The sequence below is a fragment of the Halomonas sp. 25-S5 genome (assembly GCF_029889845.1).
Classification (GTDB): domain Bacteria; phylum Pseudomonadota; class Gammaproteobacteria; order Pseudomonadales; family Halomonadaceae; genus Halomonas.
This window is the reverse complement of the sequence record NZ_JARANV010000012.1, coordinates 56175-109761: the sequence shown is the minus strand read 5'-3', so window position 1 is coordinate 109761 and position 53587 is coordinate 56175. Positions and strand designations below refer to the sequence as shown.

At 68.7% G+C, this 53587-nt stretch carries 50 protein-coding genes (1 of these 50 running past the window's edge); 13 read left to right on the top strand and 37 right to left on the bottom strand.

Annotation, left to right across the window (positions count from 1 at the left end; all coding sequences use genetic code 11):
• The 4 genes from pgi to ptsP all read right to left on the bottom strand — a co-directional run.
• A partial coding sequence (pgi, locus tag OP498_RS10530) for a glucose-6-phosphate isomerase (protein WP_280553426.1) occupies positions 1–1281 on the bottom strand: 1281 nt, incomplete at its 3' end.
• 42 nt (positions 1282–1323) lie between these two features.
• Positions 1324–3096, bottom strand: a complete 1773-nt coding sequence (locus OP498_RS10525) for a PTS fructose-like transporter subunit IIB (protein ID WP_280553425.1) — start codon at positions 3094–3096, stop codon at positions 1324–1326.
• Positions 3093–4067: a 1-phosphofructokinase gene (gene pfkB, locus OP498_RS10520; RefSeq protein WP_280547974.1), complete on the bottom strand. Its 975-nt coding sequence runs from the start codon at positions 4065–4067 to the stop codon at positions 3093–3095. Before pfkB ends, OP498_RS10525 begins: the two co-directional genes overlap by 4 nt.
• Positions 4067–6976 carry a phosphoenolpyruvate--protein phosphotransferase gene (gene ptsP, locus OP498_RS10515; RefSeq protein ID WP_280547975.1) on the bottom strand — a complete coding sequence of 970 codons (2910 nt, stop codon included), beginning with the start codon at positions 6974–6976 and terminating at the stop codon, positions 4067–4069. The genes pfkB and ptsP overlap by 1 nt, the downstream gene beginning before the upstream one ends.
• A 216-nt stretch (positions 6977–7192) precedes the next feature.
• Between ptsP and cra the strand changes: the two genes are divergently transcribed.
• A complete protein-coding gene (gene cra, locus OP498_RS10510; protein WP_280547976.1) occupies positions 7193–8200 on the top strand; it encodes a catabolite repressor/activator in 1008 nt (335 codons plus the stop codon).
• Positions 8201–8205: 5 nt separating this feature from the next.
• Here cra and OP498_RS10505 read toward each other — a convergent pair whose 3' ends face one another.
• The 7 genes from OP498_RS10505 to OP498_RS10475 form a co-directional block, all read right to left on the bottom strand.
• Positions 8206–10383 carry an ATP-binding protein gene (locus tag OP498_RS10505; protein WP_280547977.1) on the bottom strand — a complete coding sequence of 726 codons (2178 nt, stop codon included), beginning with the start codon at positions 10381–10383 and terminating at the stop codon, positions 8206–8208.
• A 25-nt stretch (positions 10384–10408) separates the two neighbouring features.
• Positions 10409–10927, bottom strand: coding sequence for a molybdopterin-dependent oxidoreductase (locus OP498_RS10500; protein ID WP_280547978.1), 519 nt, complete (start codon positions 10925–10927; stop codon positions 10409–10411).
• Positions 10928–11063: 136 nt separating this feature from the next.
• A complete protein-coding gene (locus tag OP498_RS10495) occupies positions 11064–11882 on the bottom strand; it encodes a DUF2189 domain-containing protein (protein WP_280547979.1) in 819 nt (272 codons plus the stop codon).
• 304 nt (positions 11883–12186) lie between these two features.
• Positions 12187–12615 carry a universal stress protein gene (locus tag OP498_RS10490; protein ID WP_280547980.1) on the bottom strand — a complete coding sequence of 143 codons (429 nt, stop codon included), beginning with the start codon at positions 12613–12615 and terminating at the stop codon, positions 12187–12189.
• A 13-nt stretch (positions 12616–12628) separates the two neighbouring features.
• Entirely contained in the window at positions 12629–15223 is a 2595-nt protein-coding gene (locus tag OP498_RS10485; RefSeq protein ID WP_280548071.1) for a TRAP transporter permease, read from the bottom strand.
• Positions 15224–15358: 135 nt separating this feature from the next.
• Entirely contained in the window at positions 15359–16339 is a 981-nt protein-coding gene (locus tag OP498_RS10480) for a TAXI family TRAP transporter solute-binding subunit (RefSeq protein ID WP_280547981.1), read from the bottom strand.
• Between the two features lie 250 nt (positions 16340–16589).
• Positions 16590–17978: a lysine 2,3-aminomutase gene (locus OP498_RS10475; RefSeq protein WP_280547982.1), complete on the bottom strand. Its 1389-nt coding sequence runs from the start codon at positions 17976–17978 to the stop codon at positions 16590–16592.
• A 414-nt stretch (positions 17979–18392) separates the two neighbouring features.
• Between OP498_RS10475 and OP498_RS10470 the strand changes: the two genes are divergently transcribed.
• Both OP498_RS10470 and OP498_RS10465 read left to right on the top strand, forming a co-directional pair.
• Positions 18393–19217: a carbon-nitrogen hydrolase family protein gene (locus OP498_RS10470; RefSeq protein WP_280547983.1), complete on the top strand. Its 825-nt coding sequence runs from the start codon at positions 18393–18395 to the stop codon at positions 19215–19217.
• 29 nt (positions 19218–19246) lie between these two features.
• Entirely contained in the window at positions 19247–19783 is a 537-nt protein-coding gene (locus OP498_RS10465) for a macro domain-containing protein (RefSeq protein ID WP_280547984.1), read from the top strand.
• Here the strand turns inward: OP498_RS10465 and OP498_RS10460 are convergent.
• From OP498_RS10460 to puuE, 11 genes are all read right to left on the bottom strand, one after another.
• The gene (locus OP498_RS10460; RefSeq protein WP_280547985.1) at positions 19775–21097 is read right to left on the bottom strand and encodes a TRAP transporter large permease; all 1323 of its coding nucleotides are present in this window, start codon (positions 21095–21097) and stop codon (positions 19775–19777) included. The genes OP498_RS10465 and OP498_RS10460 overlap by 9 nt on opposite strands.
• A complete protein-coding gene (locus tag OP498_RS10455; RefSeq protein WP_280547986.1) occupies positions 21087–21563 on the bottom strand; it encodes a TRAP transporter small permease in 477 nt (158 codons plus the stop codon). The genes OP498_RS10460 and OP498_RS10455 overlap by 11 nt, the downstream gene beginning before the upstream one ends.
• A gap of 75 nt (positions 21564–21638) precedes the next feature.
• Positions 21639–22655: a DctP family TRAP transporter solute-binding subunit gene (locus OP498_RS10450; protein ID WP_280547987.1), complete on the bottom strand. Its 1017-nt coding sequence runs from the start codon at positions 22653–22655 to the stop codon at positions 21639–21641.
• 201 nt (positions 22656–22856) lie between these two features.
• A complete protein-coding gene (locus OP498_RS10445; RefSeq protein WP_280547988.1) occupies positions 22857–23390 on the bottom strand; it encodes a DUF192 domain-containing protein in 534 nt (177 codons plus the stop codon).
• 10 nt (positions 23391–23400) lie between these two features.
• Entirely contained in the window at positions 23401–24540 is a 1140-nt protein-coding gene (locus OP498_RS10440) for an ABC transporter ATP-binding protein (protein ID WP_280547989.1), read from the bottom strand.
• Positions 24533–25201 carry a molybdate ABC transporter permease subunit gene (gene modB, locus OP498_RS10435; protein WP_280547990.1) on the bottom strand — a complete coding sequence of 223 codons (669 nt, stop codon included), beginning with the start codon at positions 25199–25201 and terminating at the stop codon, positions 24533–24535. The genes OP498_RS10440 and modB overlap by 8 nt, the downstream gene beginning before the upstream one ends.
• Positions 25201–26001, bottom strand: a complete 801-nt coding sequence (modA, locus tag OP498_RS10430; protein ID WP_280547991.1) for a molybdate ABC transporter substrate-binding protein — start codon at positions 25999–26001, stop codon at positions 25201–25203. The genes modB and modA overlap by 1 nt, the downstream gene beginning before the upstream one ends.
• A gap of 121 nt (positions 26002–26122) precedes the next feature.
• Positions 26123–26866 carry a GntR family transcriptional regulator gene (locus OP498_RS10425; RefSeq protein ID WP_280547992.1) on the bottom strand — a complete coding sequence of 248 codons (744 nt, stop codon included), beginning with the start codon at positions 26864–26866 and terminating at the stop codon, positions 26123–26125.
• A 93-nt stretch (positions 26867–26959) separates the two neighbouring features.
• The gene (locus OP498_RS10420) at positions 26960–27472 is read right to left on the bottom strand and encodes an ureidoglycolate lyase (protein WP_280547993.1); all 513 of its coding nucleotides are present in this window, start codon (positions 27470–27472) and stop codon (positions 26960–26962) included.
• Positions 27473–27481: 9 nt separating this feature from the next.
• A complete protein-coding gene (locus tag OP498_RS10415; RefSeq protein WP_280547994.1) occupies positions 27482–28315 on the bottom strand; it encodes a bifunctional allantoicase/(S)-ureidoglycine aminohydrolase in 834 nt (277 codons plus the stop codon).
• A 231-nt stretch (positions 28316–28546) separates the two neighbouring features.
• The gene (gene puuE / locus OP498_RS10410; protein ID WP_280547995.1) at positions 28547–29485 is read right to left on the bottom strand and encodes an allantoinase PuuE; all 939 of its coding nucleotides are present in this window, start codon (positions 29483–29485) and stop codon (positions 28547–28549) included.
• Positions 29486–29711: 226 nt separating this feature from the next.
• Here puuE and OP498_RS10405 point away from each other — a divergent pair, with 226 nt between their 5' ends.
• Genes OP498_RS10405 through OP498_RS10380 form a run of 6 tightly spaced genes read left to right on the top strand, consistent with a single transcriptional unit; the run spans position 29712 to position 34898 of the window.
• Positions 29712–30461: an FCD domain-containing protein gene (locus OP498_RS10405; RefSeq protein WP_280547996.1), complete on the top strand. Its 750-nt coding sequence runs from the start codon at positions 29712–29714 to the stop codon at positions 30459–30461.
• Positions 30458–31606: a galactonate dehydratase gene (dgoD, locus tag OP498_RS10400; RefSeq protein WP_280547997.1), complete on the top strand. Its 1149-nt coding sequence runs from the start codon at positions 30458–30460 to the stop codon at positions 31604–31606. Before OP498_RS10405 ends, dgoD begins: the two co-directional genes overlap by 4 nt.
• A 17-nt stretch (positions 31607–31623) precedes the next feature.
• Complete coding sequence (locus tag OP498_RS10395) at positions 31624–32394, top strand: SDR family oxidoreductase (RefSeq protein WP_280547998.1); 771 nt, start codon at positions 31624–31626, stop codon at positions 32392–32394.
• A complete protein-coding gene (locus OP498_RS10390; RefSeq protein WP_280547999.1) occupies positions 32391–33398 on the top strand; it encodes a 2-dehydro-3-deoxygalactonokinase in 1008 nt (335 codons plus the stop codon). The genes OP498_RS10395 and OP498_RS10390 overlap by 4 nt, the downstream gene beginning before the upstream one ends.
• A 10-nt stretch (positions 33399–33408) precedes the next feature.
• Entirely contained in the window at positions 33409–34020 is a 612-nt protein-coding gene (locus tag OP498_RS10385; RefSeq protein WP_280548000.1) for a 2-dehydro-3-deoxy-6-phosphogalactonate aldolase, read from the top strand.
• Positions 34020–34898, top strand: coding sequence for an SMP-30/gluconolactonase/LRE family protein (locus OP498_RS10380; RefSeq protein WP_280548002.1), 879 nt, complete (start codon positions 34020–34022; stop codon positions 34896–34898). The genes OP498_RS10385 and OP498_RS10380 overlap by 1 nt, the downstream gene beginning before the upstream one ends.
• 23 nt (positions 34899–34921) lie before the next feature.
• Here the strand turns inward: OP498_RS10380 and OP498_RS10375 are convergent, their stop codons facing one another.
• The 3 genes from OP498_RS10375 to uraH all read right to left on the bottom strand — a co-directional run bounded on the left by OP498_RS10375 (position 34922) and on the right by uraH (position 37341).
• Positions 34922–35653 carry a GntR family transcriptional regulator gene (locus OP498_RS10375; RefSeq protein ID WP_280548003.1) on the bottom strand — a complete coding sequence of 244 codons (732 nt, stop codon included), beginning with the start codon at positions 35651–35653 and terminating at the stop codon, positions 34922–34924.
• An 80-nt stretch (positions 35654–35733) separates the two neighbouring features.
• Positions 35734–36936, bottom strand: a complete 1203-nt coding sequence (locus OP498_RS10370) for a urate hydroxylase PuuD (protein WP_280548004.1) — start codon at positions 36934–36936, stop codon at positions 35734–35736.
• A 51-nt stretch (positions 36937–36987) separates the two neighbouring features.
• Complete coding sequence (gene uraH, locus OP498_RS10365; protein ID WP_280548005.1) at positions 36988–37341, bottom strand: hydroxyisourate hydrolase; 354 nt, start codon at positions 37339–37341, stop codon at positions 36988–36990.
• A gap of 227 nt (positions 37342–37568) precedes the next feature.
• Here uraH and uraD point away from each other — a divergent pair, with 227 nt between their 5' ends.
• A complete protein-coding gene (gene uraD / locus OP498_RS10360; RefSeq protein ID WP_280548006.1) occupies positions 37569–38093 on the top strand; it encodes a 2-oxo-4-hydroxy-4-carboxy-5-ureidoimidazoline decarboxylase in 525 nt (174 codons plus the stop codon).
• Between the two features lie 107 nt (positions 38094–38200).
• The gene (locus OP498_RS10355) at positions 38201–38824 is read left to right on the top strand and encodes a phosphoribosyltransferase family protein (RefSeq protein ID WP_280548007.1); all 624 of its coding nucleotides are present in this window, start codon (positions 38201–38203) and stop codon (positions 38822–38824) included.
• Between the two features lie 105 nt (positions 38825–38929).
• On the opposite strand, the gene OP498_RS10350 is transcribed toward OP498_RS10355, so the two are convergent.
• The 11 genes from OP498_RS10350 to OP498_RS10300 form a co-directional block, all read right to left on the bottom strand.
• Positions 38930–39286 carry a phasin family protein gene (locus tag OP498_RS10350; RefSeq protein WP_280548008.1) on the bottom strand — a complete coding sequence of 119 codons (357 nt, stop codon included), beginning with the start codon at positions 39284–39286 and terminating at the stop codon, positions 38930–38932.
• Positions 39287–39483: 197 nt separating this feature from the next.
• On the bottom strand, positions 39484–40191 hold the full coding sequence (locus OP498_RS10345; RefSeq protein WP_280548009.1) for a glutathione S-transferase N-terminal domain-containing protein: 708 nt from the start codon (positions 40189–40191) through the stop codon (positions 39484–39486).
• A 156-nt stretch (positions 40192–40347) separates the two neighbouring features.
• Positions 40348–40872 (bottom strand): gamma carbonic anhydrase family protein, encoded by a 525-nt coding sequence (locus tag OP498_RS10340; RefSeq protein ID WP_280548011.1) that lies wholly within the window; start codon positions 40870–40872, stop codon positions 40348–40350.
• Positions 40873–40975: 103 nt separating this feature from the next.
• Complete coding sequence (locus tag OP498_RS10335; RefSeq protein ID WP_280548012.1) at positions 40976–43981, bottom strand: FAD-binding and (Fe-S)-binding domain-containing protein; 3006 nt, start codon at positions 43979–43981, stop codon at positions 40976–40978.
• Between the two features lie 36 nt (positions 43982–44017).
• Positions 44018–45226 carry an aminotransferase class V-fold PLP-dependent enzyme gene (locus OP498_RS10330; protein ID WP_280548013.1) on the bottom strand — a complete coding sequence of 403 codons (1209 nt, stop codon included), beginning with the start codon at positions 45224–45226 and terminating at the stop codon, positions 44018–44020.
• Positions 45227–45264: 38 nt separating this feature from the next.
• Positions 45265–46452 carry a CoA transferase gene (locus OP498_RS10325; RefSeq protein ID WP_280548014.1) on the bottom strand — a complete coding sequence of 396 codons (1188 nt, stop codon included), beginning with the start codon at positions 46450–46452 and terminating at the stop codon, positions 45265–45267.
• 35 nt (positions 46453–46487) lie between these two features.
• Complete coding sequence (locus OP498_RS10320) at positions 46488–47273, bottom strand: enoyl-CoA hydratase (RefSeq protein WP_280548015.1); 786 nt, start codon at positions 47271–47273, stop codon at positions 46488–46490.
• A gap of 28 nt (positions 47274–47301) precedes the next feature.
• Entirely contained in the window at positions 47302–48582 is a 1281-nt protein-coding gene (locus tag OP498_RS10315) for a TRAP transporter large permease (RefSeq protein WP_280548016.1), read from the bottom strand.
• Positions 48579–49097, bottom strand: a complete 519-nt coding sequence (locus OP498_RS10310; RefSeq protein ID WP_280548018.1) for a TRAP transporter small permease subunit — start codon at positions 49095–49097, stop codon at positions 48579–48581. Before OP498_RS10310 ends, OP498_RS10315 begins: the two co-directional genes overlap by 4 nt.
• Before the next feature lie 74 nt (positions 49098–49171).
• Entirely contained in the window at positions 49172–50158 is a 987-nt protein-coding gene (locus OP498_RS10305) for a TRAP transporter substrate-binding protein (RefSeq protein ID WP_280548019.1), read from the bottom strand.
• A 230-nt stretch (positions 50159–50388) separates the two neighbouring features.
• Positions 50389–50850 carry a heme-binding protein gene (locus tag OP498_RS10300; RefSeq protein ID WP_280548020.1) on the bottom strand — a complete coding sequence of 154 codons (462 nt, stop codon included), beginning with the start codon at positions 50848–50850 and terminating at the stop codon, positions 50389–50391.
• A 166-nt stretch (positions 50851–51016) separates the two neighbouring features.
• Here OP498_RS10300 and OP498_RS10295 point away from each other — a divergent pair, with 166 nt between their 5' ends.
• A complete protein-coding gene (locus OP498_RS10295) occupies positions 51017–51700 on the top strand; it encodes a GntR family transcriptional regulator (RefSeq protein WP_280548022.1) in 684 nt (227 codons plus the stop codon).
• 3 nt (positions 51701–51703) lie between these two features.
• On the opposite strand, the gene glcC is transcribed toward OP498_RS10295, so the two are convergent.
• On the bottom strand, positions 51704–52483 hold the full coding sequence (glcC, locus tag OP498_RS10290) for a transcriptional regulator GlcC (RefSeq protein WP_280548023.1): 780 nt from the start codon (positions 52481–52483) through the stop codon (positions 51704–51706).
• A gap of 195 nt (positions 52484–52678) precedes the next feature.
• On the opposite strand from glcC, the gene glcD reads away from it, so the two are divergent.
• Positions 52679–53587, top strand: partial view of a glycolate oxidase subunit GlcD gene (gene glcD, locus OP498_RS10285; protein WP_280548024.1) — the 5' portion only. It continues 591 nt past the right edge of the window; the window shows 909 of its 1500 coding nt (coding positions 1–909); it begins with the start codon at positions 52679–52681; its stop codon lies beyond the right edge, outside the window.

Below are 53587 nucleotides of genomic sequence, written 5' to 3'. Positions count from 1 at the left end.
GTTGGCCTGGGCCAGCATGTTGGTGAGCAGCGCGAAGTGGTGCTCCTCCATGCCCGGCTCGGGCTTGAGCGAGGCGATGAAGTCGAGGGGCACGTAGCGGGTGCCCTGGTGGAGCAGCTGGAAGAAGGCGTGCTGGCCGTTGGAACCGGTCTGGCCCCAGACGATGGGCCCGGTCTTGTAGTCCACCGGGTGGCCGAAGATGTCCACCGACTTGCCGTTGGACTCCATGTCGAGCTGCTGCAGGAAGGCCGGCAGCTGATGCAGCGCCTGGTCGTAGGGCACGATGGCCTGGGTCTCGGCGCCCTGGAAGTTGATGTGCCAGATGCCGATCAGCGCCATCAGCACCGGCATGTTCTCGGCGAAGGGCGCGGAGAGGAAGTGCCGGTCCATCTCGTAGGCGCCCTCGAGCAGCTCCATGAAGCCCTCGAAGCCGATGGACAGCGCGATGGGCAGGCCGATGGACGACCACATCGAGTAGCGCCCGCCGACCCAGGCCCAGAACTCGAAGACGTTCTCCTCGCGGATGCCGAAGGCCATGGCCGCCGCCTTGTTGGTGGAGGCGGCGATGAAGTGCGCCCCCACGTCGGCGTCCGGGCCGGCGTTGTCCAGGAACCAGCGACGCGCGGTATGGGCGTTGAGCAGCGTCTCCTGGGTGGAGAAGGTCTTGGTGGAGACGATGAACAGGGTGGTGGCCGGGTCGAGGCGGCTGAGCACCTTCTGGATATGCGCGCCGTCGACGTTGGAGACGAAGTGAAAGCTGAGCTCGGGGTGACGGTACTTGAGCAGCGCCCGGCAGGCCATGTTGGGGCCGAGATCCGAGCCGCCGATGCCGATGTTGACCACATCGGTGATGCGCTGGCCGCTGTAACCCGTCCACTCGCCGCTGCGCACCGCCTCGGAGAAGACGCGAATCTGCTCACGGGTGCGCTGGATCTCCGGCATCACGTCCTGGCCGTCGACCTTGAGCGGCCCCTTGCCGAGGTTGCGCAGGGCGGTATGGAGAACGGGGCGGTTCTCGGTGACGTTGATGATGTCGCCGGAGAACATCTGGGCGCGGCGCTGGACCAGTGCCGAGTGCTCGGCAAGCTCGATCAGCTTGGCCAGTACCGCCTCGGAGACCGGCTGCTTGGAGTAGTCGAGGAACAGCCCGCCGACGCGCAGGCTCATCGTCTCGAAGCGCTTAGGGTCGGCGGCGAAGTAGTCGCGGATGCGGTCGTTGGCGGTGGTCTCCTGCAGGCCCTTGAGGGCCTGCCAGGTGACGCTGCGGGTGAGCTGGAACATGGTTGACCTCTTGTTATCTGAAAAGCCTGTCCGCCCGACGGCTCAGGCGGTGGCGCTCACGGATACCGCCTGGCCGCCGCGCTTGATCGCTGCATAGCCCAGGCCAGTCACCAGCGAGCCGATGACGATGGCGGCGAGATACAGCAGCACCGGGCTGATGGCGTTGGGGATCAGCAGCACGAAGATGCCGCCATGCGGCGCCATCAGCTTGGCACCGACCAGCATCGAGATGGCACCGGTGATCGCCCCGCCGACCATGCACACCGGGATGACCCGCAGCGGGTCCTTGGCGGCGAAGGGGATGGCGCCCTCGCTGATGAAGCACAGCCCGAGCACGAAGGAGGCCTTGCCTGCCTCGCGCTCGGGCTCGGAGAACTTCGCCTTGGCGACGAAGCTGGCGATGCCCATGCCGATCGCCGGCACCATGCCCGCGGCCATCACGGCGGCCATCGGCGCATAGGTCTCCGAGGCCAGCAACCCCACGCCGAAGGTGTAGGCGGCCTTGTTGACCGGCCCGCCCATGTCGAAGCACATCATCGAGCCGAGCAGGATGCCCAGCAGCACGGCGTTGGCCGAGCCCATGTTCTCGAGGAAGGTGGTCAGCGCCGAGAGGATGGCCGCCACCGGCTCGCCGACCACGTAGATCATCACCAGACCGGTGAACAGGCTGGCGATCAGCGGGATGATCAGGATCGGCTTGAGGGACTCGATGCTCGAGGGCAGTTTGACGTGTTGGGCGACCGCCTTGGCAACGTAACCGGCCAGGAAACCGGCCAGGATACCGCCGATGAAGCCGGCGCCGATCTCCGAGGCCAGCATGCCGCCGATCATCCCCGGCGCGATGCCCGGGCGGTCGGCGATCGAATAGGCGATATAGCCGGCCAGCACCGGCACCATCAGCGCAAAGGCGGTGCCCCCGCCGATCTGCATCAGCGCCGCGGCCAGGGTTCCCTCCTCCTTGAAGGCCTCGATGCCGAACACGAAGGACAGCGCGATCAGCAGGCCCCCCGCCACCACCATCGGCAGCATGAAGGACACCCCGGTGAGCAGGTGCTTGTAGACGCCCTTCTCCTTGGCCCCCTTCTTCGCCTCGCCCTGACCCGACGACGCGGCGCCGCCCGCCTGTTCCACCTCGGCCTCTTTGAGTGCCGCCTCGATGGTTGGCTTCGGCTTCTTCAGCGCATTGCCGGTGGAGGTGCGGTAAACGCGCTTGCCAGCGAAGCGGGTCGGGTCGACCTCGATGTCACAGGCGAGGATCACCAGGTCGGCCGCGGCGATCTCCTCTTCGGTGAGCTGGTCCTGGGCGCCCACCGACCCCTGGGTCTCCACGCGGATCTCGTGGCCCAGCGACTTGCCCGCCTCGGCCAGCGCCTCGGCGGCCATGAAGGTATGGGCCACGCCGGTCGGACAGGCGGTCACCGCCACGATCTTTCGGGCGCCGTCGCGTCGGGCGCCGTCGGGGTTGCCGGCGGGCGCCGCCGGGGTGGCCTCTTGCGCCGATGGCTGGAAGTCGCTGGCCTCGCGGCTGGCGCGCTCGAGGAAGGCACGCGGGTCGGGCAGCGCCTGGTCGATGGAGGCGCGGAACAGGCGCTTGCCGGCGAAACGCTCCGGCACCGGCACGTGATCGGCGGCGACCACCACCAGATCGGCGGCGGCGATGGCCTCGGCACTGACCGGGGTGTGCGGCTCGAGCTCGCCGTGCATCTCGACATGGGTCTGCCAGCCGAGGCGCTCGGCGGCCTGTTCGAGGCGGCGGGCGGCGAGGAAGGTGGTGGCCATGCCGCTGGGGCAGGCGGTGATGATGATGGTGTTCATGCGAGAGCTCCCCCCGCATCGACGTCGTTGAGACGACGAACGCGAGTCTGTTGTTGGAGTTGCGGGAAGTCCGGGGCGTGGGGGTCACCCACGCCGACATGGCGGACGGATTCGGCGGACAGCGCCGTGGCCAGGCGCAGCGCCTGCTCGGGGGGATGCCCCGAGAGCACGCCGTGCAGCATGGCGGCGACCAGGGTGTCGCCGGCACCCACGGTGCTGGCGACATCCAGACGCGGCGGCAGCGCCTGCCAGGCGCCGCGCCGGCTGACCCAGAGCACGCCCTCGGGGCCGGCGGAGATCAGCGCCTCCTCGACCCCGTGAGCATAGAGCCTGAGCGCTGCCTTGAGCCGGGCGTTGGCGCTGGTCAGCGAGGTGTCTGCCCAGGCGGCCAGTTCCTGCTCGTTGGGCTTGACCGCCGAGGGGCGTGCCTCGATGGCCGCTCCCAGGGCCTCGCCACTGGTGTCGACCCATACCGGCAGGTCGGCCGCGCGCAGGCGGGCGACCAGGTCGGCGAGGTCCTCGGGAGACACTCCCGGCGGCAGGCTGCCGGCGATCACCACCGCCTCGGGACGCCGCCGGGGGTCGGCGGCGCGGGCGTCGAGCCCGTCGAGCAGGCGCTGCCAGGCATCAGCACCGATGGTGGCGCCCGGTCCGTTGATATCGGTGACCCGTCCGTCGGCCTCGGCGATCTTGGCGTTGATCCGCGTCTCGCCGGGCACCCGGATGAAGGCGTCCTCCACCGCCAGGGCCTCGAAGGCGCGCAGGAAGGGGCCGTCGTTGTCGGCGCCGAGGAAGCCCGAGACGCTGACTTCGTGGCCGAGGGCGACCAGCACCCGGGCCACGTTGACGCCCTTGCCGGCGGCGGCGAGGTGCGTCTCGCGGGTGCGATTGACCTCGCCCGGCAACAGGCTGTCGAGGCTCACCGAGAGGTCCAGGGCGGGATTGAGGGTGAGGGTCAGGATGCGGGCCATCAGCGCACCTCCAGGGCGTCGCGAACCGCCTCGCTGGTGGCCTGGGCCAGGGCCAGCTCGGCCTGGCGGCGGGCCTCCTCGAGGTCGAACTCGCGCAGCCGCGCCTTGACCATCGGCACCTGGCGGGCGCTGACCGACAGCTCGTCGACGCCGAGTCCCACCAGCACCGGCACGGCGACGGCGTCACTGGCGAGCTCCCCGCAGACCCCGACCCACTTGCCCTGGGCATGGGCGGCGGCAACGGTCATCTCGATCAGCTTGAGCACCGCCGGGTGCAAGCCATCGGACTGGGCGGAAAGCTCCGGGTGGCCGCGGTCGATGGCCAGGGTGTACTGGGTCAGGTCGTTGGTCCCCACCGAGAAGAAGTCCACCTCGGCGGCCAGGGTCGGCGCCAGCAGGGCGCAGGAGGGCACCTCGATCATCACCCCGAGCTGGACGTCGGTGGTCCGCTCGGCCTCGGGAATCTCCTCGAGCAGGCGGTCGAGGATCGCCTTGGCGGCGCGAAACTCGCTGACGTCCTTGACCATCGGCAGCATGATGCGCAGCGGCTTGTCGTTGCTTGGAACGCCGGCCGCCGGAGCGCCGGCCGCAGGACCGCCTGCCGCCGCCATCAGCATGGCGCGGAACTGGGTCTCCAGGACCTGCGGGCGGGTGAGAGCCAGGCGTATGCCGCGCAGGCCGAGGAAGGGGTTGTCCTCCTTCGGCACCGGCCAGTAGGGCAGCGGCTTGTCGCCGCCGACGTCCAGGGTGCGCGCCACCAGCGGGCGGCCGTCCAGGGCCTCCAGAGCCTCGCGGTACTCGGCGATCTGGGTGTCGAGGTCCGGCTCCTGGGCATGGGCCATGAACAGGAACTCGGTGCGCAGCAGGCCGACGCCCTCGGCGCCACGCTCCACGGCATCGGCGGCATGGGCGGTGTTGCCCAGGTTGGCGGCCACCTCGACGCGGTGGCCGTCACGGGTGCGGGCCTCCTGGAAGCGCGCCTCCCAAGCCTCGGCCTCGCGGCGGCGGTGCTCGGCCAGGCGCTGCTCGGCGGCCTCGCGACGATCGGCGGAGGGGGCCGGGACGATCCGACCGCGCTCGCCATCGAGAATCAGCTCGCTGCCGTCCTCCAGGGTCAGCACCCGCTTGCCGGCCCCCACCACCGCGGGAATGCCCAGTGCCCGGGCCAGAATCGCGCTGTGGGAGGTGGCGCCGCCGCGGGCGGTGAGCAGGCCGCGCACCCGGGAGGTATCGAGGCGGGCCACATCGGAGGGGCCGACATCGTCGGTGACCAGGATGTAGGGGTGGTCCGGCGGGTCGGGGAGCTCGACATGGCAGAGGACACCCAGCACCCGCCGGCCGACGTCGCGCAGGTCGGCGGCGCGCTCGGCGAGCAGCCGGTCGGCGAGCATCTCCTGGGCGTGGGCGGCGGTCTCGATGGCGTCCCACCAGGCGGCCTCGGCGGATCGACCTTCCTGGATCTGCTCCCGGGCGGCCTCGAAAAGCTCGGGGTCGCCCAGCATCTCCTCGTGCATGGAGAGAATCTGGGCGACTTCACCGCCACGGGCCTCGCGCACCAGGGCCTCGAGCTGCTCGCTGCCCTCGCGGATCGCCTGCTCGAGGCGGCGCACCTCGGCGGCGGGATCCTCGGCCCGCTGGGGATAGTCGAAGTGCGGCGTGCGCAGCACGAAGACCGGCGCGATGGCCAGCCCCGGGGAGGCGGCCACGGCCGGGTGGGGCTGGTCGGCCGGCAGCGGCTCCGCTGCCGGCTCGTCGACCACCGCCGCCGTCTGCTCGCGGCTCTCGTCGAAGGGCAGCACCTGCTCACCGAGCCCTTCGGCCACGGCGTTGCAGACCGCCTCCAGGGCGGCCTCGGCCCCCTCCCCCTCGGCCGAGAAGATGAGCTGCTGCCCGCGGCGCGCGCCCAGGTTGATCACCTTGGTCAGGCTGCTGGCCGAGACCGCATCGAAGCCGCCGTCGGCCAGGCGCACGCGGATCGCCAGGCCCTGTGCACGCGCCACCTGTACCAGCTGCTTGGCCGGCCGGGCGTGCAGGCCATGGGCATTGAGCACCCGGGCCGGGCGGGTGCGGGCCGCGGCGGATTCGCCGGCGAGTCGCGCCAGCAGCGTCTCGGCATCGAGGCCGTGCAGCTCGCGTGCGACACCGGCGTCCAGCAGGGCGAGGATGCGCTCCAGCAGGCCGCGGTGAGCATCGCCCTGGGCGGCCAGGCAGAAGACACCAGTCACCGGCTCGCCCGCCTCCTCCAGGACCGCGTCGGAGGTCGCCAGCGACAGCGCCGGCACCTCGACACCACGATCGCTGCTGACCAGCCAGAGCCCCTGGCCGAGCCCCTGGGGGGCGCGTTCGGCGACGCTGGCCACGAAGTCGCTGCCCACGCAACCGGCCTGGCGCAGGCGCGCCGCCCCGGCCAGCGCCAGCTCCTGGCGGTCACGGGCGGGAAAGCCCAGACAGAGGGTCTCGGCATCCAGTCGCGCCTCCACCACCGCCTTCGAGAGCAGCCCGGCGATCTCGCTGCGGGAGCCGGCGGCAGCCAGGCGCTCGGCGACGCCCTCGCGGTCCAGCACATGGGTCAGCTGGCGCAGGATATCCAGGTGCTCATCGCTCTGGGCGGCGATGGTCACCAGCACATGCACGCGGTTGCCGTCGTGCCACTCGATGCCGTCCGGGAACTGCAGCACGCGTACACCGGTTCGGCGCACGTGCTGGCGGCTCTCGGGGGTGCCGTGGGGAATGGCGATGGCATTGCCCAGGAAGGTCGAGGACTGCGCCTCGCGGTCGAGCAGGCCATCGCGGTAACCGCGCTCGACCATGCCCGCCTCGTGCAGGGCCTCGGCGGCATGATCCAGCGCCATGCGCCAATCTTCGGCCCGACAATCGAGCAGGATATCGTCCTGGCGTAGGGTCAACATGGGTTTCTCCTGTTCGCTCGGTGACGGGCGGTGGTCGCCTCTCGCTCAGCCGTCTCGGAGATCGATGCGCTTGCTGGCTGAATCGTGTCACCTGTGATGTCATTCATGCTGAATCGATTCATACTGGTTGGCAAGGCCGACACACTACGACTTTGGCAGGGGGTGGCGGCCACGGTCAGTGGCGTAGAATCGCCCCACCCGTTACCGAGGACACTCATGACACTCGCTGAAATCGCTCGCCAGGCCGGGGTCTCCCGCACCACGGCCAGCTATGTCATCAACGGAAAGGCCCGGGGGCGGCGCATCAGCCAGGCGACCATCGACCGAGTGATGGCCGTGGTGGCGCAGCACGGCTATCGGGTCGACGCCCAGGCCGCCGCGCTGCGTCGGGGGGCGAGCCGCCTCCTGGGGCTGATCATCCCCGACCTGGAGAACGTCAGCTATGCACGCCTGGCCAAGCGGCTCGAGCGCGGTGCCCGAGAGGCGGGCTATCGGCTGCTGATCGTCGGCTCCGACGACGACCCGGAGAGCGAGCGCGAGCTGGCCCTGGCGCTGCGCGCCCAGCGCTGCGAGGTGCTGATCACTGCCAGCTGCCTGCCCATGGAGGACCCCTTCTATGCCGAACTGATGGCGGCCGGCCTGCCAGTGGTGGCCGTGGACCGTGGCCTCGACCCGCGCCACTTCGCCAGCGTGGTCAGCAACGACCGCGAGGCCGCCGAGTGGCTGACCCGCTCGGTGCTCGATGACGGGGTGTCGAGTATCGCCTGGCTGGATGCGGTCCCGGCCCTGTCGATCAGCCGCGAGCGCCGCGCCGGCTTCCAGCAGGCACTGGCCGACCATCCTCCGCTGGAGGTGATCACCTGCGGCGCTCAGCGCTACGACCGCGTCGAGGGGGCCCGGCTGATGCGCGAGCTGCTCGATGGCCACGGCATGCCCGACGCCCTGGTCACCGCCTCCTACACCCTGCTCGACGGGGTCTTCGACGTGCTGCTAGAGGGTGGCGGCCTGCCGCCAGCACTGCGCCTGGCCACCTTCGGCGACAGCCGCCTGCTGGACTTCCTGCCCCTGCCGGTCAACGCCGCCGTCCAGGACCATGACCGCATCGCCACCCTGACCCTGGCCTGTGCCCTCGCCGCCTCGCGGGGCGACTACCGGCCCGGCCTGCAGGTGGTCGCGCGCCACCTGCGCTGGCGCCTTCCCGGGCGGGCCGCCAGCCGGGCCTGAGGGGCTCACTCACCCGGCGTCCAGGCCTCCAGCGACGTCAGGGTCACGGCCAGGCAGCGATGCAGGGCACCCAGCGCGACCGCCACCTCGTCCAGCCGCCCCTCTCTGCCCAGGCGTTCCAGCCGAGTGGCCAGCCCGGCCACCTTCACCGCGCCCAGGCTCGAGGACTCCCCCTTGAGCTGGTGGGCGAGGTACTCGACCCGGCGAGGCGCCGCCTCCGCCACGGCCTGCTCCAGGCCCGCCAGGTGCTCAGCCGCCTGTTGCCGGAAGAGGGTGATCAGGGCGGCCAGTCCCTGCTCGCCCAGGCTCTCGCCCAGTGCCGAGAGGGTGGCGGCTTCCAGCGGCTGGCCGGCCGGATTCTTCCCCGCCGTGACGACAGGACGCCCGACACCGGACGTCCTCCCCCCCTGGCGCAGGTGTCGCTGCAGCGTGGCCATCAGGGCATCCTGGAACAGGGGCTTGGTGAGGTAGCCATTCATGCCGGCCGCCAGGCAGCGGGCCCGGTCCCCGCCCGGCCCCCCGGCGGTCATGGCCACCACCGGCACCTCGGACGACCAGCCGCCGCGGGCACGCAGCCGGCGCGTCGCCTCCAGCCCGTCCATGCCGGGCAGCTGCACGTCCATGAAGATCAGGTCGAAGCGTTCCCGGGCCGCCTGGCGGAGCGCCGCGTCCGCCGAGTCGGCCACGCTGACCCGGCAGCCCAGCCGTTCGAGCATGGCACGGGCGACCTGCTGGTTGACCGGATTGTCCTCGACCACCAGCAACCCGGCATCGGCCACACGCTGCTCGGGGACCGCCGCCACCGCGTTCTCCGCCGCCTCGCCGCTGTCCGCCTCGCTCAGCGGCAACACGAACCAGAAGCGGCTGCCGTGGCCCACCTCGCTCTTCAGCCCGATACGCCCTCCCTGAGCCTCCACCAGCCGCTTGCTGATGGCCAGCCCCAGGCCGGTGCCGCCGAAGCGTCGGGCGGTGGAGGGGTCGCCCTGCTGGAAGGGCTCGAACAGCTGGTCCTGGCGGCCGGAGGCGATCCCGCCCCCCGTGTCGATGACCTCGAACAGCACCTGCCCCTCGCCCTCGTCCTGCACCCGCAAGCGAACCTCGCCCTGCTCGGTGAACTTGATGGCGTTGGAGAGCAGGTTGAGCAGCACCTGGCGCAGTCGGCCGGCATCCCCCACGAGATACGGCGGCAGCCCGGGATCCAGCTCGCACGCCAGGCGAATGCCCCGGGCCTCGGCGCGGGGCGCGAACAGCGAGATGGCCCCATCGACCAGCTCGCCGAGGGCGAAGGGGCGCGCCTCGAGCTCCAGGCGCTGGGCCTCGATCTTGGAGAAGTCCAGGATGTCGTTGATCAACTCGAGCAACAACCGGGCGCTGTCATGGATGGTGTCGGCATAGTGACGCGCCCGGTCGGGAAGCGGTTGGTCCTGCAGCAGGTCGCTCATGCCGATGACGCCGTTGAGCGGGGTACGGATCTCGTGACTGACGGTGGCCAGGAACTCCGACTTGGCACGGTTGGCCAACTCGGCCTGTCGGGCGGTGACCTCCAGCTCACGGCTCAGCGTCTCCAGGTCCCGCCGGGCGGCGGCATTGTCGCGGGCCTCACGAAACAGGAAGGCGACCACCAGCGAACCCGCCAGGCTCATGGCCAGGATCAGCAGCAGCAGCACGCCATAGAGGGTCTGCAGCCGCTCGCGTTCCCGAGTGGTGGTCTCGGCCAGGTGGCCGTTGATGGCGATGATTAACCGCTCGGTCACGCCGCCCAGGGCCTCGAGTCGCTGGATCAGGCTGGCCCGGGCGACGTCATCGAGGCGCTCGAGGTCACGAATCTGCTGGTCCAGGGCCTGCAGGTGTCGCTCGATCTCCAGCACCAGCTGCTCGGCCACGCGAATGTTGCCGAGCAGCTCGGTGATGTCGCCATCCTGCAGCAAGGTGAGACGGCTATAGAGCAGCTCGAAGCGCAGGCGCAGGGCCTGCAGCGACTCGCCAGAGCGGTCGATGAGGAAGTTGCGCAGCTGCACCGTGTCCCGGTCGAGCTTGTAGGCGTGCCAGGCGGCATCCCCGCCCACGCTCTCGGCCAGGCTGTCCTGGCGCCAGGCCACCAGGCCGACCACCACCAGGGCGGCGGCGAAGAACACCAGGGCGGCGATGGCACCCAGCTTGAGACGCAGGGGATAGCGCAGCAATTCAGGCCTCCGCAGCCGGCCAGGCTCAGGGCACGATGATCCGCTCGACTTGCCACACCGAGCGGAAGCGGATGGCCTCGGTGAGCAGTTCGGGGCGGTCGTCGAAGGGGTAGAGCACGAACAGCGGCCCGTACTCGCGGATAGTCAGCGGCTCGCCGTCGCGGGTCATGGCCAGGATCACGCCGTGGCGCCGGAAATCCGCCACCGGGACCTCCGCCTCGTAGTGGTTGAGCGCCCGGATGCGCACCTGCTCAACATCATCGGCACCGACCGCCTCGAGCAGGGCCAGGACCAGCGGGCCCTGGTAGCGTCCCCTGTCGCGATGCCAGGGCGTATGGGTCTCGATGACCCGCGCCGGCAGGGCCTCGAGCATGGCCCGGTCGAATTGCGCCTCGTCGCCCACATTGGCGTGCGCGATGTCACCACTGAGGGTCAGCAGCACTTTCCCGGTGGGCGCCGGTAGCGGCGCAGCCAGGGCGATGGAGAACGGCACCAGGGCCAAGAGCAGCAATACGAGCGGACGAAGGGCGATACCGGTCAGCATCGGCAGGCTTCCTGCGAACGGGAAAGGTGCTCCAAGCGTACGCGATTCGGCGTCGGAGGTCAGGAGAGCGTCCTGTAAAAACCTCAGGGGGCGCCGAGCGCCCCCTGAGGTTTCCAGTACTTACGGGGAGATCGCGTCAGCTCTTCAGCTCCTCCACCGGCTCGATGCGCACCAGGTCCTCGTAGGCGTGCCAGCTGGCGTGGCCCAGGACCGGCAGGATCAGTGCCAGGCCGATGTAGAAGGTCATCACCCCGACCAGCACGCAGCCGATGAGGATCATCGCCCACAACAGCATCGGACGGAAGTTCTTCGATACCGAACGGATGCTGGCCTCGATGCCCTCCATGAAGGTCAGATCCTGGTCCATCAGGGTCGGAATGGCCACCACGCTGATGGTGAAGGCGCCGAACGCCAGGACGGCGCCGATCGCGGTGCCTACCGCCAGCATCACCAGGCCATCGGTGGTAGTCAGCAGCGAGGCGTAGAGCGTTTCGGGGCTGGGGGCCTCGAGGCCGAAGAACAACGCGAACAGCAGAGTCGCCAGGCGAATCCAGGCGAGGAAGAAGATCATCATCATCACGCCCATCATCGCCAGCTGCCCCGCATGGCCCTTCCAGCCGCCGAAGGCATCGCCCAGGTTGGGGGGACGGCCTGCCTCCAGGGCACGGCTGATGCCGTAGGAACCCACCGCCACCAGGGGGCCGATGAACATGAAGCCGGCCACCAGCGGCAGCAGCCAGTGCCAGAGACCCAGCGTGAAAGCGCCGGCGGTGACGGCGACACTCAGCCCCACCCAGAACATGCCGTAGGCCAGGCTGACCGACATGGCCTGGCGAAAATCCTCGAACCCTGCTGCCAGCCAGGCTCGCGGCTTGTCCATGCCCACCGACCGGATGCTGATCCTGACATTGGGCGCAGCACCCTTGCCATGCTCTTTTGACGTCGCTGCATTCATGATCACACCCCTGTTTGCCGCCTGTTGAGTCCCGGTGCTGCCGGGCCGGTTCAAGGTCACATCCCGGCACGCGGCCGTCATGCGCCCTTCATCTCTTGACACCTGATCAATGTAGACGACGACAGCCAACCTCGCAGGGTGGGTTGGATCCCGGCACTCAACGCAGAATATCCTGGCGGTGCAGGGCGTCACGCCAGGGTCTTGCCCTAGGTCATCATCACCACGCTGACCAGCATGCCCATGCACGAACGCCTCCCCTCGAGGGGAGGCGTTCGTCGGGTACGACACAAGACGGTGGTCCCGCTCAGCGCACGATCATCACCGAGATCTTGGTGTGATGAACGACATGCTCGGCATTGGGCCCGAGCACGTAGTCGGCGAACTTGCGCTTGTTGTGGGAGGCCATGACGATCAGGTCCACCTCGAGCTTCTTCGCCGCCTTGATGATGGCCTCCCAGGGGGAGCCGTCGACGATCACGCTCTGGGCCGTGATGTCCTCGGGCACGTGTTCGCGGATGAACTCGTGCTGGGCCTCGGAGATCGCCTCATGGGCCTTCTTGGCGAAGTCCTTGGGAAAGTAGGAGCCGACCAGCGGCATGCGGTAGTCCGGCAGCACCGTCACCACATGCAGCGACGCGCCGAAGCTGCGGCATAGCGCCACCGCCGTCGGCAGCGCCTTGGTCCAGGAGGCCTCCTCGTTGAGGTCCACCGGCAACATGATCTTCTGGTACATGACGCTCTCTCCTTCAGGCTGACGCCGCGGCGGCAATGCGATCACGCCGCCGACGCTGCATCACTACGATCAGGCCGAACACCAGGAAGGCCGGGATCCACATCAGCTCCTTGGTCCAGCGGTCCACCGGGGCCAGCACCTCGATGATCTCCTGGTCGAAGTCGAAGCCCAGGTCCGCGGCCTGGCTGCCGTAGGCCACCATGTCGACCACGGCCCGACCGTCCTCGATGATCAGCTCGAGGCCCAGGCTCTCCAGGCGCTCCTGGCCGGTCTCGCCCTGCGGCACCGGCAGCTGCATGTAGGTGGTCAGCGGGTCGCCGAAGTCATCCTCGCCGCGAATCTGCAGGCGCAGGGCGCTCTCCTCGTCGACGCTGCCGAGCGCCTCGACAAACTGCGATGGCGGCACCGACTCGTAGGGGTCATGGATCATGTCCATCCAGAAGCCCGGCCGGAAGAGGGTGAAGGCCACCAGCAGCAGCACAATGGACTCGTACCAGCGGTTGCGGGCGATCATGAAGCCCTGGGTGGCCGCGGCAAAGATCAGCATGGCGATGGTCGAGACCACGAAGATCACTATCCCCTGCAGGAACGTCACATCGATCAGCAGCAGGTCGGTGTTGAAGATGAACAGGAACGGCAGCGCCGCGGTGCGCAGGCTGTAGTAGAAGGCCTGGAAGCCGGTGCGGATCGGGTCGCCGCCCGAGACGGCGGCCGCCGCGAAGGAGGCGAGCCCCACCGGCGGCGTGACGTCCGCCATGATCCCGAAGTAGAACACGAACAGGTGCACCGCGATCAGTGGCACCAGCAGGCCGTTCTGCTCGCCCAGCTGGACGATCACCGGGGCCAGCAGCGCCGAGACCACGATGTAGTTGGCCGTGGTGGGCAGGCCCATGCCGAGGATCAGGCTGAGCACCGCGGTGAAGATCAGGATCAGCATCAGGTTGCCCATGGAGAGGATCTCCACCACGTCGGCCAGTACCAGGCCGACACCGGTCTGGGAGACCGCGCCGACAATGATGCCGGCGGTGGCGGTGGCGATGCCGATGCCGATCATGTTGCGGGCACCGGTGACCAGGCCGTTCCACAGGTCCAGGGCACCCTCGCGCAGATCCGCCGCCATGTCACTGCGACCGCGGAAGATCGCCGTGATGGGACGCTGAGTGAGGATGATGAAGACCATGAACACCGTCGCCCAGAAGGCCGACAACCCCGGCGAGAGGCGCTCCACCATCAGACACCAGATCAGCACGATCACCGGCAGGATGAACTGCAGGCCGACCATCACCGTAGGCCGGGTCTGGGGCAACGTGTAGATGGGAGTGTCCGGGTCATCGAGCTCCAGCTCGGGATAGTGCGAGGCGACCTTGAGCAGTCCCACATAGATCGCCGCCAGCCCCACGGCCACCACCCAGGGAGTGGCATCACCCAGCACCGGCTTGAGCCAGCCCAGACCGTAGTAGACCGCGAGGGCCGTGATCATCATCAGCAGCAGGCCGCCAAGGAAGCCGATCACCTTGCGCACCAGGGGCTTGGGCGGATTGCTGCTCTCCAGCCCCTGCAGGCCGGCCTTGAGGGCCTCGAGGTGGACGATGTAGATCAGCGCGATATAGGAGATCAGCGCCGGCAGGAAGGCGTGCTTGATCACCTCCACGTAGGAGATGCCCACGTACTCGACCATCAGGAAGGCCGCAGCGCCCATGACCGGCGGCATGATCTGGCCGTTGACCGAGGAGGACACCTCCACCGCACCGGCCTTCTCGGCGGAGAAGCCGACCCGCTTCATCATCGGCACGGTGAAGGTACCGGTGGTCACCACGTTGGCGATGGAGGAGCCGGAGATCAGGCCGGTCATGCCCGAGGCCACCACGGCGGCCTTGGCCGGGCCGCCCTTGTAGTGGCCCAGCAGCGAGAAGGCGACCTTGATGAAGTAGTTGCCGGCCCCGGCCTTGTCGAGCAGGGCACCGAACAGCACGAACAGGAAGACGAAGCTGGTCGAGACCCCCAGGGCGATGCCGAAGACCCCCTGGGTGGTCAGCCACTGGTGGTTCACCAGGCCGAAGAGGCTGACCCCGCGGTGGGAGAGGATGCCCGGCATGTAGGGCCCGGCCAGCGAGTAGAAGATGAAGATCGAGGCGATGATCGCAAGCGGCGGGCCGAGCGCCCGTCGCGTGGCCTCGAGGAGCAGCAGGATGCCGGCCACGCCGATGATCACGTCCTGCAGGATCGGCGCGCCCGGGCGCTGGGCCAGCTGCTCGTAGAACATGAACATGTAGGCGCCGCAGAAGGCCGCCGCCGCCGCCAGCACCCAGTCCTGGACGGGGATACGGTCGCGGGGCGAGCGCTTGAGCGCCGGATAGGCCATGTAGGCCAGGAAGAGCGCGAAGGCCAGATGGATGGAACGGGACTCGGTGGCGTTGAAGACCCCGAAGCCGATCATGAACGGCAGCGGGGACGCGATCCACAGCTGGAAGAGCGACCAGACGGCGGCAATGCTGACCAGCAGCTTGCCCGGCGTCCCGGCCGGCTTGCGGGCCCCGGTATCGGTCGAGGCGACCATATCCTCCAGGTCGACCTCGTGCCCGGCGGTCCTCTTGTTGTCCTCAGTCATAAGCATGCCCTGCTCTGTAACGTGTGCCCTGGGAACCCCTGCTGGTGATGCCCTTGGGCATCCCAAACAGAATGCGCGGCCCCCTCGGGTGACCGCGCATTCTTCACCGAGGTGAAATCACCTCAGGTTGTCGGATCACTCGATCCAGCCCTGCTCGCGATAGTAGCGGGCGGCCCCCTCGTGCAGCGGCGCGGAGAGGCCGGAGGTGACCATCTCTTCCGGATCGAGGTTCTCGAAGGCCGGATGCAGGCGCTTGAAACGGTCGAAGTTGTCGAAGATCGCCTTGACGGTCTGGTAGACAATCTCCTCGTCGGCCTGAGCGGTGGTCACGAAGGTGGCCGCCACGCCGAAGGTCTCGACGTCCTCGTCGTTGCCCTTGTAGAGGCCGCCGGGAATGATCGCCTTGGAGTAGTAGGGATGCTCCTCGACGATGCCGTCGATGGCCTCGCCATTCAGCGGGATCAGGCGCGCATCCACGGTGGTGGTGGCCTCCTGGATGGAGCCGTTGGGATGGCCGACCACATAGACCATGGCATCGACGTTGTTGTCGGCCAGGGCCGCGGCCTGCTCGGCGGCATCCAGCTGGGAGGCCAGGGCGAAGGTATCCTCGGTCCAGCCCTTGGCTTCCATCACCACTTCCATGGTATTGCGCTGGCCGGAGCCCGGGTTACCGATGTTGACGCGCTTGCCTTCCAGGTCATCGAGAGTCTCGATGCCGGAATCGGCGCGGGCCAGCAGGGTCAGCGGCTCGCCGTGGACGCGGAAGACCGCGCGCAGGTCCTTGTAGGCGTCACCCTCGAAGTTGCCGGTACCATTGTAGGCTTGGTACTGCACGTCGGACTGGACCACGCCCATGTCCAGCTCGCCGGACTTGATGCCGTTGACGTTGGCCACCGAGCCGCCGGTGGAGGGCGCGTTGCACTTGATGTTGGCGTCTTCCAGACGGTTCACCAGGCGGCAGACCGACTGGCCGACCACATAGTAGACGCCGGTCTGGCCACCGGTACCGATGGTGATGAACTTCTCTTGATCCTGGGCCATGGCCGGCGACGCGAACATCGCGGCCCCCAGAATCGCGCCGGTGAAGGCAGCAGCAGAGAATGCATGGCGTTTCATGAACACACCTCTTTATTTTCAACAAACTTATTTTCAACAAACGTGTTGAGCAAACGGGTTCCGATATGGCAGCCCCGTGACGCGACTGCCGGCGGCCTTGCCGTCCCCTCCTACTTTAGCGAAAAAAGCGGACATTTGATGTGGCCTTTTTCCATGAGTTGGAGTCTAGACCCCCGCGCACGTTTAGAGAGCGTTAATTTTCGCCGCTTCTTCTCACGCAAGCCGCTTCATCGGACCCGGATGGCATGCCTCACGACGCCTTCATGATCAGTGCCTGCTTCGCGTCCTTCATCGCCGCGAATTCGGCCTCATAGAAGAACTCGCGCTCCCCCAGCGCGGGCTCCAGTTGGTTCAGCCAGGTGGCGGCCTCGTCGTACCTGGCGAAGAAGGGGCGCTGCACCCAGTCGCTGTCGCGGCCCTGGATGAAACGCAGCACGAAGACCTTCTCGCCGTGGATCTCGGTCACCCCCTGGATCTCCACCTTGCCCGGATCGGCGGACATCGACGGCCCACGGGCGGTGCGCGCCAGGCCCGATACCTGCTTCATCGCCTCGCGGTAGATCTCCCACGCCTTGACCAGCGGCACCTCGAAGTAGTGGCGGGCACCGGTGTCACGCTCCACGAACATATAGTAGGGGATCATCCCCAGGCGCACCTGGGTGGTCCACATCCTCGCCCACTGGTCGGCATCGTCGTTGATATGCTTCAAGAGCGGCGCCTGGGTGCGGATCTCCGCCCCGGTGGCGCGGATACGGCGGATCGCCTCGCGGCAGATGGGGGTGTCCATCTCCTTCCAGTGGTTGAAGTGCGCCATGAAGGCCACGTGCTTGCCGGCCGCCGTCAGCTCCCGGAAGAGCGCGAGGATATCCTCGGCATCGGGGTCGGTGACGAAGCGGTAGGGCCAGAAGGTCAGGCTCTTGGTACCGATGCGGATGTCCTGGACATGATCCATCTCCGGCGCCATCAGCCCCTCCAGGTACTGGCGCAGGTGCTTGGCCTTCATCACCATGGGGTCGCCGCCGGTCATCAGCAGATCACGCACCTCGGTGTGCTCGGCGAGATAGCGGTGCAGCGAGTCCGCCTCGCTGGAGGCGAACTTCAGCTCCTTGTCGCCGACGAATTGCGCCCAGCGGAAGCAGAAGGTGCAGTAGCTGTGGCACACCTGCCCCTGGCTGGGGAAGAACAGCACCGTCTCGCGGTACTTGTGCTGCATGCCCGGCAGCGGCTCGCCGTCGAGCAGCGGCAGGTTCAAGTCCATCTGCCCCGCCGGGTGGGGGTTGAGTTCGGAGCGGATGCGCTCGATCACCGGCTTCATCTCGGCGGCGGGGGCGTCGCGGCGCATCAGCGCGGCCACCTCCTCAAAGTGCTCGGGGAGCAGCATGCCGCGCTGGGGGAAGGTGAGCTGGAAGACCGGATCCTGGGGCACGTCATTCCAGTCGATCAGCTCGTCGATCACGTACTCGTTGACGCGAAACGGCAACACCTGACTGACCACCCGCATGTCGAAGCGCAGGTCCTCGGGCAGGTGCTGGATGGCCTCGATCTTGTCCAGCTGGCGGTGGGTATAGACCTTGAACTGGCGGGCCTCGAAGGCCTCGGCCCGGGGATCGCCAAGATCGATGTTCACGCGCTGGTTCATGCCACCTCCTGATGTCGTTGTGCGGCAGCGGGCGGCCATGGGGCCCTGCACGGCGGACGAGATCATCCGCTGCGCCGGCAGAACCGGGGCACCGCGAGTGGTTCGAGGGTGGCCATTGGTACAGGCTCGCTGACATCGCTGCAAGTTTCTGCGCCGATTTGCAACGAATGTCACGCTTTTGACGGACAACTGCAACGAATGTGCAATACCGAAGCCGGCGCGGGTGAACCGGTTCGGCTCCGCGCCCGGGGGTGGCTGATCAGCAGCGCGGCAAACACCGCCGGGGCGAAACACGGGGCAAACAACATCGGTGACTCCGGACGGGGGAGCGGGCAGGGGGTAGACTGCGAATTCCACGCCAGCGCCCCGGTGGATGCCGCGCGGTGCGCCCCATGGGTCGCAACAGGAGCCCGCATGCAGATACTCGCCGGCCAGATCGCCATCCCCCGCACCCGCTGCCGCGATGAGCAGCTCACCCACCTGCGCCGCGTTGCCGAGCGCATACGAGGCGCCTGTGCCCGGGGCACCCCCGACCTGGTCGTGCTGCCGGAGCTGGCGGCCCAGGAATACGGCGACGAGGCCTTTGCCTGCCTGGAGGCCCTGGACGACGACCTGAGCGGCCCGGTTGTCGGGGTGTTCGCCGAGCTGGCCCGGGAACTCGGCACCACCATCGCCTTCGGCGTGGCCCGGCGCGCCGCTGGCCGGCGCCATATCAGCCAGATACTGGTCGGTCCCGACGGCCGCCTGGCCGGCGTCTACGACAAGCTGCACTGCGCCCAGTTCGGGGCCTCCGGCGAGGCCGCCCACTTCTCGCCGGGCGAGCGGCTGCTGGTCACCGAGGTCGCCGGCTGGCGGGTCGGGGTGATGATCTGCTACGACCTGCGCTTCCCCGAACTGGCCAGGCGCCTGACCGACGAGGGCGCCGAGCTGATCCTGCACCCGGTGGCCTTCACCCGGGACTTCAGCTTCGCCAGCTGGCACGCTTTCGTCACCACGCGCGCCATGGAGAATCAGCTCTACTGGCTGAGCCTCAACCGTGCAGGAGAGTCCTGGGGCCAGTCGCTGTTCTGCCCGCCGCTGGTGGACGACGACCACCCTTCTCTCGCTTTTGGCAGCGACGAGCAGTGGCGCTGGCTGAGTCTGGATAAGCAGGCGGTAAAGGCGGCGCGAGCGCGTCTGCCGCTGTCCCGGGACCGCCGCAAAGACCTTGAAGTCCTGCCGCTCTGGCGACCAGACTGAACCGCATCAGCCGTCAGGAGGAGAGCGTGATGGGCACCATCGAATGCGTCCAGGGCGATATCGCCCGCCAGGCCGACATCGACGCCGTGGTCAATGCCGCCAACGCACAGCTGCGCAGCGGCGGTGGCGTGGCCGGTGCCCTGCATCGCGCCGCGGGCCCCGGGCTCGCCGAAGAGTGCCGCCCGCTGGCGCCGATCCGGCCCGGCCAGGCGGTGATTACCGGTGCCCACGGGCTACCCAACCGCCACGTCATCCACTGCCTGGGGCCGGTCTACGGCGTCGACGAGCCCGCCGACGAGCTGCTGGCCGCCTGCTACCGCAACGCCCTCGAACTGGCGCAGCACGAAGGCATCCGCTCCATCGCCTTTCCGGCCCTCTCCGCCGGAGCCTTCGGCTACCCACCGGCCGAGGCCGCCCGCGTGGCGCTCGCCACGGTGCTGCAGACGCTGCCCGAGTGCCCGGGCATCGAGCGGGTGCGCTTCGTGCTCTTCGATGCCGACAGCACCGCGCTCTACCAGCGCACCCTGGCGACCCTGGAGAGCGCAGTCAGGGGTCATCTACCCTAGGTTGTAGCCCAGCATCCGCGGCAACCAGAGGGCAATCTCGGGGAACACCGCCACCAGAACGAGCGCGCCCGCCATGGCCGCCACGAACAGCAGTGCCCAGCCCAGGGTCTGCTCCAGGCGGACCTTCGCGACCTCCGTCGTCACCATCAGGTTCACCGCCACCGGCGGCGTGAACTGGCCGATGGCGATGTTCATCGCCAGCAGGATGCCGAACCACACCGGATTCCAGCCGAAGTGCTGCATCACCGGAATCAGGATCGGCATCATGATCAGGTAGATGGAGATGGCATCCAGCAGCATCCCGGCCACCAGCACCGCCAGCATGACCAGGACCAGCAGCAGGGGGCCGCTGTCGGAGAGCCCGACGATCCACTCCGCCAGGTGCCGGAAGGTGCCGAGCATGGTGCCGGCCCAGGCGAAGATGCCGGCCAGGGCGATGATCAGCATCACCACCCCCGAGATCACCGCCGCCTCACCGAGCAGCCCCCATAGGTCCCGCCAGCTCATTTCCCGGGTCAGGAAGAGGCCCACCAGGGCGCCATAGGCGACCGCCACCACGGCCGCCTCGGTGGGGGTGAAGAGCCCGCTGCGCAGCCCGCCGAGGATCAGCACCGGGGCGAACAGCGCCGGCAGCGCCTGCTTGAAGCTCTCGCCCACCCGGGGATGCTCCGCCCCCTCCACGGGCGTGCCCCCTTCCCGGCCACTCCCTTCCCAACCATAGCGACGGGAGACCAGCAGCGCCGGCCCCAGCAGCGCCAACCCGGCGAGGATGCCGGGGAAGAGCCCCGCAGCGAACAGCGCCCGCAGGTCGACCCCCGGCACCACGATGGAGTAGAGGATCAGCGCCACCGAGGGCGGGATCAGGATCGCCGTGGAGGCCGAGGCGGCGATCAGGGTCGCCGAGAAGGGCCGGGGGTAGCCGGCCCGGGTCATGCTCGGCAGCATCACCATGGCCACCGCCGCGGCATCCGCGGGGCCCGAGCCGCTCATCCCGCCCATGATCATGCAGACCAGTACCGCCACCAGGGCGAGGCCGCCATGGCGCGGCCCGATCAGCGCCTGGGCGAAGCGCACCAGCCGCGCCGCCACCCCGGCCCGCTCGAAGATCAGGCCGGTGAGGATGAACAGCGGGATGGCGATCAGCGGGTACTTGGCGATGCTGTTGTAGGTGTTGGTGCCGAGTGTGGCCAGCATGGCCGGCGACAGCCCGGCCAGTATCCCCACGGCGCCGGCCAGACCCAGCGAGAAGGCCACCGGCACCCCGGCGATCAGCAAGCCGGCGAAGGCCAGCAGCATCCACAGATCAGGACTCATCCTCGAGCCTCCCGCGCAGGCGATCGCGGGTCTGCTGCACCTGGCGCAGCAGCATCAGCCCCGAGAGCAGCGGCAGCCAGGCGAGGTACCACCACTGCGGCAGCCCCAGCCCCGGGGAGAGCGAACCCCACTGGAACTCCTGCCAGGTCAGCTTGCCCCCGAACCAGGTGATCAGCCCCAGCACGATGAGCCCGCAGCCTCCCTGGAAGAGGATCAGCGCCTGGCGCGCGGCCCGGGGCAGGGCGCGCTCCAGCAGGCCGATACGGATATGACCGTTGCGGCGCAGCGCCACCGAGGCACCGGCGAAGGTCAGCACCACCAGCAGGAACACCGAGAACTCCTCGGTGAAGGCGAAGGAGGCATCGGTGATATAGCGCACCAGCACGTTGGCCAGGCTGATCAGGCTGATGACCAGGATCGCCAGGGTCGCCAGCAGGCGCTCGAGTCTTGCATCGGGACGTTTCATGGGCGTCGCGGTGTCATGGGGTGGGAAACGCCATCGGCCCCGCGGAGGGGCCGATGGCACGGGCGCTGCGGGAGGTCACTCGCCCTGCATGTCGGCGCGGGCCGCCTCGACGATCTCGCTGCCGATGCGCGGCAGCCACTCATCGTGGACGTTCTCGGTGGCCTCGACGAAGGCCTGGTGCTGCGCCTCGTCGAGCTCGGTGACCGTGACGCCGCGTGCCTTGATCGCCGCCAGGCGCTCGGGTTCCTGCTCGCGGGTCATGGCGATCTCCCAGGCGCCGGCTTCCTCGGCGGCCTCCCGCAGCAGGGTGTGCTCCTCTTCGGAGAGGGAGTCCCAGACCTGCTGGTTCACCGCGAAGACCAGGGGGTCGTTCATGTAGTTCCACAGGGTCAGGTGCTCCTGGCCTACCTGGTCGATGCGCGCCACGTCGAACACCGAGAGCGGGTTCTCCTGGCCATCCACCGCCCCGGTGGTCAGCGCCGGCTTGGCATCGGCCCAGCTCATCTGGGTGGGGTTGGCGCCCAGCGCCGAGAAGGTGTCCTGGAACAGCGGCGAGCCCACCACGCGAACCTTCAGGCCGTCGAGGTCGCCCGGCTCGTCGATGGGCCCACGCGAGTTGGAGAGCTGGCGAAAGCCGTTCTCGCCCCAGGCCAGGGGCACCACGCCACGGGACTCGATGGCGGAAAAGACCATCTCGCCGGCGGCGCCGCCGGTCACCGCATCCACGGCATCCAGGTCGGCCATGAAGAAGGGCAGCGAGAAGAGGTTGAGCTCCGGCACCTGGGGCGACCAGTTGATGGTCGAGCCCACGGCGGCGTCGATCAGCCCCGAGCGCATGGCGGAGAACTCCCGGGTCTGGTCGCCGTTGACGAGCTGGGAATTGGGGTAGACCCGCAGGGTCAGCTCGCCGTCGGAGCGCTCGGCGACCAGCTCGGCCCACTTCTCGGCGGCCTGGCCCCAGGGGAAGGCATCGGAGAGCACGGTGGAGACGGAGAGCTCGCGGGCCTGAGCGGCAGAGACGGACAGCGAGAGGGAGACGGCGGCGACGCCGGCCAGGGCGGCCAGCCGGGTCAGGTGACGAGACGAGTTCATGGCGTGTCCTTGCTGTGTCGGGCTCGGGGCAGGCCCGCGACGGGACTGCCCGGCATCGTTATAGGTAGGCGTCATCGACGCCGCGAACCTCAAGATGCCCTGTCATCCCGTGTGCATGCAAGGCAGGACGCCGCCCTGCCCTGTCCCCGGGTTCAACGCACTTGCTGTTCTGGGACCTTTCGCGTCGTCCCGCGGTGGGATTCATTTCGCGGCGGCCCCCGCACAGAGCCCGCCGTCGCCCGGCCAGCTGACACAATCGCCCGCCGCCACGCCCATCGCCTCGAAGGCGCCGGCATTGACCTCCAGGGCCGCCCGATAGGGTACCGCGGGGCGCGTCACCGGGCACTCCCCCGGCCGGGCGGCCGTGCACGGCGCCATGCGGTGGATCTCGGCGATGCGGCCCGCCTCGTCGATGAAGGCGATATCCAGCGGAATGCGCGTGCGATACATCCAGAAGCCGTTGCGCGAGGACTGGGGGCGGTCGTAGAGGAACAGCATGCCGGCCTGCTCCGCCAGCTGGTCGCGTTCCATCAGGCCACGGCTGCGCTGGTGGATGGTGCGCGCCACCTCCACCGCGAGGCGCCGGGGGCCCTGCTCGCCGTGGATCACCAGGGGGACGGTCTCGAGGGCCTGTGTCCCCGAATCGGGCCCGGCGGCGGGCAGGACACGCGGCAGCAGGGAGGCGGCGGGCAGCAGGGCCAGGCCCAGCAGCAGCTGGCGGCGGGTGGCGTTCATGGCAGTTTCCTCAGCGGTCGGGATGGGTGACAGGGGCGTCGGGCATCAGGTGGATGCCGTCGGCCAGCAGCGAGACCCCCACCGCCTCGCCGCGGGCCAGGCCATTGCGCCGCGCCGCATGGGTGGGGAGCTCGAAGCGCAGGGTATCGTCGCAGTGATCGAAGGCCAGCGCCACGGAGGTGATGCCGCCCAACACCGCCATCTCTACCACCTGGCCCTGGACCGGATTCTCGCGTTCGCCCCGCGAGGGGCGGCCGCGACGATGAAGGACCACGTCCGAGGGCGGCAGGTACCAGCTGACTCGCTGCCCGGGCCTCAGTCCCGCCAGGCCCTCCGCCACTTCCAGGCGCCAGGGGCCCCATTGCAGGCGGCGCCCCTCGTCATCCGCGGCCACCCTGCCGGTGAAGACATTGTGGCGGTCGAGCAGCCGCGCCACCTCAGGGCTGGCCGGCCGGCGGAAGAGCTGCTCGGCCGGCGCCTGCTGCAGGCTGCGGCCGGCGTGCAGCACGCAGAGCCGGTCGGCCAGGGCGGCGGCCTCGTCGAGGTCATGGGTGACCAGCACGATGGGGATGTGGATCTCCTCGCGCAGCAGGGCGAGTTCGCGTTGCAGGCGGCGCCGGGTGACCTGGTCCACCGCCGAGAAGGGCTCGTCGAGCAGCAGCACCCGCGGGCTTCTGGCCAGGGCCCGGGCCAGGGCGACCCGCTGGCGCTGGCCGCCGGAGAGCTCGGACGGCAGCCGGCCGGCCAGGCCGTCGAGGCGCACCCGGGCCAGCCACTGCTCGGCGGCCCGACCGCGCTCGGCGGCGGGCAGATGGTCCAGGGCCACCATGACGTTGGCGCGCGCATCCAGGTGCGGGAAGAGCGCATAGTCCTGGAACACCAGCCCCACGCGACGCTGCTGGGGACGCAGCGAGCGCCCCGCCTCGGCATCGAACCAGGTCTCGCCGGCACAGTGGATCACGCCTCGCGCCGGCCGGTAGAGCCCGGCGATGGCCCGCAGCAGGGTGGTCTTGCCGCTCCCTGAAGGGCCCACCAGGGCCAGCAGCTCGCCGGGCTCGCAGTGGAAGTCGGCGTCCAGCGGGATCGGCCCCGCCTGCTGCAGCTGCACCGCCAGGCGAGCCTGGCTCGCGGGCAGTTCCGGCTCAGCCACGCCGCCACCTCCGGCGTCCTGCCAGGCCGTAGACCACCCCGATGGTCAGGAAAGAGACCAGCAACAGCATGGCCGACATGACGGCGGCTCCAGATTCGTCGAAGGCCTGCACCCGGTCGTAGATGGCGATGGCCAGGGTGCGGGTCTCGCCATCGATCGACCCACCAACCATCAGGATCACGCCGAACTCGCCTAGGGTATGAGCAAAGGTCAGCGCCAGGGCCGAAACCAGCCCCGGCCACACCAGCGGCAGCTCGATGCGCCACAGCGTGCGGCCGGGCGAGAGGCCGCTGCACCAGGCGGCCTCGCGCAGGTTGGGGGGAATCGACTCGAAGGCACGCTGGATCGGCTGCACGGCGAAGGGCAGGTTGGTCACCAGCGAGGCGAGCAGGATGCCACTGAAGGTGAAGTTGAGGGTCGTGCCAGTCAGCGAGGCCCAGACGGCACCGAAGGGGGCCTGCTGGCCGAAGCTCTGCATCAGGTAGAAGCCCAGCACCGTCGGCGGCATCACCAGCGGCAGCGCCACCAGCGCCTCGCACAGCGGCTTGCCGCGAAAACGCGAGAGCGCCAGGGTGCGCCCCAGCCAGAGGCCCAGAGGAATCAACAGCAGGCTGGTCAACGCCGCCAGGCGCAACGAGACCGAGAGCGCCGGCCAATCCATCAGGAGGCATCATCCCGCGGGGGTGGCTCGAAGCCACGGCGCTCGAGGATCGACCGTGCCTGCTCCCCCTGGAGCCAGGCATAGAAGGTCCGCGCCCCCTCCCCGGCCCCATCGATCAAGGCCATGCGCTGCACCAGCGGAGCGTGCCAGTCGGCGGGAATCAGGACATGTTCGGCCTGCTCGGCCACCGTCGGGGCCAGCGCCAGGGAGTAGGCCACCAGGCCGCCGCGGGCCTCGTCCGCCAGGGCGAAGCGCGCGGCCTGGGAGACGTTCTCGCCGAGGATGCGCAGCGGGGCCGACGCTTCCCAGAGCCCGGCATGGTCGAGGGCCTGGCGGGCCGCCACGCCGTAAGGGGCATGCTCGGGATTGGCCAGGGCAATGCGCGGCCGGTCCTGCCCGGCCCGGTGGGCGTCGATGGCCACACGCACGCCGGCCAACGGCTCATCGCTCGAGGGCAGCGCGCCACGTCCCCTGGCCTGCAACCAGACCAATCGTCCCACGGCGTAGACCACGCCCTCCCCCTCGGTGAGGCCCGCCTCCTCGAGCACGCGCACGTTCGCCTCGTCCGCCGAAAGAAACAGCTCGAAGGGGGCATGCTGCAGGATCTGGCGACTCAGGTTGCCCGAGGCGCCGAAGTTTACCCTGACATCATTGCCGGTCTCGTCACGGTAGGCCGCGACGAGCTCGGGGAACACGAACTGCAATGACGAGGCCGCCGCCACGGTGGGCGCCTCGGCCAGGGCCGCAGGAGAGGTCAGGACGAGCCAGGCGACCAGGGCCCAGCGTAGGAAAGAGAACATGCAGGATTCCCGAATGGCGATAGGGTCGCGCCATTGTCGACCAGGCCTGCCCCGATGAACAAGGCGAGCTCGTGGAACTCACCTCGGCCTTGATGCGGGTCAGACAGGGCCTCGCACTCGGTCAGGCCTGCTGGTGGGAACGCCCGAGAATCGCCATCAGGTCGATGCGGGTCTCGCGGGGGCTCAGGTCGAGCAGCGCCTCGAGGCTCACCAGATGGTGCTGGATGCCCTCCCGGGCCGCCTGGGCATCGCCTTGCTCGAGCGCTGCCAGCAGCGCCGTGTGATCGCCCTCCAGGAAGCAGGAGGCCAGGTTCGGCCGCTTGTAGAGAGCGATGACGATGGAGGTGCGCAGGATCAGGTCGGTGAGCATGGCCCCCAGCACGCGGTTGGGCGAGTGCTCGGCCAGCAGGTGGTGGATGGCCAGAGAGTGCTCGATGCGGGCCGGCTCGTCGCCCCGCCCGTGGGCCTCGATCTCGTCCCGAGCCTGTGCCGCGAGCCGGTCCCGCGAGGCCGCATCGAGGCGGCCCGCCAGCAACGCGGCCACCTCCCCCTCCACCAGGCGGCGGGCCGCGAAGGTCTCGCGGGTCTCCTCGATGCTCGGCGCGCGGACCCGTGCCACCTGGTTGGGACGCTGGTCCACCACGCGCTCGGAGGCCAGCCGGGTCAGGGCCTTGCGCACCACCGAGCGACTCACTCCGAAGACCTCGCCGAGGGTCACCTCCGGCAACCGGGTGCCGGGCGGCAGGCGCTGCATCAGCACCGCTCGGCGCACCTTGTCGACGATATCCCGGTCGCCGATGCGACGGTCACCGTTGCGACTTCCGGCCCTGACCTCGGCCAGCACCTCCTGCTGCCACTCGTGCATACGCTGTCCCCCTGCCTGTTCGTGCCGCCAGCGTCTCATCCCGCGAGCGGAATGACCTCATCAAACAGGTTCATCGTATACAAGTCCTGTGTTTTAGACACGGCGAGGTGCCGGGGTCACGGCGAGGGTCACCCGCAGCGCCAGAGGGGTCTCATCACAGTTGCTGCCCTCGCCTCCCCGGTCCACCACCAGGAACTCCCCTTCCTGCTCCAGCACCGACTGGATGGCGTGCCAGGTGCCCGCCTGGTAGTTGACCCCCTGGCGGCCGTCGGTGACGAAGGCGCGCACCTCGGCGGGATCGATCCGATCCCCCGGTGGCGCGACGACCACCACAAACCTTTCTTCATGGAGTGGCATGAAGGCCTGGCTGCCCAGCGGGTGGCGCTCCAGGAAGTCAAGTTCCAGCGGCATCGCCACCGGCTGGCTGACGAAGATGCTGATCAGCGCCCTCGCCTCCTCCCCCAGCGTCTCGACCCTCGCCAGGTCGTGGTAGCGACGGGTCCTCCCGGCGTTGATGGGAAACCAGTCCGCCGTGCGCGTATCGATGACGTCGCCGAAGGGGGCGAAGGCCTCGGGCGTCAGCGGCTCGGCTTTCAGATGCAGCATGTCGACCTCCTAGCGGCCACCCAGGCGCAGCTTCGGGTGGCGGTTGACGTCCTTGTAGAGCAGGTAGCGGAACGGGCCCGGGCCGCCGGCGTAGCAGGCCTGGGGACAGAAGGCGCGCAGCCACATGAAGTCGCCGGCCTCGACCTCCACCCAGTTCTGGTTGAGGTGGTAGACCGCCTTGCCCTCGAGCACATAGAGGCCGTGTTCCATGACGTGGGTCTCGTCGAAGGGGATCACCGCACCGGGCTGGAAGGTGACGATGTTGACGTGCATGTCATGGCGCACGTCGGCCGGGTCGACGAAGCGCGTGGTCGCCCAGCGCCCCTCGGTGTCCGGCATCTCGTGGGGCGCGATATCGTTCTCGTTGACCACGAAGGCCTCGGGCACCTCGATGCCCTCGACCCGCTCGTAGGCCTTGCGCACCCAGTGGAAGCGCACCGGGGCCTCGGCCTCGTTCCTGACCTGCCAACGGCTTCCCGGCGGGAGGAAGGCATAGCCACCGGGGACCATGCGGTGGCGCTCGCCGGCCAGGGTCAGCACCATCTCGCCCTCCACCACGAAGAGCACGCCCTCAGCCTCGGGGTCGAGTTCGGGGCGCTCGCTGCCGCCCCCCGGGGCGACCTCCATGATGTACTGGGAGAAGGTCTCGGCGAAGCCGGAAAGCGGGCGCGCCAGCACCCAGAGGCGGGTGCCCTCCCAGAACGGCAGGTTGCTGGTGACGATATCGCCGAACACGCCCTTGGGGATGACCGCATAGGCCTCGGTGAACACCGCCCGGTCGGAGAGCAGCTGGGTCTGGGGCGGATGCCCGCCGGCAGGGGCATAGTAGGTACGTTGGTTCATGGGGCGTCCTGAAAAAACGTTGGGGCCGAAAGCCGTGCCATCGTAGACATCGCTCGAGGCTGTTCCGTCGACAGGCCTGTTCGGGGGCGCTGTGAACCCCTCCCTGGGCGCTACCGATGCCATCCCTGGCATAGGACCCCCTCCAGACCTGTCCCCGGCGCCTCTCGCTTCGGGCAGCGGCAGTTCAAAGACTCTCGCCAGGATGGCACTCACCCTAACGTGCGATGTAACTCAGCGCGCCGGCGCCGGATGATGCTCCACCCAGTGGCGGGCGATATCCACGCGTCGTGCCACCCACACCCGATCATGGGCCTCGATATGGTCGAGGAAGCACTGCAGGGCGCGGAAGCGCCCGGGGCGGCCCAGCAGGCGACAGTGCATGCCCACCGAGAGCATCTTCGGCGACTCCTCCCCTTCCGCATAGAGCACGTCGAAGGCGTCACGCAGGTAGGTGAAGAAGTGATCCGCGGTGTTGAAGCCCTGGGGCGCGGCGAAGCGCATGTCGTTGCTGTCCAGGGTGTAGGGAACGATCAAGTGGTCGTGCTCGATGCCCTGGCTGTCGCGCTCCCGGGTCCAGAATGGCAGGTCATCGCCGTAGTAGTCGCTGTCGTAGAGGAAGCCGCCCTCATCGAGCACCAGCCGGCGGGTGTTGGGGCTGTCGCGGCCGGTGTACCAGCCCAGCGGCTTCTCGCCATAGAGGCGCTGGAAGATCGCCATCGCCTTCTTCAGGTGCTCACGCTCGACGTCTTCCGGCACCTCCTGGTAATGGATCCAGCGGTAGCCGTGGCAGGCGACCTCGTGGCCCAGTTCCTTGAAGGCATGGGCCACCTCGGGGTGGCGCTCCAGGGCCATGGCCACGCCGAACACGGTGAGCGGCAAGCCGCGGCGCTCGAACTCGCGCAGGATGCGCCACACCCCGACCCGGGAACCGTACTCGTAGATCGACTCCATGCTCAGGTGACGATCAGGGAAGGCGGGGGCACCGATGATCTCGGAGAGGAACTGCTCGGAGCCCTCGTCGCCATGCAGCACGCAGCTCTCGCTGCCTTCCTCGTAGTTGAGCACGAACTGCACGGCAACCCTCGCCCCGCCCGGCCAGTGGGCGTGGGGGGGGGTGCGGCCATAGCCGATCAGATCACGGGGATAGTCGGATGAGGGAACGTGCGTCATGGTGGAACTTCCTGGTTGTTCTGGCACCCTCCGCCGTCGAGAAGGAGCCGGGCGGCGGCGGATATCGTGTATACAATGCAAAGATAGAGTGCACCCACCCCATCCGCAACCCTTCGCCGAAGCCCTCGCCGGCGCGGGGATAGCTCATCGGCGCGCTACCCATCGTGCCCCTTGCAAAATGTCTGACATTAACTACTATAAGATCAGATATTTTCTGGAGCCGATGATGCTCGACGACCTTGTCCTTCCCGCCGATGGCGGCGCCCCGGCCCTGGCGGCGGTGCTCGCCCGCGCCATCCTCTCGGGGCAGCTGCCGGCCGGGAGCGACTTCCCGCGGGAGAAGGATCTCTGCGACCGCTTCGCCGTGAGCCGCAATCGGGTGCGCAATGCCCTGGCCAGCCTGGCCGCCACCGGTCTGGTCGAGCGCACCGCGGGACGCGGCAGCCGGGTGCGAGAGATTACCGGCTGGCACCTGCTCGATCCCCTGATGAGCGACTGGCTGACCGGGCTGGCCCGTCCGGACCCGCGCCTGGTCCGCGAGATCTATGCCTTCCGCCTCTCCGCGGAGCCACAGGTGGCCGAGCTGGCCGCCCTGGCGGCCGACGGCCGTGACCTGGCGCGCCTGGAGGCCGCTTTCGCGGGCATGCGCGACACCGCCGGCACCGGCATGCACCAGCAGCACGCCGAGCATGACGTGGCCTTCCATGATGCCGTCTACCAGGCCAGCCATAACCTGGTGTGGCGCCAGATGGGCCACCTGCTGCGTCCCTCCATCATCGCGCTGATCCAGCACTCCCAGCATCAGGCCGCCTCCCTGGAGGACAGCCTGGAACGCCACCGGCGGGTGATGGAGGCGATCCGCCTGCGCCAGCCACAGGCCGCTCGCCGGGCGGCCCGGGCGGTGCTCGAGCGCACGGCGACGGACCTGGGATTGATACCCACCCCCACTTCCCACACCGAAGGACACCCCGCATGAAGATCACCCGACTCAAGACCTGGCAGGTGCCACCGCGCTGGCTGTTCCTCAAGATCGAGACCGACGCGGGCTGCTACGGCTGGGGCGAGCCGGTCATCGAGGGCCGTGCGGCCACCGTCGAGGCCGCCGTCCATGAGCTCGCCGACTACCTGGTCGGCCAGGACCCGCATCGCATCGAGCACCTGTGGAACACACTGTATCGCGCCGGATTCTATCGCGGCGGGCCGATCCTGATGAGCGCCATCGCCGGCATCGACCAGGCGCTGTGGGACCTCAAGGGCCGCGACCTGGGCGTGCCGGTGCACCAGCTGCTGGGCGGCGCGGTGCGCGACAGGATGCGCATGTACGCCTGGACCGGCGGCGACCGCCCCAGCGACGTGGGCGCCGGCGCCCGGGCCCTGGTCGAGCAGGGCTTCACCGCCTTCAAGATGAACGGCACCCCGGAGCTGGCGATCGTCGACTCCCACCGCAAGGTCGACGAGGCGGTGGCCCGGGTAGCGGAGGCCCGCGACGCCGTGGGGCCCGACGTGGGCATCGGCATCGACTTCCACGGACGGGTGCATCGCCCCATGGCCAAGGCGCTGCTGCGCGAGCTCGAGCCCTTCCACCCGATGTTCGTCGAGGAGCCGGTGGCCCCCGAGCACCTGCCCTGCCTCAAGCAGATCGCCGGCGGCCTGGGCTATCCGCTGGCCACCGGCGAGCGCCTGCACACCCGCTTCGAGTTCCGCGACCTGCTCGCCGACGGCATGATCGACATCATCCAGCCCGACCTCTCCCATTGTGGCGGCATCAGCGAGGGGCTGAAGATCGCCGCCCTGGCTTCGGCCCATGACGTGGCGCTGGCCCCGCACTGCCCGCTCGGCCCGCTGACCCTGGCCGCCTCCCTGCAGCTCGATGCGGTGTGCCACAACGCCTTCATCCAGGAGCAGAGCATGGGCATCCACTACAACCGCGACAACGACGTGCTCGACTACCTGGTCGACAAGTCCGCGCTGGCCATCGAGGAGGGCTTCTGCGCCATTCCCCAGGGGCCGGGACTCGGCGTGGAGATCGACGAGGCCTTCGTCGAGGAGCGCGCGCAGGTCGGCCACCGCTGGCGCAATCCGGTGTGGACGCATGAGGACGGTTCCATCGCCGAATGGTAGGGAACAAGGAGAACGACATGAGTTTCGATTTTCACGATCTGGCCTTCGGCGACCTGAAGGGCCAGAGCGTCTTTATCACCGGCGGCGGCTCGGGCATCGGCGCGGCGCTGACCGAGGGCTTCCTGGCCCAGGGCGCGAAGGTGGCCTTCGTCGGCCTGTCCGACGCCGGCGAGTTCTGCGACGCCATGGAGGCGAAGTACGCCAACCGGCCCCTGTTCATCGAGTGCGATATCCGCGACGTGGCGGCGCTCAAGGCCGCCATCGCCCGGGCCCGCAAGGCCCACGGCCCGATCGGCGTGCTGGTCAACAACGCCGCCCGGGACACCCGCCACTCGTTGGACGACTGGAGCGTCGAGGACTGGGACGACTCGCTGGCCACCAACCTGCGCCCGCAGTTCTTCACCGCCCAGGCGGTGGCGAAGGACATGCGCGAGCTGGGCGGCGGCGCCATCATCAACCTGTCGTCCAACAGCGTTCACCTGGGCCTTTCCGGCTACCCGACCTATGTCACCGCCAAGGCCGGCATCCTGGGCCTGACCCGGGCGCTGGCCCGAGAGCTCGGCGGTGATGCCATCCGCGTCAACTGCCTGATCCCCGGCTGGGTGATGACCGAGCGCCAGAAGGCGCTGTGGGTCAACGACACCGACCTGGCCGAGTGCCTGGATCAGCAGTGCCTCAAGGAGGCGATTCCGGTGGAGGACATGATCGGCCCCTGCCTGTTCCTGGCATCAAAGGCCTCAAGGATGATGACCAGCCAGGAACTGATCGTCGACGGAGGGCGGGCATGAGCCAGACACGCGAGATCGCCGAGCGCCTGGCCTGGGTCGGCGTGGACTGGGGCTCGAGCAACCTGCGCGCCTGGGCCCTGGACGCGCACGGCGAGGTACTGGCACGGGCCGGGTCCGAGCGCGGCATGCTGTCGCTGGCCCCGAGCGACTACGAGGCCACCCTGCTGTCGACGATCGGCGACTGGCTGCCCGCTGATGGCCGCGTACCGGTGCGCATCTGCGGCATGGCCGGCGCCCGCCAGGGCTGGCGGGAGGCCGCCTACCTGCCGGTGCCGACGCGCCTGGATGGCCTGGCCCGGGGCGCGGTCAGGCCCGCCGTCGAGGGTCCGCGCCTGGACGTCGCGCTGCTGCCGGGACTCTGCCAGCACCCCGATGACGCCGGCCGCCGGTTCGATGTAATGCGCGGCGAGGAGACCCAGCTCGCCGGCCTGGTCGCCCGGGAAGGCGAGGCCTCGGGGCCCGTCTGCCTGCCCGGCACCCATGCCAAGTGGGCCCGCCTCGAGGCCGGCGCGGTCACGCGCTTCGCCACCTTCCTCACCGGCGAGCTCTACCAGTGGCTCGCCGGCCAGTCGGTGCTCCGGCACTCCCTGAATCACGGGCAGGGCGAGGACGACCTGGCCGAGCCCGGCGACCACCAGGCCTTCGTGGCGGCAGTGCAGGAGGTGGCTGCCGCCCCCGAGAGCTTCGGCAACCGGCTGTTCGGCCTGCGCGCCCAGGACCTGCTGGACGGCGACCTGCCGAGTGGCCAGGCACGCGGCGCCCGACTGGCGGCCCGCCTCTCGGGCCTGGTGATCGGCCTGGAGCTGGCCGGCGCCCGGGCGGTGCTGACCGAGGGCGAGACCGTCACCCTGGTCGGTGCCGAGGCACTCTGCACCCGCTATGCCCTGGCCCTGGAAGCGCAGGGCATCGACTGCCGCCGCGTCGACGGCGAAACCGCGGTGCTGGCCGGCCTCGGGCTGGCCCACGCCAGCCTGAGCCACGCCCCCGGCGCCTGCCCCCCTTAGGAGATCACTCATGTCCCTTCCCCTGATCGGCATCCTGCGCGGCATCTCCCCTGATGATGCCGTCGAGGTCGGCGAGGCGCTGCTCGCCGCCGGCATCGAGCGCATCGAGGTGCCACTCAACTCCCCCGACCCGCTGGAGAGCATTCGCCGGCTCGCTAAGGCGCTGGGCGACCGGGCCCTGATCGGCGCCGGCACCGTGCTGACCCCGGGCCAGGTGCGCGACGTCTTCGCGGCCGGCGGACGCCTGGTGGTCTCCCCCAACTGCCGCCCGGCGGTGATCGAGGAGAGCCGCCACCTGGTCATGGAATCCTGGCCCGGCGTGGTGACCCCGTCCGAGGCCTTCGACGCCCTGGACGCCGGCGCCTCCGGGCTGAAGCTGTTCCCGGCGGTACAGGTCGGTATCGAGGGCATGAAGGCCCTGCGCGCCGTGCTGCCGCCGGGCACCCGGCTCTACGCGGTGGGGGGCATCGGCGCCGGCAACTTCGCCGCCTGGCGCGCCGCCGGTGTCGACGGCGCCGGCCTGGGCAGCGCGCTCTACACCCCCGGCCTCACCGCCGGCGAGGTGGGCGAACGGGCCAGGTCGCTGGTCGCCGCCTGGCGCGCGGCCGACGGTGAGCCATGATGAGCGGCGCCAGGGCCGGGGTGGCGGTCGCCTGCGGCTGCGAGCTCGGCGAGGGGCCGCAGTGGCACGCCGCCACGGGCCGACTCTACTGGTGCGATATCCTCGGCCGCCGGCTGCACTGGCTAGAGCCGGCCTCCGGCGCCACCGGGCATCATGACCTCGACCGGATGGTCTCGCTGGCCGCCCCGCTCGAGGACGGCGGCCTGCTGCTGGTGGGCGAGGATCGTCTTAGCCGATTCGACCCGGCGACCGGTGCCCTGGAGCGCTTCTGCGACTTCGAGGCCGACAACCCGATCACCCGCAGCAACGACGCCCGGGTCGACCGCCACGGCAGCCTCTGGCTCTCCAGCATGGGCAAGGGCGCCGAGCCCGGTGCCGGCAGCCTCTACCGCCTCCATCGCGGCGAGCTCACCCGACTGCGCACAGGCCTGACCATTCCCAACGCGATCTGCTTCTCCCCCGGGGGCGAGGCCGCCTGGTTCACCGATACCCCGAGCGGGGTAGTGATGCGCTGGGCGCTGGACCGCGAGGGCTGGCCCCTGGGCGAACCGGCCCCCTGGGCCGACGTCTCGGCGCGGCCGGGCAATCCCGACGGGGCGGTGGTCGATGCGGAGGGGCACCTGTGGCTCGCCCTGTGGGGCGCCAGCCGGGTGGTACGCCTGGACTCGAAGGGCCGCGAGGTGGACGCCATCGCGCTGCCGACCTCGCAGCCCTCCTGCCCGGCCTTCGGCGGGGCGCGCCTCGAGCGGCTCTACATCACCACCGCGCGGGAAGGCATGGACCCGGCCCGGCGCCGGGAGGAGCCCGACGCCGGTCACCTCTTCGTCGCCGCCCCCGGGGTGCCCGGCCTCGCCGAGCCGGCGCTACGACTGGCCTGAGCCTCAGTCGGAGAAGATCCGTTTCAGTCAGAGAAGATCCGGTGCAGGTCCGGCGCCTCCGCCTCCTCCTCGACGATGGAGAGGGAGGCCTCGATGGCCTTGAGGTGGCGGCTCATGAAGGCCTGGGCGCGCTCCCCGTTGCCGGCCGCCAGGTGGCCGATCAGGTCGTCGTGGTCGTGGGACTCGCAGCCCAGGTGGCCGGGGTTGCCATAGACGGCGAGGATCAGCGAGGAGCGCGAGCAGAGCCGCTCGACGAAGTCGGCCAGGGTGGCATTGCCGGCGATGCACGCCAGACGGGCGTGAAAGTCCGCCGACAGCCGGATCGCCGTGCTCTGCTCGCCGGACTTCAGCGCCTGGCGCTCGCGCAGGGCCATGTCGCGAAGCTCGCGCAGGTCCTCCGCGGTGATGCGCCGGGCGACCTCCGGCATCAGCCCGCACTCGACCATCTGGCGGGCGTCGAACACGTCCTTGGCCTCGTCGGCCGTGGGCCGGGTCACGCTGGCCCCGCGGCGCGGCGTCAGCGTGACCAGCTGCTCCAGGGCCAGGCGCTGGAGGATCTTGCGGATGCCGGTGCGGCTGATGCCGAAGACCTCGGCCAGGGCGTCCTCACGCAGGCGCGCCCCGGGCCGGAGGCGGTGCTCGATGATGGCATCGCTGATCGAGCGGTGGATCTCCTCGTGGCGCTCGGCGCCGTCTCCCCTCTTGCCCGGTCGGCCCGCGCCGCCACGTTCGGCAACCGTCTGGCGCTGGTTCATCGAGTCCCCTCCTCCCCTGATCGTCACCGGCATGCGCGATCATTGTATACATATCGCCGGCCTGCCGGCGACCGGCCGGCTCACTCCTCCCAGGCGGCGATGACCGCACGCTCCTCATCGGTCATCCCGGTCATGTTGCCCAGCGGCATGTAGCCGCTCGCTACCACCTCCTTGACCTTCGCCTGCTGGGCCCGGAGCTGTTCGGGAGTGTCATAGGCCATGCCGGCCGGCGGCGCAGTGAAGCCCGGCTGGCTCGGCTCGCGGGAATGGCAGGCCACGCAGCGCGCCTCGACGATCGCGTGCACCTCGTCCAGCTCGGGGGCCACCGCGGCCGTGGCAGTGGCCTGGCCGCTACTCGAGGGGGCCGCCATCCAGAACGCCACCAGGATCAACGCCACCCCGGCCGCCGGATACGCCGGGCGCTTGCGGCCGGCGTGCATCAGCACGAAGTACTGGCGGATCAGGGCGCCGGCGAAGATGAACAGCGACATGATCACCCAGGCCAGTTCATGGGAGTAGGCGAAGGAGTAGTGGTTGCTGACCATCAGCAGCACCACCGGCAGAGTGAAGTAGGTGTTGTGTACCGAGCGCTGCTTGCCGCGCTTGCCGTCCAGGGGATTGGGGGTCTCGCCGGCCTTCATCGCCGTCACCATGCGGCGCTGGCCGGGAATGATCCAGAAGAAGACGTTGGCCGACATGGCGGTGGCCATCACCGCACCGGTGAGCAGGAAGGCAGCACGCCCCGAGAAGATCTGGCTGCTCAGGTAGGCCACCACCACCATCATCACCGCCACGGCGAGGCTCAGCAGGCCGTCGCGCTGCATGTCGGGGCTGATGCGCTTGCACAGCTCGTTGTAGACCACCCAGCCGGCCAGCAGGAAGGCCAGCGCCACCACATTAGCCTGCCAGCCGCTCAGGTTCGCCGCCCAGGCCCAGTCGCTGCCCGGGTTCACCAGGTATACGCTCGGGTTGACCATGTAGAGGATGACGAACAGGCCGAAGCCGGTGAGCCAGGTGGTATAGGCCTTCCAGAACGACCAGTGAAGGTCCTCGGGCAGCTTGTCGGGGGCACTGGCGTATTTCTGGTTGTGATAGAAACCGCCACCATGGACCGCCCACATCTCGCCGAAGACACCCTTCTCCCGGTCCTCGGCGGCCTTGGGTTGGCGCAGGCTGTTGTCGAGCATCACGAAGTAGATCGACTCGCCGATCCAGGCGATGGCGGCGATGACGTGCAGCCAGCGCAGCATGAAGTTGGTGAAATCCAGCAGGTAGGCTTGCATGAGGGGCCTCGTCAAGCGTCTTGTTATGGGCGTATCGGGACGGGAAGCCCCTCAGCTTCCGCGGTAGGTGGAATAGCCATAGGGCGAGAGCAGCAGCGGCACATGATAGTGCTGCGCGGCATCGGCCACGCCGAAGCGCAGCGGAATCACGTCGAGGAAGCGCGGCTCATCGGCCTCGACGCCCCGGGCGCGCAGGTAGTCACCGGCATGGAAGAGCAGCTCATACTCGCCGGTGGCGAAGTCGTCGCCCTCCAGGAGGGGGGCATCACAGCGCCCGTCATCATTGGTGACGACCGCCTTGAGCCGGGTGCGGGTCTCGCCCTCGAAGCGGAAGACCTCGATGCGGATGCCCTGGCCGGGACGGCCCTGGGCGGTGTCCAGCACATGCGTGGTCAGGTATCCCATGGGGTTCTCCTTCGCGTGTCGGGTCGGTACGTGCCTGGCGATGCCCTCACCGGGCAGGCATCATGAAGTCCACAATGAAGACAGTGTTAGCCTTTACTGGGGTACATTTCAATATTTTTTGTATACACTTTATGGCAAAAGCATCGAGATCCCTCGCTGCCCCCTCCCCGGCCTGCCTGGTACTGCGTGCGCCGCCAGGCCGCCTCACCCAGCAGAGGAGCCCCAGGATGACCGACAAGATTCTCACCCCGCGCCCCAGCCAGCTGGACCAGCAGGCCTTCGTGGCCCACTACGGCGACATCTACGAGCACTCCCCCTGGGTCGCCGAGCTCGCCTGGCAGCGCGGCCTGTCCCTCGACCAGGACACCCCACAGGGGCTGGCCGAGGTGATGGGGGCCGTGCTTCGCGAGGCCAGCCCCGAACGCCAGCTCGAGGTGATCCGCGCCCATCCGGACCTCGCCGGCAAGGCGGCCGTCGCCGGCGAGCTGACCGACGACTCCACCCGCGAGCAGGCCGGTGCCGGACTCGACCAGTGCGCACCCGAGGAGCTGGCCCGCTTCGAACGCCTCAACGCCAACTACAAGGCGAAGTTCGGCTTCCCCTTCGTGATGGCCGTCACGGGCAGCGACCGCCACGCCATCCTCGCCGCCTTCGAGGCACGCCTGCCCAATGACCCGGCCGAGGAGCGCCGCACCGCCATCGAGCAGATCAACCGCATCGCCAGCTTCCGCCTGGACGCCCGTCGCGGCTGAGCGAAGGGGTCCTCCGACACGATCGACACCCGCGCGGGACGCGCGTTTTGTCCCGCAGGCGTGGCGACCTACACTGGAGACACGTCTTCCCAACGAGGAGCATCGTCATGTTCCGTGATCGACTCGATGCCGCCGAGCGCCTGGCTCGACGCCTCTCCCACCTGAAGGGGCACAATCCCCTGATCCTGGCCATCCCGCGGGGTGCGGTGCCCATGGGCCGGCTGATCGCCGATGCCCTGGAGGGCGACCTGGACGTGGTGCTGGTACGCAAGGTGGGGGCGCCGGGCAACCCCGAATATGCCATCGGCGCGGTCAGCGAGGATGGCAGCGTGGCGCTGGAGGAGACGGCGCGGCACTACCGCGAGGAAGCGGTGACCCGCGAGACGGAGCGGCAGCGAGCCCTGCTCGAGGAGCGCCGCCGTCGCTATACGCCGGTGCGGGCCCCCATTGATCCGAAGGGACGCATCGTGGTGGTGGTGGATGACGGCAGCGCCACCGGCGCCACCATGGCGGCGGCCCTGAGCACCCTGAGATCACGGGGTCCGCAGACGCTGATCGCCGCCATGGGGGCGGCGCCGCCCGACACCGTGGCACGCATCGAGGCTCTGGCCGACGAGGTGGTCTGCCTGGAGACGCCCTGGAATTTCCAGGCCGTGGGGCAGTTCTTCGTCGACTTCGAGCAGGTGGAGGACGAGCAAGTCATCGCGCTGCTGGGCAGCGAGCACGGCTGAACGGCCAAAGGAGGCCCACAAAAAAGAACACGGGCGCCACCCGAGGGTAACGACCCGTGAATGCCGGCCGGAGCCGGCGCTTGCCATGCTCGATCGCCTGTCGCCTTACTTGGTTGCCGTGGTGGCAGCCTTGACCCCGTCCTCGGCGAGCTTCTGGCTCTTCTGGGCGTACTCCTGGCTCAAGCTCATGATCTTCTCGGCGTCGCCGCGCAGGCGCTCGCCCATGTCCTGGCTGGCCTTCTGCTGGGACGCCACGACCGACTTCAGGCTGTCGGCGTCACGGACATCCAGCCAGCCGCGGGCCTGGGCCAGACCCATGTCGGTCAGGGCGCGTACCGCGTCGAACTGGGCGGCGACCAGCTTCTCGGTATAATCGAGGTTGAGGGCGCCGACGTTGCGTGCGGGTGCCACGAACAGGGACTCGAACTGTTCGGTGGCCTGTTGGGTGGTTGCCTTGCTCATGAAACACCTCCATCTGTGGTGGGACACCGAGGCCTGTCGCCTCGTGCTGCATTGCAACATAGCAGGCTTTTTTGTGCAGCGCAACATATGAAACCTGCCAATGCCGCCGGCCATGAACCACGACGCCCGGCCGGAGCCAGGCGTCGCAGTGACAGACGAGACCGCGTCATTCAGCGGTCACCTTCGGGCCCTTCGCCTCAGCGATAGGCCCCCTCGATGTCGGTGATGCGCAGCGCCTTGCGCCCCAGGCCATCGTGCTGATCGAGCATGCGCTCGATCCAGGCATGGACCGGGTCGGCGTTGGAGACCAGGTCGGCACTGGAGACGCAGCGTGCCCACATGAAGTTGCCGAAGACCAGGTAGTCGGCGCCGGCCGGCGCCTCGCCGTCGAGATAGTCGGCCTCCTTGAGCCGTCCGCGCAGCGGCTCCAGGGCGGCATCCAGCTGGGCCAGGCCCTTGGCCGGGGAGTGGAACTCCTCGAGAGTCCGACCGAAGCGCTTCTCGCGGGTCTCGCGGAAGTAAGCGCGGTCGTCGGGGTGGATGGCATTGAACAGGTCCATGATGATGGTGCGTATCATCGCTGGGGCCAGTGAACGTTCGGCATAGTGCTTGAAGAAGCGTCCCCGCGCCTCGGTCAGCCCCTCGCCCAACAGCGGCGCCTCGGGATAGGTGCGATCGAGGTAGCGCAGGATCTCGTAGCTGTCGGTGACCACCTCGTCGCCGTCGACCAGCACCGGCACCTTGTCATAGTCAGCGAAGGCCAGGGCCTGTTTGTCGGTGAAGTGCAAGGGGTGCGTCTCCACCTCCAGCCCCTTGTGGGCCAGCGCGTAGCGAACGCGCCAGCAAAAGGGCGAAAAGCGTAGCCCCTCGTCGATGCCGCAGAGCTCATATAGCACACGTGTCATGCTACCTCCTGGTATCCGCTCATGGGTATGGCTCGATAGTGCCAGCCTTTGCCGGACACCGCCAACGCCGCGGCGGGCTACATGATCGACATCCACTACGTGGTGGCGGCCTTGGCCACCGTGGGCCCGCTGTCCGGACAGGACAGGTCGCAGGGCTCAGCCGATTCGCTTGAGCTGCGCCGCATGGTGCCGGCCGCGCTCCACGTAGCCCTCGGCGTTCTTCCTCAGGCCCGCGATAGCCTCCTCGGAGAGCTCGCGCACCACCCTGGCCGGCGCCCCCACGATCAGCGAGTTGTCGGGGAAACTGGCGTTCTCCTTAACCACCGCCCCGGCGGCCACCAGGCAGTTGTTGCCGATCACCGCCCCGTTGAGGATCACCGCCTGAATCCCCACCAGGCTGCCGTCGCCGATGGTGCAGCCATGCAGCATCGCCTGGTGGCCCACGGTCACGCCCGTGCCGACCGTCAGCGGGTAGCCGGGGTCGGCGTGCAGCACCGCCCCGTCCTGGATATTGCTGCCCTCGCCGACCTCGAGGTGGTCGGTGTCGCCGCGCAGCACCGCCTGGTACCAGACGCTGGCGTTGCGCTTCAGGGTGACCCGACCGATCACGTCCGCCGTCTCGGCCACGTAGACGTCGTCACCGATCGCCGGACGGTCGTCGCCATACTGATAGATCGCCATGGGGGTTCCTCCTGCGAAAAGGGCTCGGGAAAGGATGCCATGTGGGCCGTCGCGGGGCGAACCGGCGGCGACCTGGGGCACCTTCCCCCTGCCAGCCGCCGTCTCAGGCCAGCGCCTGCTCGAGGAGCCGGGCCACATGAATGGCCTCACGGCCGCTGCCATCCCGGATCTGGTGGCGACAGCTGGTGCCATCGGCCACCAGCACCGCGTCGGCGGCGGCGTCGCGAATCGCCGGCAGCAGCGACAGCTCGGCCATCTTCATCGAGGCGTCATAGTGCTCCGCCTCGTAGCCGAAGCTGCCCGCCATGCCGCAGCAGGAGGACGCGATGGTCTCGACCTCGAGGCCGGGGATCCAGGCGAGCACCTGCTCGACCGGGCGCAGCGCATCGAAGGCCTTCTGGTGGCAGTGGCCGTGCAGCAACGCCCGTGGGTGATCCACCGGCTTGAGGTCGAGCGGCAACTCGCCCGACTCATGGGCACGGACCAGGAATTCCTCGAACAGGAAAGCCGACTCGGAGAGGGCCTTGGCCTCCTTGCCGAAACCATACTGCAGGAACTCGTCGCGCAGGGTCAGCAGGCAGGAGGGCTCGAGCCCGACGATCGCCACGCCCCGCCTGACATGGGGCATCAGGTGGTCCAGGGTGCGCCGCGCCTCCAGTCGCGCCTTATCGAACTGCCCGGAGGAGAGATAGGTACGCCCGCAGCACAGCGGCCGCTCGCCCTGCCTGACGTTGAGGTGCACCCGGTAGCCGGCGGCCTCCAGCACCCGCTTGGCCGCCCGGGCATTCTCGCCCTCCAGGTAGTTGTTGAAGGTATCGACGAACAACAGCACCTCCCGGGGGGCCTGGACCACTTCACCCTGCGATTCGGCGAGGAAGTTGCCGCGAAAGCGTGGAAAGTCACGCTGCACCGCGAGCCCCAGGGCCGTCTTGACCCGGCGCGAGAGGAACGGCACGCGCTCCACTGCACCCAGCAGGCCGGAGAATCGGCTGGCCCAGGGGGCATAGCGTGGCATCTCGCCGACCATGCGATCTCGCCATGACAGCCCCCTGGCCTTCGCCCGGGCGGTGCGCGCCTCGATCTTGAACTTTGCCATGTCGACCCCGGTGGGACAGTCGCGCTTGCAGCCTTTGCAGGAGACGCAGAGGTCGAGCGCCTCCTTGACGTCGTCGCTGGCCAGGCCCGCGTCGCCGAGCTGGCCGGAGAGCACCAGGCGCAGGGTGTTGGCGCGCCCGCGGGTGAGGTGCTGCTCGTCGCGGGTGATGCGATAGCTCGGGCACATGGTGCCGGCATCGAACTTGCGGCAGTGGCCGTTGTTGTTGCACATCTCCACCGCCATGGCCAGGCCATGGGTGGGGTCGCCGGCGCTGCCGGGCTCGCCCTGCTCGCCGGAGAGCGGGTCGCGGGTGACGTTCCAGCCCGACCAGTCGAACACCGGCGTCATCGGGATCGTCCGGTAGGTGGAGGAAAAACGGAAGTAGCGCTCGTCATCCATCCGCGGGGTGTCGACGATCTTGCCCGGATTGAGCAGGTTCCCGGGGTCGAAGAGTTGCTTGACCTCCCTGAAGGCGTCGTTGACGGTATGACCGAACTGCCAGGCCACCCACTCGCCGCGGCACAGGCCATCGCCGTGCTCGCCGGAGTAGGCGCCCTTGTACTCGCGCACCAGGGCGGAGGCCTGCTCGGCGATCTCGCGCATCTTATGGGCGCCGTCGCGGCGCATGTCGAGGATCGGCCGCACGTGCAGGGTGCCCACGCTGGCATGGGCGTACCAGGTGCCTTCGGTGCCATGGCGATGGAACACCTCGGTCAGCCTGTCGGTGTACTCGGCCAGGTGCTCCAGCGGCACCGCGCAGTCCTCGATGAAGGAGACCGGCTTGCCGTCCCCCTTCATGCTCATCATGATGTTGAGCCCCGCCTTGCGCACGTTCCACAGCGCCTTCTGCTCGGCGGGCTCGGGCATCTCCACCACGCTCTCCGGCAGGCCCAGGTCGGCCATCAGCTCGTTCAGGCGCCTGAGGGAGCGGAGCTGGGCCTCGCGATCCTGGCCGGCGAACTCCACCAGCAGCACGGCCTGGGGCCTGCCGATCAGCGCCTTCTCGATCACCGGGCGGAAGGCCGGGTTCTCCAGCGAGAGGTCGATCATGGTGCGGTCGACCAGTTCCACGGCGGAAGGATCCAGGGTGACGATGTGCTGGGTGAGGTCCATCGCCTGGTAGAAGGTGGGGACGTTCACCACCCCGAGCACCTTGTGCTCCGGCAGCGGCGAGAGGCGCAGGGTGATCCGGCGGCTCACGCCCAGGGTGCCCTCGGAGCCCACCAGCAGGTGGGCCATGTTGGCGCGCCCGTCCGGGTCGTAGGGCTTGGGGTTCTGGCAGTCGAAGAGGTCGAGATTATAGCCGCCGACGCGGCGCAGCACCTTGGGGAAGTGCTCGCGGATCTCGGGGGCCACCCCGTCGGCGACGGCCTTCACCCGCTCGGCCAGTTCGCGCACCCTCCCCGTGGCAGGGAGCTGGTCGACGAAGCCGAAGTGCCCCTCGCTGCTGTCGGCCAGCAGCGCATCCACGCCCAGCACGTTGTGCACCATGTTGCCGTAGCGGATCGAGCGCGAGCCGCAGGAGTTGTTGCCGGCCATGCCGCCGATGGTGCACTGGGCGCTGGTGGAGACGTCCACCGGGTACCAGAGGCCATGGGGCTTGAGCCAGGCGTTGAGGTGGTCGAGCACGATCCCGGGCTCGACCACCACGGTGCGCGCCTCGGGGTCGAACTCGACGATCTCGTCGAGCCAGCGGGTGCTGTCGATCACCAGCGCCTCGCCCACCGTCTGGCCGCACTGGCTGGTGCCGGCGCCGCGCGCCAGTACCGGCACCCCGGCGTCCCGGGCGATCTCCAGCGCCAGCGCCAGGTCCCGCTGATGGCGGGGAATCGCCACGCCCACCGGGGTGACCTGATAGATCGAGGCATCCGTCGAGTAGCGGCCCCGGGAGGCGTCATCGAACAGCACCTCGCCCTCGAGCTCGCGTGACAGCCTGGCCGCCAGGTCGGTGACCGGCTTGATCCGGGCATCGGGGGCCCTGCCGGCCCGGGAATTGTCCTTCAGGGACGTCATCTGGTCTTCCTCCGCCATGCGTGGCACTGCCGATGATCAGTGGGCGGCCTCGAGGGGTTGGCCGGCGAAGTAGTCCAGCGCGGCCGTCACGCCGCTGCCCTTCAGGGGCACGCCGGCGAGCTTCATGCCGGCCTCGCAGCCACCCAGGGTGGCGATCAGGGTCAGGTCGTTGCAGTCGCCCAGGTGGCCGATGCGGAACATCTTGCCCTTGGCCTTGCCGAGGCCGGTGCCCAGCGACAGGTCGAAACGCTCGTAGATGATCTTGCGCACCTCGTCGGCATCAGTGCCCTCCGGCATCACCACCCCGGTGAGCACCGGCGAGTAGACGGCCGGGTCCTGGCACTGTATCTCCAGCCCCCAGGCCTCAACCGCCGTGCGCACCCCGGCGGCCCAGCGCTGGTGGCGCGCCAGCACGTGATCCAGCCCCTCGTCGAGCAGCATGTCCAGCGACTCCTTGAGGCCGTAGAGCAGGTTGGTGCTGGGGGTATAGGGCCAGTAGCCGTTCTGGTTAGCCTCGAGGATCTCGTCCCAGGCCCAGAAGCTCTTGGGCATGCGGTTGTGGCGGCTGGCCTCGATGGCCTTGTCGGAGATCGCGTTGAAGCTGATGCCTGGCGGCAGCATCAGCCCCTTCTGGGAGCCGGAGATGGTGACGTCGACCCCCCACTCGTCGTGACGGTAGTCGGCACTGGCCAGCCCCGAGATGGTATCGACCAGCAGCAGCGCCGGGTGACCGGCGGCGTCGATGGCGCGACGCACCGCGGCGATATCGCTGGTCACCCCGGTGGAGGTCTCGTTATGTACCACGCACACCGCCTTGAGCCGATGGTCGCCATCCTCGCGCAGCCGCGCCTCGATCATGTCGGCCTGCACGCCGTGGCGCCAGCCCTCGTAGCCCGGCAGGCCGATGAACTCCGGCGCCAGGCCCAGGCGGGTGGCCATCCTGTGCCACAGGCTGGCGAAGTGGCCGGTCTCGAACATCAGCACCTCGTCGCCCGGCGACAGGGTATTGATCAGTGCCGCCTCCCAGGCGCCGGTGCCCGACGCCGGGTAGATGATCACCGGGTTCTCGGTCTTGAAGACTTTCTTGACCTTGCCGAGCAGCTCGCGGCCCAGCGCCCCGAACTCAGGGCCCCGGTGGTCGATGGTCGGCAGGCTCATGGCGCGCAGGATGCGATCCGGCACCGGAGAGGGGCCGGGAATCTGCAGGAAGTGGCGGCCTGAGGGATGGAAGTCGAGGTTCAGCATGGGAGCTCTCCGTGGGGATCTTGTCGGGGGCGGCGCGGCTAGCGGATGCAGCCGTCGTCACGCAACGCGGCGAGTTCGTCGGGGGTCATGCCGAGCTCACCCAGCACCTCATCGGTATGCTGGCCGAACAGCGGTGCCGGTTGGCGGATCTGCGACGGGGTGCGCGAGAACTTGCTGGGAAAGCCGATGGTCTTCATCCGGCCGATCTTGGGGTGGTCCATCTCCTGCACCATGCCGCGCGCCAGGTAGTGCTCGTCGCTCATGGCCTGGGCGAAGTCGTTGATCGGCCCGGCGGGCACCCCGGCCGCGTCGCAACGCTCGAGCCAGTCGTCGACACCCCGGTCGGCCATGATCGTCTCCAGCAGCGCCTCGAGCTCCTCGACGTGCTGGCCACGGTCCTGGTTGGTCAGGAAGCGCTCGTCGGCCATCAGGTCCTCGCGGTCCAGCACGTCCCGGGCGAACCGCTCCCAGGTGCGCTGGTTGGCGCAACCGAGCATCAGGTAGCCGTCTCGGGCCTTGATCGCCTGGTAGGGCGCCGACACACGATGCCGCCAGCCGGTGGGCTGTGGCACCCGGCCCTCGGCGAAGTAGGCCGCCGCTTCCCAGGTGAACCAGGGCAGGCCGCACTCGGTGATGGCGATATCGATGTGCTGGCCCTCGCCGGTGTTCATCTGGTGGATGACGGCGGCCAGGATGGAGTAGGTGGCGGTCAGGCCGGCGCCAATGTCGTAGACCGCGATGCCGGTCTTGAGCGGCCGGCGCCCCGGCTCGCCGGTCATCGACATCAGCCCGGTCATGCCCTGGGCGACCAGGTCGAAGCCGCCGCGATGGCTGTATGGCCCGGTCTGGCCGTAGCCGGAGATCGAGCAGTAGACGATGCCGGGATTGATCGCCTTGATGGTGTCGTAGTCGATCGCAAGCGACCGGGTCACGCCGGTGCGGTAGTTCTCGACGATGACGTCGGTGTCGCGCGCCAGGCGGTAGAAGATCTCTCGGGCCCGGTCGTCCTTGAGGTTGAGTGAGATGCTCTTCTTGTTGCGGTTGATCTGCGAGAAGCAGGTCGACTCGTCGTTGACGTAGGGGCCCATCTGGCGGCTGTCGTCGCCGCCGTTGAGCTTCTCGACCTTGATCACCTCCGCGCCCATGTCGGCCAGCACCATGGTGCAGTAGGGGCCGGCCATGATCTGGGAGATGTCGAGGACCTTGAGGTTCTGCAGTGGCAGCATCGGCGTGCTCCCTCCTTGGGGTTCTGTCGGCATGGCTAGCGCCCGGTCCACTCGAAGGGCGTCTTGTGGACGAACCGGTTCACCGCCGCCTTGAAGTCGTTGCTCATGTAGCAGGTGGTGACCCAGTCGTCGCCGGCCTCGGGGGCGGCGCGACGCTCGGCCAGCACCCGTCCCACCAGCGCCTTGCTGGCCTGGACGGTGAGCGGGGCGCGATGGGCGAACTCGGCGGCGATCGCGGCGACCTCGGCGGCGATGCTCCCGGGGTCGAACACCGCGTTGACCAGCCCCGCCTGGCGGGCCTCCTCGGCCCCGAACAGCCGGCCCATCATCAGCGCCTCCTTGGTGCGGGCCACGCCGATCATGTCGACCAGCCGTGAGACGTTGCTCATCGACAGGGTGTTGCCCAGCGTCCTGGCGATGGGCACGCCGAACTTCATGGTGGGCGTGCAGTAGCGGAAGTCGCAGACCAGCGCCAGGGCCGCCCCACCCCCCACGCAGGCCCCCTCGATCATGGCGATGGTGGGCTTGGGCAGGGCCTCGAGCTTGCCCACCACCCGGTCGATGCGCCGCTCGTAGCCGATGGCATCCTCGGGAGAGGCGAAGTGTGTGAACTGGGTGATGTCGGTGCCGGCCACGAAGGCCTCGCCCCCCACCCCGTGCAGCACCACCGCCACCACCGAGTCATCCTCCGCCAGCCGGTCACAGCAGGCCTCCAGGGCGTCGTACATCGCCCAGGTCATGGCGTTGCGGCTCTCGGGGCGGTTGAAGCCGATCCAGGCGATGGCGCCCTCGCGGCGGAAGATCAGGGATTCGTCGGACATGGGAATCCTCCCTCCAGGTTCATCGGGTTCATCGGTAGAACAGCTCCACCAGGCCCATGGGGACCACCGGCACGTAGGTGACCAGCATCAGCAGCACGAACAGCAGGATCATGAACGGCACGTTGGCCTTGGCCACGTCCCAGATGTCCGCCTTGGCCACCGAGCAGGCCGTCATCAGCACGCTCGCCACCGGGGGCGTCTGCTGGCCGATGGCCAGGTTCAGGGTGACGATCATGCCGAAGTGCACCGGGTCGATGCCGACCATCATCACCAACGGCATGACGATGGGCACGGTGAGGATGATGGCGGCCGCCGAGTGCAGGATCATGCCGATCGCCAGCAGGAAGACGTTGAGCAGCGCCAGCACCATGTACTTGTTGCTGGTGAAGTCGCCGATCACCGCGGCCAGGGTCTGGGGCAGCTGGGCCCGGGTGAGGAAGTCCCCGAGCAGCGCGGAGCTTGCCACCAGCAGCATCACCACGGCGGTCTGGACACCGCCGTCGACCATGGCCCCGCGCAGCGTGCTCCAACGCAGCTCGCCGTAGCGGAAGCTGATCAGCAGCGCCGCGACCACCGCCAGGGCGGCGCCCTCGGTGGCGGTCATGAAGCCGCCGAAGATGCCCCCGAGGATGATCAGCGGCAGCAGGAAGGCAAGCCCCGCCGCCTTGAAGGTGGCCCAGACCCGCTCGAGCTGGAAGGCCTCCTCGACCGGGTAGTTGTAGCGGACGGCGAAGTACCAGGCGAGCGCCATCATCGACAAGCCGCCAAGCAGCCCGGGGACGATGCCGGCCACGAACAGCTGCACCACCGAGGTATCGGCCATGGCGGCGTAGAGGATCATCGGGATGGACGGCGGGATGATGATCGCCAGCGACGCCGAGGACGAGGTGATCGCGGCGGTGAAGTCCGCCGGATAGCCCTTCTTCTTCATCGCCGGCATCAGGATGGAGCCGAGGGCGGCGACGTCGGCCACCGCCGAGCCCGAAATCTCGGCGAAGAACAGCGAGGTGCCGATGTTGACCATCGCCAGCCCACCGCGGATGAAGCCGAGCAGCGCCGAGGCGAAGTCGATCAGCCGCCGGGAGATACCGCCGGTATTCATGATCGCCCCGGCCAACACGAACAACGGGATGGCGATCAGCGGGAACTTGGTCGAGCCATCGAACATCACGATGGGGAAGCTGAGCAGGCTGTTCGGGCCCTGCAGCACCAGCATGGCCAGCAGAGACACCGCGCCCAGCGCCACGGCGATGGGGATATTGATGAAGATCATCGCCAGGCCGGCCAGGAGGATCAGGGCAGTCGTCATTGCGCTTCCTCCACGATGTCATGCTCCGAGGGCGGCGCCTTGCCATGCCAGGCTTCGCGCAGGATGGTGGGCAGGTTGACCAGCTCGGCGATCACGTAGAGCCCTGCCCCGATGGGAATGGTCGACTGGGTGACGGCGATCGGGATCGGCACGCTGACCAGGGTCGACCCGCCGAGGATCTGGATGACATGCACGCCATAGACGGCAAGCATCACGAAGAAGGTGATGATGATGGCCTCGCCGATCACCACCAGCGTCACGCGCACGGCACGTGGCCGCGAATAGACGAGCCCGGGCACGCTGATATGGGCGCGCTTGAGGGCGGCGAGAGCGGCGCCGTAGTAGGTCACCCAGGCCAGCATCACGGCGGCCACCTCGTCGTACCAGCCGAGGGAGTTGCCGGCAAAGCGAAAGGTGACACCGAGCAGCACGACCACCGTCAGGGACACCACCAGCAGCATGGTGATGACCTCGAGCAGCCACTCGAAGCCAGATCGCAGTCTCGCAAGGGACATGGAAGCCACTCCGTCGAACAGCGTTAGGGGGACCGCCCCGGGCGGGGCGGTCCTCGGTCGGGGGGCGGAACGGCCTACTCTTCCTCGCCGAGTGCCAGCGCGCGGTCGACCAGGTCGCCGCCGCCTTCCACTTCCTCGTCGAAGAGCGTGTAGATGGGGCCGCTGGCATCGATGAACGCCTGCTTGTCGGCCTCGTTGATCTCCATGCCGGCGGCTTCCATCTTGCCGAGGAGCTCTTCATCCTGCCGGGCGGCGGTCGCGTAGACGAAGTCCTGGACCTCCCGGGCCGTCTCCATCAGGACGCTGCGGACGTCCTCGGGCAGGGCCTCCCAGTGATTGCTGGAGACCACCACGTAGGCCGGGGTATAGACGTGGCCCGTCAGCGACAGGTAGTCCTGGACCTCCTGGAACTTCTGGGAGTAGATCTGCACCAGCGGATTCTCCTGGCCATCCATGGTGCCGGTCTGCAGCGCGGTGAATACCTCGGAGAGCGCCATGGGCGACGGGTTCGCGCCGTACTCCTCGAACATTCGCACCCGCCAGGTGCCCTTGGGCGTGCGCAGCTTCAAGCCGTCGAGATCCTCCGGCGTGTTGATGGGCCGCACGTTGTTGGTGATCTGGCGAAAGCCGTTCTCCCACACGGCGAGGATCTTGTAGCCCTTCTCTTCCGCCAGCGGGAAGAGGTCGGGCTCGAGGACCTCGTCGATGACCCGTTTCATGTGCTCCCGGTCCTTGATCAGGTAGGGCATCTCGAACAGCCCGAACTCGTCGACCACCGAGGACATCACGGAGGACGGCAGCGTGAAGGTCAGCTGGCCGAGCTTGAGCTTCTGCATCATGGAGCTGTCGCCGCCCAGCTGGCTCGAGCCGTAGACCACCACCTCGTAGTCGTCCCCCAGCCGCTCGTTGGCCAGCCTGGCGAACTCGCTGGCGGAGGCATCGAACAGCGAACCGGGATTGCCCACATGACCGAACGGCAGCTCGGTCTGGGCGAGACCGAGCGCTGGCGTCAGGCTCAGGGCCAGGGCGGCGCTGGCGACTGCTGTCTTGATCATCTTCATCGGATACTCCAGTGCTGACTTGTTGTTGTAGGTGTGCTGCCCGGGCGTTGCGCCCTCTCGGGGCAGTCTCCAGGCCGTGGTGGCTCCTGCAGGGCCGCGGAAACTGTCCCGACGGCCCGAGTCATCCTCGGCCATCCAACGGCTCGGTGAGTCCGACCGTCACGAGTTCAATTTGAATTCAAAATTCATTATTCGATATTAAACTTTGGTCGAGGAGGCGGGTCGCCGGCTCAGGCGGGCTCCAGCCCCCAGGCCAGTCCCGCCACCTCGATGCCGGCGATGGCGGCGGCCTCGTCCTCACCCGAAGAGGCGCCACTGGCGCCCACGGCGCCGATCACCCGGGCGTCGTCGTCCAGGATCAGCACGCCTCCCGGTACCGGGACGAAGTGCCCGCCCGAGGCGGCGGCTACGCTGGCGAGGAAGGCCGGTCGCTCGGCATTGCGGGCCCCGACCACGCCGCTCGAGGCGCCATTGCCCAGGGAGGCGAAGGCCTTGCCCTGGGCCACCGGGAAGCGCAGCGGGGCACAGCCGTCCTCGCGCTCGGCGGCGACAACGTGCCCGCCACCATCGAGCACGACTATCGTGAGAGGCTCCATCGAGGCATCACGTGCCCTGGCGAAGGCCCCGTCCAGGATGGCCCTGGCCTGAAAACGGCCAAGTTGGAAATGACTGCGAAAGACCTTGCCGGCCATGGAAGACTCCTGATGATCGTCGGGGTGGATATTGGTTGCATTTTGAATTCATAATACCTTTTGTGGAAGAATACCACCCTGGCCTGTACCCAACCGGGAAAGAACCGACAGATCTGGTGACGCGGCCGAGACCATCAGAACGTCATTGCCTCGAGGGACCCATGCCATGAGCAAGATCCAGCAGCGCAGCCTCTACCTGGACGTGGCCGACCGCGTCCGGGAGCTCATCGAGCGGGGGGATCTCGCACCGGGAGAGCGGATATCGGAGAAGCAGCTCTGCGAGCGGTTCGGGGTCTCCCGCACGCCGCTTCGGGAGGCGCTGAAGGTGCTCGCCTCCGAGGGCCTGGTCGAGCTGCTGCCCAATCGCGGCGCCAGGGTCGTGCGCCTGACCCTGAAGATGGTGAAGGATACCTATGACCTGATGGGGGCCCTCGAGGGGCTGTCCGGCGAGCTCGCCTGCCAGAACATCAGCGACGAGGGGATCAAGGCCATCCGTGCGCTGCATGACGAGATGCTTGGGCACTATCGCGATGGCAACCTGCCGGACTACTTCCGGGTCAACCAGAGGATCCACGAGGGGATCCTGGCCGCCTCGGGGAACGAGGTGCTGCTGGAGACGTACAGCAACCTCAACCAGCGGGTGAAGCGGGTCCGCTATTCAAAGAAGATGACGGATGACTTCTGGCGCAAGGCGGTCCAGGACCACGAGCACATGATCCTTGCCCTGGAGGCACGCGACGGCAGGCGCCTGGGCCAGATCCTGCGCGACCATCTCTGCAACAAGCTCGAGGTGGCCTCCCTTGCCGGCGTGATCGAGGACGAGGCCGCCCTCGACGTCGCCACCTCCTGACCCCTACCCCCAGCCCTCGAGGCGCATGGCCGAGCGCTCCAGCCGCTGGTTCTCCGCCTCGATCTCGCGCAGCTGCTCGCCCACGCCGGAGAGGTGCTCCAGGGCGACACGCCGGGCGAGGACCGGCTTGCCCTCGATCACCGCGCGATGGAGCCGCGCGTGCTGGCGATTGATCATCTCTCGGGAGCTCGGGCGGTGATAGAGGTTCTTCACCGAGGCGAACACCGAGCTCAGCAGCAGGTCGGTCAGGCTCTGCAGGGTGTGGACCAGCACCGGGTTGTGGGAGGCCTGGCAGATGGCCAGGTGGAAGCCGTGATCGAGCCGTGCCAGGCGTTCGACGTCGACCGACTCGGCGCGCTCCACATAGTCGACCATCGCCTGATAACGGCGGGTGATCAGCACCCGGTCCGACGGCGTGCCGCGGCTGGCCGCCAGGCTGGCCGACTCGCCCTCGAGCAGGGCCCGCACCTCCAGCAGGTCGAACAGCGTCCGCGGGTGATCGCGGAAGAGATGCATCAGCGGCGTGTCCTGCGCCGCCGTGACCAGCTGCGCCACCACCGAGCCACGCCCCTGCCGGGTGATGATCACCCCCTTGCTGCGCAGCGTCCTGAGCGCCTCTCTCAACGAAGCACGAGAGACCTGCAGCCGTTCGCTCAATCGCCGCTCGGAGGGCAGCAGCTGGCCCGGGCGGAACACGCCGTCGAGGATCAGCTCCTCGAGCCTGGCCGCGATGGCATCGGGGGTGCGTGAGGTAGTGACCAGCGCATCATGGTAACCGGGCATGACCGTATCCTCCGGGGGATGTCTTCCCGCGGCGCGAGGGTGTATCGTGGAAATCTTTTCCAGAATTATACTCACAACTGGTCTGACCAGCGAACCAGAGACTGGACACGCCCGTCAAGAAAGCCCAGATTGGAGGCCAACATCGGTCACCTGCCCGGCCCGCGCGGGTCATGGGCCATCCAGCGAGGAAGCCACATGAACATCCTCTATGACGAGCGGCTCGACGGCGAGTTGCCGGCAATCGACAAGGCCGAGGTCCTGGCCGACCTGCAGCAAGCCGCGCCCGGGCTCACCCTGCTGCACCGCGAGGAGGACCTGCGCCCCTTCGAGTGTGACGGCCTCTCTGCCTACCGCGTGCTGCCCATGCTGGTCGCCCTGCCCGAGACCCTCGAGCAGGTCGAGACGCTGATGAAGCGCTGCCGGGCACTCGGCGTGCCGGTGGTGACCCGCGGCGCCGGCACCGGCCTCTCCGGGGGCGCCCTGCCCCTCGAGAAGGGCGTGCTGCTGGTGATGTCGCGCTTCAACCGTATCCTCGACATCGACCCGGACGCGCGCATCGCACGGCTGCAGCCCGGCGTGCGCAACCTGGCCATCTCCGAGGCGGCAGCCCCCTACGGCCTCTACTATGCCCCGGACCCCTCCTCGCAGATTGCCTGCTCCATCGGCGGCAACGTGGCCGAGAATGCCGGCGGGGTGCACTGCCTGAAGTACGGGCTGACCGTGCACAACGTCATGAAGGTGGAGGTGATCACCATCGAAGGCGAGCGCATGACCCTGGGCAGCGAGGCGCTGGACGCTCCCGGCCTCGACCTGCTCGCTCTGTTCAACGGCTCCGAGGGCATGCTCGGCGTGGTCACCGAGATCACCGTCAAGCTGCTGCCCAAGCCCGAGACCGCCAAGGTGCTGATGGCCAGCTTCGATGACGTCGAGAAGGCCGGGCGCGCGGTGGGCGACATCATCGCCGCGGGCATCATCCCCGGGGGGCTCGAGATGATGGACAAGCTGGCCATCCGCGCCGCCGAGGACTTCGTCAAGGCCGGCTACCCGGTCGAGGCCGAGGCCATCCTGCTCTGCGAGCTGGACGGGGTGGAGGCCGACGTCGAT

Excerpts from the sequence above, each read along its gene's own strand:
- OP498_RS10525 (WP_280553425.1), bottom strand. The coding sequence starts at position 3,096 with ATGAACACCATCATCATCACCGCCTGCCCCAGCGGCATGGCCACCACC.
- pfkB (WP_280547974.1), bottom strand. The coding sequence starts at position 4,067 with ATGGCCCGCATCCTGACCCTCACCCTCAATCCCGCCCTGGACCTCTCG.
- ptsP (WP_280547975.1), bottom strand. The coding sequence starts at position 6,976 with ATGTTGACCCTACGCCAGGACGATATCCTGCTCGATTGTCGGGCCGAA.
- cra (WP_280547976.1), top strand. The coding sequence starts at position 7,193 with ATGACACTCGCTGAAATCGCTCGCCAGGCCGGGGTCTCCCGCACCACG.
- OP498_RS10500 (WP_280547978.1), bottom strand. The coding sequence starts at position 10,927 with ATGCTGACCGGTATCGCCCTTCGTCCGCTCGTATTGCTGCTCTTGGCC.
- OP498_RS10495 (WP_280547979.1), bottom strand. The coding sequence starts at position 11,882 with ATGAATGCAGCGACGTCAAAAGAGCATGGCAAGGGTGCTGCGCCCAAT.
- OP498_RS10490 (WP_280547980.1), bottom strand. The coding sequence starts at position 12,615 with ATGTACCAGAAGATCATGTTGCCGGTGGACCTCAACGAGGAGGCCTCC.
- OP498_RS10485 (WP_280548071.1), bottom strand. The coding sequence starts at position 15,223 with ATGACTGAGGACAACAAGAGGACCGCCGGGCACGAGGTCGACCTGGAG.
- OP498_RS10480 (WP_280547981.1), bottom strand. The coding sequence starts at position 16,339 with ATGAAACGCCATGCATTCTCTGCTGCTGCCTTCACCGGCGCGATTCTG.
- OP498_RS10475 (WP_280547982.1), bottom strand. The coding sequence starts at position 17,978 with ATGAACCAGCGCGTGAACATCGATCTTGGCGATCCCCGGGCCGAGGCC.
- OP498_RS10470 (WP_280547983.1), top strand. The coding sequence starts at position 18,393 with ATGCAGATACTCGCCGGCCAGATCGCCATCCCCCGCACCCGCTGCCGC.
- OP498_RS10465 (WP_280547984.1), top strand. The coding sequence starts at position 19,247 with ATGGGCACCATCGAATGCGTCCAGGGCGATATCGCCCGCCAGGCCGAC.
- OP498_RS10460 (WP_280547985.1), bottom strand. The coding sequence starts at position 21,097 with ATGAGTCCTGATCTGTGGATGCTGCTGGCCTTCGCCGGCTTGCTGATC.
- OP498_RS10455 (WP_280547986.1), bottom strand. The coding sequence starts at position 21,563 with ATGAAACGTCCCGATGCAAGACTCGAGCGCCTGCTGGCGACCCTGGCG.
- OP498_RS10450 (WP_280547987.1), bottom strand. The coding sequence starts at position 22,655 with ATGAACTCGTCTCGTCACCTGACCCGGCTGGCCGCCCTGGCCGGCGTC.
- OP498_RS10445 (WP_280547988.1), bottom strand. The coding sequence starts at position 23,390 with ATGAACGCCACCCGCCGCCAGCTGCTGCTGGGCCTGGCCCTGCTGCCC.
- modB (WP_280547990.1), bottom strand. The coding sequence starts at position 25,201 with ATGGATTGGCCGGCGCTCTCGGTCTCGTTGCGCCTGGCGGCGTTGACC.
- modA (WP_280547991.1), bottom strand. The coding sequence starts at position 26,001 with ATGTTCTCTTTCCTACGCTGGGCCCTGGTCGCCTGGCTCGTCCTGACC.
- OP498_RS10425 (WP_280547992.1), bottom strand. The coding sequence starts at position 26,866 with ATGCACGAGTGGCAGCAGGAGGTGCTGGCCGAGGTCAGGGCCGGAAGT.
- OP498_RS10420 (WP_280547993.1), bottom strand. The coding sequence starts at position 27,472 with ATGCTGCATCTGAAAGCCGAGCCGCTGACGCCCGAGGCCTTCGCCCCC.
- OP498_RS10415 (WP_280547994.1), bottom strand. The coding sequence starts at position 28,315 with ATGAACCAACGTACCTACTATGCCCCTGCCGGCGGGCATCCGCCCCAG.
- puuE (WP_280547995.1), bottom strand. The coding sequence starts at position 29,485 with ATGACGCACGTTCCCTCATCCGACTATCCCCGTGATCTGATCGGCTAT.
- OP498_RS10405 (WP_280547996.1), top strand. The coding sequence starts at position 29,712 with ATGCTCGACGACCTTGTCCTTCCCGCCGATGGCGGCGCCCCGGCCCTG.
- dgoD (WP_280547997.1), top strand. The coding sequence starts at position 30,458 with ATGAAGATCACCCGACTCAAGACCTGGCAGGTGCCACCGCGCTGGCTG.
- OP498_RS10395 (WP_280547998.1), top strand. The coding sequence starts at position 31,624 with ATGAGTTTCGATTTTCACGATCTGGCCTTCGGCGACCTGAAGGGCCAG.
- OP498_RS10390 (WP_280547999.1), top strand. The coding sequence starts at position 32,391 with ATGAGCCAGACACGCGAGATCGCCGAGCGCCTGGCCTGGGTCGGCGTG.
- OP498_RS10385 (WP_280548000.1), top strand. The coding sequence starts at position 33,409 with ATGTCCCTTCCCCTGATCGGCATCCTGCGCGGCATCTCCCCTGATGAT.
- OP498_RS10380 (WP_280548002.1), top strand. The coding sequence starts at position 34,020 with ATGAGCGGCGCCAGGGCCGGGGTGGCGGTCGCCTGCGGCTGCGAGCTC.
- OP498_RS10375 (WP_280548003.1), bottom strand. The coding sequence starts at position 35,653 with ATGAACCAGCGCCAGACGGTTGCCGAACGTGGCGGCGCGGGCCGACCG.
- OP498_RS10370 (WP_280548004.1), bottom strand. The coding sequence starts at position 36,936 with ATGCAAGCCTACCTGCTGGATTTCACCAACTTCATGCTGCGCTGGCTG.
- uraH (WP_280548005.1), bottom strand. The coding sequence starts at position 37,341 with ATGGGATACCTGACCACGCATGTGCTGGACACCGCCCAGGGCCGTCCC.
- uraD (WP_280548006.1), top strand. The coding sequence starts at position 37,569 with ATGACCGACAAGATTCTCACCCCGCGCCCCAGCCAGCTGGACCAGCAG.
- OP498_RS10355 (WP_280548007.1), top strand. The coding sequence starts at position 38,201 with ATGTTCCGTGATCGACTCGATGCCGCCGAGCGCCTGGCTCGACGCCTC.
- OP498_RS10350 (WP_280548008.1), bottom strand. The coding sequence starts at position 39,286 with ATGAGCAAGGCAACCACCCAACAGGCCACCGAACAGTTCGAGTCCCTG.
- OP498_RS10345 (WP_280548009.1), bottom strand. The coding sequence starts at position 40,191 with ATGACACGTGTGCTATATGAGCTCTGCGGCATCGACGAGGGGCTACGC.
- OP498_RS10340 (WP_280548011.1), bottom strand. The coding sequence starts at position 40,872 with ATGGCGATCTATCAGTATGGCGACGACCGTCCGGCGATCGGTGACGAC.
- OP498_RS10335 (WP_280548012.1), bottom strand. The coding sequence starts at position 43,981 with ATGACGTCCCTGAAGGACAATTCCCGGGCCGGCAGGGCCCCCGATGCC.
- OP498_RS10330 (WP_280548013.1), bottom strand. The coding sequence starts at position 45,226 with ATGCTGAACCTCGACTTCCATCCCTCAGGCCGCCACTTCCTGCAGATT.
- OP498_RS10325 (WP_280548014.1), bottom strand. The coding sequence starts at position 46,452 with ATGCTGCCACTGCAGAACCTCAAGGTCCTCGACATCTCCCAGATCATG.
- OP498_RS10320 (WP_280548015.1), bottom strand. The coding sequence starts at position 47,273 with ATGTCCGACGAATCCCTGATCTTCCGCCGCGAGGGCGCCATCGCCTGG.
- OP498_RS10315 (WP_280548016.1), bottom strand. The coding sequence starts at position 48,582 with ATGACGACTGCCCTGATCCTCCTGGCCGGCCTGGCGATGATCTTCATC.
- OP498_RS10310 (WP_280548018.1), bottom strand. The coding sequence starts at position 49,097 with ATGTCCCTTGCGAGACTGCGATCTGGCTTCGAGTGGCTGCTCGAGGTC.
- OP498_RS10305 (WP_280548019.1), bottom strand. The coding sequence starts at position 50,158 with ATGAAGATGATCAAGACAGCAGTCGCCAGCGCCGCCCTGGCCCTGAGC.
- OP498_RS10300 (WP_280548020.1), bottom strand. The coding sequence starts at position 50,850 with ATGGCCGGCAAGGTCTTTCGCAGTCATTTCCAACTTGGCCGTTTTCAG.
- OP498_RS10295 (WP_280548022.1), top strand. The coding sequence starts at position 51,017 with ATGAGCAAGATCCAGCAGCGCAGCCTCTACCTGGACGTGGCCGACCGC.
- glcC (WP_280548023.1), bottom strand. The coding sequence starts at position 52,483 with ATGCCCGGTTACCATGATGCGCTGGTCACTACCTCACGCACCCCCGAT.